Source organism: Halorhodospira sp. 9628 (assembly GCF_022228075.1).
GTDB classification, from domain to species: Bacteria; Pseudomonadota; Gammaproteobacteria; order Nitrococcales; family Halorhodospiraceae; genus Halorhodospira; species Halorhodospira halophila_A.
In genome coordinates this window covers 55,986-113,133 of the sequence record NZ_JAJNRF010000008.1, presented here as the reverse complement: position 1 = coordinate 113,133, position 57,148 = coordinate 55,986, and the positions used below count along the sequence as shown (strand labels likewise).

48 protein-coding genes (2 of these 48 only partly in view) are annotated in these 57,148 nt (G+C 68.5%); 35 read left to right on the top strand and 13 right to left on the bottom strand.

What is annotated here, in order from left to right:
• The 3 genes in view from LRG10_RS09510 to LRG10_RS09500 are tightly spaced (at most 19 nt apart) and all read left to right on the top strand, a layout consistent with a single transcriptional unit that may run on beyond the window.
• Positions 1 to 67, top strand: the final stretch of a protein-coding gene (locus tag LRG10_RS09510; RefSeq protein ID WP_201167814.1) for a DUF6164 family protein. The gene continues 305 nt to the left of window position 1, outside the view; the window shows 67 of its 372 coding nt (coding positions 306-372); its start codon lies beyond the left edge, outside the window; it ends in the stop codon at positions 65 to 67.
• Positions 68 to 69: 2 nt separating this feature from the next.
• On the top strand, positions 70 to 1,443 hold the full coding sequence (locus LRG10_RS09505; RefSeq protein WP_238635335.1) for a hypothetical protein: 1,374 nt from the start codon (positions 70 to 72) through the stop codon (positions 1,441 to 1,443).
• A 19-nt stretch (positions 1,444 to 1,462) separates the two neighbouring features.
• Positions 1,463 to 1,936 carry a peptidylprolyl isomerase gene (locus LRG10_RS09500; protein WP_201167811.1) on the top strand — a complete coding sequence of 158 codons (474 nt, stop codon included), beginning with the start codon at positions 1,463 to 1,465 and terminating at the stop codon, positions 1,934 to 1,936.
• A gap of 93 nt (positions 1,937 to 2,029) precedes the next feature.
• Here the strand turns inward: LRG10_RS09500 and LRG10_RS09495 are convergent, their stop codons facing one another.
• Positions 2,030 to 3,652 carry a methyl-accepting chemotaxis protein gene (locus LRG10_RS09495; RefSeq protein WP_238635333.1) on the bottom strand — a complete coding sequence of 541 codons (1,623 nt, stop codon included), beginning with the start codon at positions 3,650 to 3,652 and terminating at the stop codon, positions 2,030 to 2,032.
• 278 nt (positions 3,653 to 3,930) lie between these two features.
• On the opposite strand from LRG10_RS09495, the gene tssJ reads away from it, so the two are divergent.
• Genes tssJ through LRG10_RS09430 form a run of 13 tightly spaced genes read left to right on the top strand, consistent with a single transcriptional unit; the run spans position 3,931 to position 21,324 of the window.
• Positions 3,931 to 4,554 (top strand): type VI secretion system lipoprotein TssJ, encoded by a 624-nt coding sequence (gene tssJ, locus LRG10_RS09490; protein WP_255772175.1) that lies wholly within the window; start codon positions 3,931 to 3,933, stop codon positions 4,552 to 4,554.
• A gap of 1 nt (position 4,555) precedes the next feature.
• Positions 4,556 to 5,908 (top strand): type VI secretion system baseplate subunit TssK, encoded by a 1,353-nt coding sequence (gene tssK, locus LRG10_RS09485; RefSeq protein WP_238635331.1) that lies wholly within the window; start codon positions 4,556 to 4,558, stop codon positions 5,906 to 5,908.
• Positions 5,905 to 6,615, top strand: a complete 711-nt coding sequence (locus LRG10_RS09480; protein WP_238635325.1) for a DotU family type IV/VI secretion system protein — start codon at positions 5,905 to 5,907, stop codon at positions 6,613 to 6,615. The genes tssK and LRG10_RS09480 overlap by 4 nt, the downstream gene beginning before the upstream one ends.
• Positions 6,612 to 10,058: a type VI secretion protein IcmF/TssM N-terminal domain-containing protein gene (locus LRG10_RS09475; protein WP_238635323.1), complete on the top strand. Its 3,447-nt coding sequence runs from the start codon at positions 6,612 to 6,614 to the stop codon at positions 10,056 to 10,058. Before LRG10_RS09480 ends, LRG10_RS09475 begins: the two co-directional genes overlap by 4 nt.
• A complete protein-coding gene (locus LRG10_RS09470) occupies positions 10,055 to 11,551 on the top strand; it encodes a TssA family type VI secretion system protein (RefSeq protein WP_238635321.1) in 1,497 nt (498 codons plus the stop codon). The genes LRG10_RS09475 and LRG10_RS09470 overlap by 4 nt, the downstream gene beginning before the upstream one ends.
• A 7-nt stretch (positions 11,552 to 11,558) precedes the next feature.
• Positions 11,559 to 12,158 (top strand): type VI secretion system contractile sheath small subunit, encoded by a 600-nt coding sequence (gene tssB, locus LRG10_RS09465; RefSeq protein WP_201167780.1) that lies wholly within the window; start codon positions 11,559 to 11,561, stop codon positions 12,156 to 12,158.
• 3 nt (positions 12,159 to 12,161) lie between these two features.
• Positions 12,162 to 13,667 carry a type VI secretion system contractile sheath large subunit gene (gene tssC / locus LRG10_RS09460; protein WP_201167778.1) on the top strand — a complete coding sequence of 502 codons (1,506 nt, stop codon included), beginning with the start codon at positions 12,162 to 12,164 and terminating at the stop codon, positions 13,665 to 13,667.
• Positions 13,668 to 13,701: 34 nt separating this feature from the next.
• On the top strand, positions 13,702 to 14,187 hold the full coding sequence (locus tag LRG10_RS09455) for an Hcp family type VI secretion system effector (protein WP_201167775.1): 486 nt from the start codon (positions 13,702 to 13,704) through the stop codon (positions 14,185 to 14,187).
• Positions 14,188 to 14,243: 56 nt separating this feature from the next.
• Complete coding sequence (gene tssE / locus LRG10_RS09450; RefSeq protein ID WP_201167772.1) at positions 14,244 to 14,678, top strand: type VI secretion system baseplate subunit TssE; 435 nt, start codon at positions 14,244 to 14,246, stop codon at positions 14,676 to 14,678.
• The gene (locus LRG10_RS09445; protein WP_238635319.1) at positions 14,656 to 16,353 is read left to right on the top strand and encodes a type VI secretion system baseplate subunit TssF; all 1,698 of its coding nucleotides are present in this window, start codon (positions 14,656 to 14,658) and stop codon (positions 16,351 to 16,353) included. Before tssE ends, LRG10_RS09445 begins: the two co-directional genes overlap by 23 nt.
• The gene (locus tag LRG10_RS09440) at positions 16,338 to 17,300 is read left to right on the top strand and encodes a type VI secretion system baseplate subunit TssG (protein ID WP_238635314.1); all 963 of its coding nucleotides are present in this window, start codon (positions 16,338 to 16,340) and stop codon (positions 17,298 to 17,300) included. The genes LRG10_RS09445 and LRG10_RS09440 overlap by 16 nt, the downstream gene beginning before the upstream one ends.
• The gene (locus tag LRG10_RS09435) at positions 17,297 to 19,360 is read left to right on the top strand and encodes a contractile injection system protein, VgrG/Pvc8 family (protein WP_238635308.1); all 2,064 of its coding nucleotides are present in this window, start codon (positions 17,297 to 17,299) and stop codon (positions 19,358 to 19,360) included. Before LRG10_RS09440 ends, LRG10_RS09435 begins: the two co-directional genes overlap by 4 nt.
• On the top strand, positions 19,360 to 21,324 hold the full coding sequence (locus LRG10_RS09430; RefSeq protein ID WP_238635306.1) for a contractile injection system protein, VgrG/Pvc8 family: 1,965 nt from the start codon (positions 19,360 to 19,362) through the stop codon (positions 21,322 to 21,324). Before LRG10_RS09435 ends, LRG10_RS09430 begins: the two co-directional genes overlap by 1 nt.
• Here the strand turns inward: LRG10_RS09430 and typA are convergent.
• Positions 21,321 to 23,138, bottom strand: a complete 1,818-nt coding sequence (typA, locus tag LRG10_RS09425; RefSeq protein WP_201167746.1) for a translational GTPase TypA — start codon at positions 23,136 to 23,138, stop codon at positions 21,321 to 21,323. The two genes, LRG10_RS09430 and typA, sit on opposite strands and share 4 nt — an antisense overlap.
• A 5-nt stretch (positions 23,139 to 23,143) precedes the next feature.
• A complete protein-coding gene (locus tag LRG10_RS09420) occupies positions 23,144 to 23,584 on the bottom strand; it encodes a VOC family protein (protein ID WP_201167744.1) in 441 nt (146 codons plus the stop codon).
• Positions 23,585 to 23,703: 119 nt separating this feature from the next.
• Between LRG10_RS09420 and LRG10_RS09415 the strand changes: the two genes are divergently transcribed.
• From LRG10_RS09415 to LRG10_RS09395, 5 genes are all read left to right on the top strand, one after another.
• On the top strand, positions 23,704 to 25,524 hold the full coding sequence (locus tag LRG10_RS09415; RefSeq protein WP_370645259.1) for an ABC transporter ATP-binding protein/permease: 1,821 nt from the start codon (positions 23,704 to 23,706) through the stop codon (positions 25,522 to 25,524).
• Positions 25,521 to 26,369 carry a PHP domain-containing protein gene (locus tag LRG10_RS09410; RefSeq protein ID WP_238635299.1) on the top strand — a complete coding sequence of 283 codons (849 nt, stop codon included), beginning with the start codon at positions 25,521 to 25,523 and terminating at the stop codon, positions 26,367 to 26,369. The genes LRG10_RS09415 and LRG10_RS09410 overlap by 4 nt, the downstream gene beginning before the upstream one ends.
• Before the next feature lie 140 nt (positions 26,370 to 26,509).
• Positions 26,510 to 28,144, top strand: a complete 1,635-nt coding sequence (locus LRG10_RS09405) for a tetrathionate reductase family octaheme c-type cytochrome (protein ID WP_238635297.1) — start codon at positions 26,510 to 26,512, stop codon at positions 28,142 to 28,144.
• Positions 28,141 to 28,737 (top strand): cytochrome b/b6 domain-containing protein, encoded by a 597-nt coding sequence (locus tag LRG10_RS09400; RefSeq protein WP_201241579.1) that lies wholly within the window; start codon positions 28,141 to 28,143, stop codon positions 28,735 to 28,737. The genes LRG10_RS09405 and LRG10_RS09400 overlap by 4 nt, the downstream gene beginning before the upstream one ends.
• 80 nt (positions 28,738 to 28,817) lie before the next feature.
• Positions 28,818 to 32,387, top strand: coding sequence for a S41 family peptidase (locus LRG10_RS09395; RefSeq protein WP_238635296.1), 3,570 nt, complete (start codon positions 28,818 to 28,820; stop codon positions 32,385 to 32,387).
• Positions 32,388 to 32,408: 21 nt separating this feature from the next.
• Here LRG10_RS09395 and LRG10_RS09390 read toward each other — a convergent pair whose 3' ends face one another.
• The 5 genes from LRG10_RS09390 to LRG10_RS09370 are packed head-to-tail and all read right to left on the bottom strand — an operon-like array spanning position 32,409 to position 37,620.
• Positions 32,409 to 32,666 (bottom strand): hypothetical protein, encoded by a 258-nt coding sequence (locus LRG10_RS09390; protein WP_201167736.1) that lies wholly within the window; start codon positions 32,664 to 32,666, stop codon positions 32,409 to 32,411.
• Positions 32,666 to 34,405 carry an Hsp70 family protein gene (locus LRG10_RS09385; protein WP_201167735.1) on the bottom strand — a complete coding sequence of 580 codons (1,740 nt, stop codon included), beginning with the start codon at positions 34,403 to 34,405 and terminating at the stop codon, positions 32,666 to 32,668. Before LRG10_RS09385 ends, LRG10_RS09390 begins: the two co-directional genes overlap by 1 nt.
• Positions 34,405 to 35,058, bottom strand: a complete 654-nt coding sequence (locus LRG10_RS09380; RefSeq protein ID WP_238635295.1) for a nucleotide exchange factor GrpE — start codon at positions 35,056 to 35,058, stop codon at positions 34,405 to 34,407. Before LRG10_RS09380 ends, LRG10_RS09385 begins: the two co-directional genes overlap by 1 nt.
• Entirely contained in the window at positions 35,058 to 35,399 is a 342-nt protein-coding gene (locus LRG10_RS09375) for a molecular chaperone DnaJ (RefSeq protein WP_201167733.1), read from the bottom strand. The genes LRG10_RS09380 and LRG10_RS09375 overlap by 1 nt, the downstream gene beginning before the upstream one ends.
• 31 nt (positions 35,400 to 35,430) lie before the next feature.
• On the bottom strand, positions 35,431 to 37,620 hold the full coding sequence (locus LRG10_RS09370; protein WP_201167731.1) for a hypothetical protein: 2,190 nt from the start codon (positions 37,618 to 37,620) through the stop codon (positions 35,431 to 35,433).
• Between the two features lie 294 nt (positions 37,621 to 37,914).
• On the opposite strand from LRG10_RS09370, the gene LRG10_RS09365 reads away from it, so the two are divergent.
• The 3 genes from LRG10_RS09365 to LRG10_RS09355 are packed head-to-tail and all read left to right on the top strand — an operon-like array spanning position 37,915 to position 40,222.
• On the top strand, positions 37,915 to 38,670 hold the full coding sequence (locus LRG10_RS09365) for a c-type cytochrome domain-containing protein (RefSeq protein ID WP_201167729.1): 756 nt from the start codon (positions 37,915 to 37,917) through the stop codon (positions 38,668 to 38,670).
• An 11-nt stretch (positions 38,671 to 38,681) separates the two neighbouring features.
• A complete protein-coding gene (locus tag LRG10_RS09360) occupies positions 38,682 to 39,884 on the top strand; it encodes an iron-containing alcohol dehydrogenase (RefSeq protein WP_238635294.1) in 1,203 nt (400 codons plus the stop codon).
• Positions 39,885 to 39,895: 11 nt separating this feature from the next.
• A complete protein-coding gene (locus LRG10_RS09355; RefSeq protein WP_238635288.1) occupies positions 39,896 to 40,222 on the top strand; it encodes a hypothetical protein in 327 nt (108 codons plus the stop codon).
• Positions 40,223 to 40,253: 31 nt separating this feature from the next.
• Here the strand turns inward: LRG10_RS09355 and LRG10_RS09350 are convergent, their stop codons facing one another.
• On the bottom strand, positions 40,254 to 42,185 hold the full coding sequence (locus LRG10_RS09350) for an ATP-binding cassette domain-containing protein (protein WP_201243107.1): 1,932 nt from the start codon (positions 42,183 to 42,185) through the stop codon (positions 40,254 to 40,256).
• A gap of 8 nt (positions 42,186 to 42,193) precedes the next feature.
• Positions 42,194 to 43,354 (bottom strand): PQQ-dependent sugar dehydrogenase, encoded by a 1,161-nt coding sequence (locus LRG10_RS09345; protein WP_201167721.1) that lies wholly within the window; start codon positions 43,352 to 43,354, stop codon positions 42,194 to 42,196.
• A 65-nt stretch (positions 43,355 to 43,419) separates the two neighbouring features.
• Here LRG10_RS09345 and LRG10_RS09340 point away from each other — a divergent pair, with 65 nt between their 5' ends.
• The 4 genes from LRG10_RS09340 (at position 43,420) to LRG10_RS09325 (ending at position 47,409) form a co-directional block, all read left to right on the top strand.
• The gene (locus LRG10_RS09340; protein WP_201167713.1) at positions 43,420 to 44,337 is read left to right on the top strand and encodes an MBL fold metallo-hydrolase; all 918 of its coding nucleotides are present in this window, start codon (positions 43,420 to 43,422) and stop codon (positions 44,335 to 44,337) included.
• 32 nt (positions 44,338 to 44,369) lie between these two features.
• Positions 44,370 to 45,965, top strand: coding sequence for an AMP-binding protein (locus LRG10_RS09335; RefSeq protein ID WP_238635279.1), 1,596 nt, complete (start codon positions 44,370 to 44,372; stop codon positions 45,963 to 45,965).
• A 2-nt stretch (positions 45,966 to 45,967) separates the two neighbouring features.
• Positions 45,968 to 46,783, top strand: coding sequence for a bifunctional hydroxymethylpyrimidine kinase/phosphomethylpyrimidine kinase (gene thiD / locus LRG10_RS09330; RefSeq protein ID WP_201167708.1), 816 nt, complete (start codon positions 45,968 to 45,970; stop codon positions 46,781 to 46,783).
• A gap of 95 nt (positions 46,784 to 46,878) precedes the next feature.
• Positions 46,879 to 47,409, top strand: coding sequence for an Rrf2 family transcriptional regulator (locus LRG10_RS09325; RefSeq protein ID WP_201167705.1), 531 nt, complete (start codon positions 46,879 to 46,881; stop codon positions 47,407 to 47,409).
• A 32-nt stretch (positions 47,410 to 47,441) separates the two neighbouring features.
• Here LRG10_RS09325 and ispG read toward each other — a convergent pair whose 3' ends face one another.
• Positions 47,442 to 48,683 (bottom strand): flavodoxin-dependent (E)-4-hydroxy-3-methylbut-2-enyl-diphosphate synthase, encoded by a 1,242-nt coding sequence (ispG, locus tag LRG10_RS09320; protein ID WP_238635277.1) that lies wholly within the window; start codon positions 48,681 to 48,683, stop codon positions 47,442 to 47,444.
• 107 nt (positions 48,684 to 48,790) lie between these two features.
• On the opposite strand from ispG, the gene LRG10_RS09315 reads away from it, so the two are divergent.
• Positions 48,791 to 49,417 (top strand): glutathione S-transferase N-terminal domain-containing protein, encoded by a 627-nt coding sequence (locus tag LRG10_RS09315; RefSeq protein WP_201243110.1) that lies wholly within the window; start codon positions 48,791 to 48,793, stop codon positions 49,415 to 49,417.
• A 35-nt stretch (positions 49,418 to 49,452) separates the two neighbouring features.
• Here LRG10_RS09315 and LRG10_RS09310 read toward each other — a convergent pair whose 3' ends face one another.
• Positions 49,453 to 50,085 carry a TetR/AcrR family transcriptional regulator gene (locus LRG10_RS09310; protein WP_238635269.1) on the bottom strand — a complete coding sequence of 211 codons (633 nt, stop codon included), beginning with the start codon at positions 50,083 to 50,085 and terminating at the stop codon, positions 49,453 to 49,455.
• A 98-nt stretch (positions 50,086 to 50,183) separates the two neighbouring features.
• Between LRG10_RS09310 and mazG the strand changes: the two genes are divergently transcribed.
• Complete coding sequence (mazG, locus tag LRG10_RS09305) at positions 50,184 to 50,969, top strand: nucleoside triphosphate pyrophosphohydrolase (RefSeq protein ID WP_201167694.1); 786 nt, start codon at positions 50,184 to 50,186, stop codon at positions 50,967 to 50,969.
• Positions 50,970 to 51,004: 35 nt separating this feature from the next.
• Positions 51,005 to 52,825: a diguanylate cyclase domain-containing protein gene (locus LRG10_RS09300; protein WP_201167684.1), complete on the top strand. Its 1,821-nt coding sequence runs from the start codon at positions 51,005 to 51,007 to the stop codon at positions 52,823 to 52,825.
• Here LRG10_RS09300 and LRG10_RS09295 read toward each other — a convergent pair.
• On the bottom strand, positions 52,822 to 53,193 hold the full coding sequence (locus LRG10_RS09295; protein WP_238635267.1) for an Mth938-like domain-containing protein: 372 nt from the start codon (positions 53,191 to 53,193) through the stop codon (positions 52,822 to 52,824). The two genes, LRG10_RS09300 and LRG10_RS09295, sit on opposite strands and share 4 nt — an antisense overlap.
• A gap of 101 nt (positions 53,194 to 53,294) precedes the next feature.
• Between LRG10_RS09295 and alaC the strand changes: the two genes are divergently transcribed.
• The 4 genes in view from alaC to LRG10_RS09275 are tightly spaced (at most 50 nt apart) and all read left to right on the top strand, a layout consistent with a single transcriptional unit that may run on beyond the window.
• The gene (gene alaC, locus LRG10_RS09290; protein WP_238632872.1) at positions 53,295 to 54,497 is read left to right on the top strand and encodes an alanine transaminase; all 1,203 of its coding nucleotides are present in this window, start codon (positions 53,295 to 53,297) and stop codon (positions 54,495 to 54,497) included.
• A 50-nt stretch (positions 54,498 to 54,547) separates the two neighbouring features.
• Complete coding sequence (locus LRG10_RS09285) at positions 54,548 to 55,858, top strand: homoserine dehydrogenase (protein ID WP_238635265.1); 1,311 nt, start codon at positions 54,548 to 54,550, stop codon at positions 55,856 to 55,858.
• Positions 55,859 to 55,862: 4 nt separating this feature from the next.
• Positions 55,863 to 57,002 (top strand): threonine synthase, encoded by a 1,140-nt coding sequence (gene thrC / locus LRG10_RS09280; RefSeq protein ID WP_201167663.1) that lies wholly within the window; start codon positions 55,863 to 55,865, stop codon positions 57,000 to 57,002.
• On the top strand, positions 56,999 to 57,148 hold the beginning of the coding sequence (locus LRG10_RS09275) for a hypothetical protein (RefSeq protein ID WP_238632870.1). The gene runs 852 nt beyond the window's last position; only the first 150 of its 1,002 coding nucleotides appear in the window; the start codon lies at positions 56,999 to 57,001; its stop codon lies beyond the right edge, outside the window. Before thrC ends, LRG10_RS09275 begins: the two co-directional genes overlap by 4 nt.

Here is a 57,148-nt window from a genome sequence, read left to right as displayed (position 1 = left end):
CCTGCTCATGGCGGTGATCCTCGCCTTCATGACGATCCCCTTCCTACATCTGGCGTTGAGTGGGTGACCATGCGAACAGCCCCCAGAAATCTATTCGTTGCGGCTGCCCTGACGCTCTCGGCCGTCACCACGGCCGGAGCCGGCGAACAGGCGGTCGATTCTCCGGAGACGCTGGCGGAGCACCTGGCGGTCATGAACGCGCTTACCGTCAAGGGGCGCACCATGCGCGACAGCGAGATGGGCCACCCGGCGTATGACGATACGCTCAGCGGCAGCCCCATGGGCGCCGTTGGCGAACGCTGGCTGGCCCTGCTCGAGGCGCTGGACGCCTCCTATCGTGAAGGTGCGGAAGAAGGGCTGCGGGGCGCCGAGCCGCGGCATTACGCTGATGCCACTTACCTTTACCACATGCACCACAGCGCCGGTCGTTTCGAAGAGCACGGACTGTTCGACCCGATCACCCACGCTCCGTCAGCGCTCCTGGTCGATAACGGACGCTTCGTTATGGAGTCGCTCCAGGAGGGCGGGCGGTTCCACACCGATGCCGGGCAAGGGACATGGACCCCGCAGAGCATGGCCTACGGTCTGGACGCCTTCCACGGGGTGGCCTACGCCTGGGTTCGCTGGAAGAAGCCCGGCGGAGCGGACGACATGGGGCTGCTCAGCGCCGAGCAGATGCGGGAGTGGTTCGGGCATGAGGTTCCCGAGGCGCTGATGGTGGCCCGTGACGCCGCGCAGGTCCTCGACGAGGCCTGGGATACCGGAGCGGGTACCTACGATCTGGGCGACGGGCCGGTTTGGGAGCTCGATGCCCTGGGGTCGTTGATCCGGGGCCATAAAGGACTCTACGAGCTACTGTACGTCTTTGGGGATGAAGAGGATCAGCGGCAGGCCGAGCGCTTGTTCGAACGCGCCGCGCGCCTGGTTGAGGCCGTGCTGGGCGAGGACGGGGTGGCCGAGCCCTGGGGGCTGCCGGCGCGGGTGCGCTTCGAGGATGGTCACGCGCTGGCGGACAGCGACCGTGTCGACGTCCAGGCGCAGTGGCGCTGGGTGCACCATCTTACCGGGGGGTTCGCGCTACTGCGCGAGAACGAGGGCACCAGCCGCTTCCTCGAGCGCCGGCGCCCCGGGTTGAGCGAGGAGATCGGTGCGGCCATTGACCGGCTCATTGAGGGCGCGCTGGTCCATCAGCTGATTGACGGTCGCGTCGTCGCCAGCCTCGATTACACCAGTGGCGAGGTGCGTGATCGTGACGCATCCGTGGAAACGCGTGCGGCTCTGGTCATGGGTCTGGGGAACGGCTACGCTGCCGGGGAGAGCTTTCCTGGGCCCGGGGACTGGGAGGAAGCGGATGCGCAGGCCGAAGAGCGGACCCGCGCCGTGTACGACGTCATCCTTGGGCATGGGCGGGGGCTCTCTGGTAGCATGACTGAGACACGATGACGCGCGAGAGTACTTAACGATGCAGGTAGCTAGTGAAAAGGTCGTCACTTTCGATTTCACCCTGACCGGGAGTCAGGGCGAGGTGATCGACCAGTCCCAGGGTGGCCATTTCGCCTACCTCCACGGGAGTCAGAACATCATTCCCGGGCTGGAGAAGGCACTGGATGGCAAGGCGCCCGGCGACGAGCTGAACGTCACCCTGGAGCCGGCCGAGGCCTACGGCGAGCGTGACGAGCGACTGATGCAGAGTGTCCCGAAGGAGGCGTTCCCCGAGGGGGCCGAGATCAACGTCGGCGAGCGTTTCCAGGCTCAGGGGCCGGACGGTAGCCCCATCCCGATTACCGTGGCCGAGGTCGGTGAGCAGGAAGTCACCGTGGATGCGAACCACCCGCTGGCCGGTGAGACCCTGAACTTCGACGTCAAGATCGTCGATGTTCGGGATGCCACCGATCAGGAGCTGGAGCACGGGCATCCGCATAACGACGCCGCGTAACCGCACCGGACCGGACAAGGCCGGTACGTAAAAAGGGCCGGTCCCGCTGCGCGGGGCCGGCTCTTTTTAATTGCGGACGGTGGCTGTGCCGGCTCAGACCCGGAACCGTCCGACCTGGTCGCGCAGGTCCTCGGCCAGCTGGGAAAGGCGCTGTGAGACCTGACCGGTATCCTGCACGGAACTGCGCGTTTGCTCGGCGGTATCGCTGATCAGCGTCAGGTTGCGGTTGACCTCTTCGGCAACCTGGGATTGCTGTTCCACCGCGCTGGCGACCTGGCTCGTCATGTCCTCGATCCGGGCAACCACCCGGGTGATCTCCTCGAGGGTACTGCCGGCAGCGGAGGCCTCCTCAACAGTGTTTTCGGCCTGCTCGCGGTTGCGCTCCATGGCCTGCACCGCTTCCTGGGTGCCGTTCTGGATGCCCTCGACCATCTCCTGGATGTCTCCGATGGAGTCTTGGGTCTTCTGCGCCAGCTTGCGTACCTCCTCGGCGACCACGGTGAAGCCGCGTCCGCTCTCGCCGGCACGTGCCGCCTCGATGGCCGCGTTGAGGGCGAGCAGGTTAGTCTGATCGGCGATGCCGCGGATGACCTCCAGGACTTGGCCGATGCGGGCGCTCTGCTCGTCGAGGGCGCGGATGGCATCGGCGGATTCACGGACATTGCCCGCCAGCCCATGAATGGCCTCGATGGTGCGGCCGGCCCCTTCCTGACCGTGTCGTGACTGCTGGCTCGCATCCCCTGCCGCGGTGGCCGTGTCTTGGGTGTTGCGGGCGATCTCGTTGATCGAGGCACTCATCTGGTTCATCGCCGTGGCTACCTCGGAGGTGCGCTCCTGCTGGTTCTGCACCCCTTGCTGGTCCTCGTCGGCGCTGCGCTGGAGCTGCTCCGTGGCCGAGGCCATCTGTGCGGCAGAGTCCTGAACGACGCGGACCATCTCCTGGATCTTGTCGACGAAGCGGTTGTAAGCGGCACCCAGCTCGGCGATCTCGTCGCGGCCATGGGCGTCGAGCCGCCGGGTGAGGTCGCCGTCGCCGGCCGCGATGTCCTCGAGGCCATTCACGGCGGCGCGCAGGCGGGCGGTGAGGTGGCGTGAAACCGCCGCGGCCAGGCCGATGGCGACGAGCAGGGTCACCGCCAGACTGCCCGCCGTGACCCGTGCGGCCTGTGCCTGCTGTGCCTCGGCCTGCTCGATGTGCCGGTCGCGCTCGGCCTCGAGGATATCGCGCAACTCGCCGAGCTGGTTCTGGAAGTTCTCGCGCACGGATCGGGCCTGTCCGTGGTAGAAGGCCTCGGCCTCATCAAAGCGGCCCGCCTCCTGCAGCTCGACGATCCGCTCACCGGCCTCGTGGAGCGCGATGTGCGGTTCCTCCAGGGCATCGACGGCCTGGCGCAGCTCTTCGCTGGCCGACTTGTAATGCTCCGAATCCTGATAGTCGTAGAACCACTGGCCGAAGGCGCAGGAGGTGAAATCGAGCTCCCCAGAGAAGGTCTCTTCGAGCAGGAGGCTGTCCGCCATGTCGTTGGTCCAACCCAGGTGGTCGACCTCGCGTTCAACGAGCATGGCTGACTGCTCCATGTACGCCATGGCTGCTCGGCTCTCGGTGGCTGTGTTCTGTAGGGCCGAGTGGGCAAGCAGGCCACTGACGGCCATGAGGATCACGATCAGGCCGAAGGAAAAACCGAGTTTGTAGCGCACGGGCCAGCTAGCGAGCATTGGATAGATCCTCTCCTTGCCGTGGGTGCCTCCTGCGCGAGCAGCGGCCGCCGGGCACATTACCACGCGAGCCGGAGCCGATCAGGGAGGTCCCGGATCATGCGCCAATGTGCCACGTTGTGATGCCGAGCGCCGCCAGTTTCCCCCTGCCGCGAGGGGTTGCGGGAGGGCGCTCGAATCTGGCGTAGTACAGGTGTCCGTAACGCCTCAGGGAAGAGGCGCGGGTGGGGTTGGTCGATGACGGCCTCCCAAGAAACCTCAGGGACGAGGGTAGAACCATGGATTCTAAGCGCAGGGATTCGGCCCGGGGGCGGGCCCCCGGGCGCACGGCCGGTTGGTCCGCCGTGCCCACATCGTTCCCGCTGATACCTCCTGAAACCACGCGCGCCCTGTATCTAGGGGCCCTGCTGATCACGCTCGTCGGCCTCATCGCCGGGTGCGCACCCCGGGTCGAGCTCGACATGACTGCCGGGCCCCGGCTCAATCCCGGGCCGGGGGGGGAGCCGCTCCCGGTACTTCTGCGGGTCTATCAGCTCGATGACCGGACTGCTTTCGAGGAGGCCGAGCGGCCGGCGCTGGCCCGGGACGACGCGGCCGTGCTGGATGGCTGGCTACAGCGGCGCGAGCTGATCCTGCAGCCCGGTCAGCGCCAGGAAGTGCAGCTGGAGATGGATGACGAAGCCAGTTACCTGGCGCTGGCTGTCTTCTTCCTGGACGTTGAGGCCGAGCGCTGGCGCCTGCTGGAGCCGCTCCCGGACTCCTTCCTCGGGCTGCGTCCCGGTCAGCGGCTCACGCTCGCGCTGGACGGCGGTGCGCTCTGGGTGGGGCGCGACGCCGAGCGCAAACGGGCCGCCTGGCCGCGAGACGAGGCCACCGGGCAGCGGCGGTCGGCGGGGCGCTGAGATGGACACCACGGCACTGCTGCAAAGGCCGGTTTGGGCCGAGGGCGTGTTGCTGGGGCAGCAGCACTTTCAGTGCTGGGACCACTATCTAGAAGCGGCCCAGGCATTCCGGCTGAGTGTCGCTACCCCCCACGCCTTCGGGTTGCTCAGCCTCGCGATTGAAGGCGGGCCCCTGGAACAGGGGGTCTTCCGGCTCCAGGCGTGCCAGGCCCTGCTGCCCGACGGGCGGTTGGTCGCCCACGGCCACGCTGATCCCCTTGAGCTGGATCTCGGCGGGTTGCCGGCGCAGGGAGGCGTCATCTATCTGACCTTGCCGCGGAATGATCGTGTCCGTGATCTGCCCGGTTACCGGGAAACCGGCGGCGGCGCCGCTTGGCGCCCCCGCTTTGCGGAGCTTGTCGATCACCATGACGAGCAGCGTGAACGGGAGGTCATGCTGGCTTCGCCGGAGTTGGCGCTGGGCGTGCAGCCGCCTTCCGGCGCCCGGGTGGGAGTGGCGGTGGCGCGGGTGGTCCCGGGTGAGTCCGCCGGCTTCCGGCTCGACCCGGACTTCCTGCCGGTGGCGTGCCGGCTGGACGCTGCAGACGGTTGGCAGGCGCTGCTCGGCCGCGTGACGGCCCGGGTGGAGAATCGCTGTGCCCGCCTGCGTGAGGAGCAGGGGGCGGCCGGCCGTGTCGGTGCGTTCGAGCCGGGAGAGGTGGCGCGACTGCTGCTGCGTCAGAGCCTTGAGCCGGCCGCCGGCGCCCTGCGCTCGCTCCGGGCCAATCCCGGCAGCCACCCCTGGCAGCTCTACGACACCCTGGCGCGTCTCATCGCCGCGCTCTGCGCGCTGGTCGAAGCTGCGTCGCCCGCGGAGATGGTACCGGTCTACGATCACCAGCGCCCGGAGGCGGTTTTTGCCGAACTGGAATCGGCGCTTGGGCACCTGCTGGATCAGGCCATGCCCCGTCAGACTCGGGGGATTCGTCTGGTGCGCGAGTCCGAGGCCGTGCTGGTTGCCGAAGGGGGTGAGGATCCCCTGGCCGAGGGGTGGACGTTCTTTCTCGCTGCGCGTCGGGATGCCGCGCCCGATGCCGGCTGGATCGAACGGCTCCCGGCGGATCTTCGCATCGGGACACGGGAGGCACTCGAGCGCCTGGTGGCCGCCGGGGCGGCGGGAGTCCGCCTGAGTCATTGCCCCAGGCCGCCCGGGCAGCTGCCGGTCAAGAGCGGTTACGAGTACTTCCGTCTGGAGCCGGCCGGCGACCATTGGGATCAGGTCCGGCGCGAGCAGACGCTGGCCGTCTATCGGCCGTCGGAGCTTGCCGATCTGCAGCTGGAGATGGTGGCCCTGTGCGAGGAGGTCTCCCCATGAGCGCCGCACCCGAAGAAGCGCGCCGGGGGGATCCGTCGCCGCTGGTCAATATCGCCGAACCGCTGCTGCTCGAGGCGGTGGCTCTGCGCCAGGGGTGGGGCGGAGTGGCCGGCGACGCAGGGATGCTGCGCGAGCGGGCCCGCCAGACACTTCGGCGCCTGCGTGAGCGGGGCCAGGCCGATGGGCTGGGCGGGGCCGCCCTGGCGGATGCTGAACTGGCGGTTACAGCATTTGTCGACGAGGCGGTGATCGCCTCGGCGCACCCGGAACGGGCGGCCTGGCTGGCGCAGCCGTTGCAAGCCGAGCGCCTCGGCGAGCGTTCCGCGGGCACCCAGTTCTTCGAGCGGCTGCAGGGGCCGCGGGAGCAGGCGCCACCGGATGCGGTGCTCGAACTCTACCTGGCCTGCTTGTGGCTTGGTTTCCAGGGTGTGCATGCGCTCGAGGAGCAGGCGCTGCTTGACGAATATCGACGGCGCCTGGGGAAGTGGCTGGGTGAAGGCCGAGCTGCTGGGGCTCTCCGCTCCCCTGTGCCACCTGATCCGGATGGAGAGGGGCACCGCGTAGGCTGGTTCTGGTCGGTAGTGGCCGCTCTGGCTCTACTGCTGCTGGCTTACCTCCACGCCGGGATGCAGATCGAGCGGGCCGTCGGTACCGCCATGGAGGAGATCGAGGCCGCCCGCGAAGTCGTTCCGGAGGCTGCACCATGAGTGAGCCGGTGACGGTGGATGGGGCTGCCAGCGGGGCGCGGAGGCTGTCGCCCCTCCTACGCCGGCCGCTGGTGTGGTGGGCTTCGGTGGCGGTGCTGCTCGTTGCGGGGGCCGTCTGGTTCGGCCTGCCGCGGGTCGGCGTTGAAGGCGTGACGCTGCGATTGGCGGGTGTGCTGGCGTTGCTCGGGCTGGTCGGCGCCCTGCTCGGGGCGGTGGTGCTTGTTCGCGGCCGGAAGCGGGAACGACAGGTGCCGGGAGACGAAGCCCTGGCTTTGGCTGCGGCGATGGACCGGCCCCTGAGCCTGCTTGACCGTCCGACCGGAACAGTGTTCTTGGGGACCGCCGGTCGGTATCGCGTTCCCTGGTACCTGCTCATGGGAGCCGGCGAATCGGGAAAGAGCACTCTGATCCGCAGCAGCGGCCTGCATTTTCCCTACGACGACGATGAATGGCTGTGCGCCCGTGGCGAGGGAGGGACCGGGTGCTGGGACTGGTGGCTCACGGATTGCGCGCTCTTTCTCGATACGGCCGGGCGCTACACGACGGAGCCGCCCGAGCAGACAGGCTGGCACGATCTCCTGCGCCTGCTGCGCCGCGCTCGGCGGCGTCGCCCGGTGGACGGGGTGCTGGTCACGCTCTCCGCCGATGAGTTGAGTGCCCTGGATGCATCGGGCCTGAGGCGCCGTGCCCGGGTGCTTCGAGAGCGCCTCGCCGAACTCGAGCTCCGTCTGGGGGTCCGGCCACCGGTGCTCCTGATCGTGACCGGGCTGGATCGCCTCTCCGGCTACGAGGCCTTTGTGACAGCTGCCGGGGGCGGGGCGTGGTCCGGGCCCTGGGGGGTTGCAGCGGCGGACGCCGAGAGCGACCCGGGTCGGGCGGCGGAGCGGTTGCAGGCTCAGGCCGAGGGGGCCCGTCGGGCGGTGATGGCCACCTCCGCCGGGGAGCGGGATGCGACCGGGGTGTTCGCTTTCGCCGCCGAAATGCGCGCAATCACCGGACCGCTGGCCGATCTCCTGCGCCTGCTGCAGCGCCGTGACCCTTACCGTCGCCCGCCCGCTGTGGAGGCGGTGTATCTCACCGGCAACGCGCCCGGGCAGCCGAGCTTGTCCCCGGGGCTATTCACCGAGGGCGTCGTGCCGCTGGCGAAGCGGCTGCGCCCGACACCTTCGCGACGATTTCGCAGACGTCTTGTGCAGGCGGCGCTGTTTACCTGTGTTCTCGGGGGCGTTGCGCTGTTGGCCTACGGCACCGCTGAGCGGTATCACGACCGTCTCGCCCAGAGTGCCGCGGTCGCGGAGGGCGCGGCTGCCGTGGCCGAGGCGATGGCGGCCGGAGACCGACACCCCGGTGCGGCATTGGAGGCGGTCAACCGGCTTCAGGCGCTTGAGGACAAAATCCGGGGGGAGTCCGGGGCGGAGCGCGAGGTGGTCCTGGCGCTGGATCCCGGTCGCAGCAGCATCGCCGAATTGCAGGCGCGCTTGCAGACGCTGCTGATCGATGTGGCGGGAGAGCAGCTGCTGCCGGAGGCCTTGCAGGTACTACAGCTGGAACTCGAGGGCTTCGTGGACGAGTGGCCGGCCCTGGAACCGTCGGAGCGTGCGGCGCGCCGTGATGCGTATCGCGAGGCGCTGGCGGTCTGGCTACGGCTATCCGGCGAGCAGGTGCCCATCGGGGACGACCGGGCTGCCTGGCTCCTGGCGCGCCTGGTCGCCGCTGAGCAGGGGCTCGCGACGCCAGGGGTGGACGGACCGCTGGCTCGGGGACTCAAACGGGCGCTGGCCGATCGGTCGCAGCGGGTCGCTGCCCGTGGCCGCGTCGATACAGCGGCGGAGCGCCGCCTGGTGGAACAGGCGCGGGAGCAGCTGCGTACCCCGCCGCGGCCGGAGGCAATCAAAAGGCGCCTGCTTGCAGAGGCGGCCATTGATCTGCCGCCTCTGACCCTGGAGGCGATGGCCCCCGGAGGTGCCTCGGCTGTCTGGGTGGCTCAACGGCCGGTTGCAGGCGTCTTCCGGGGCGAGGCATGGGGAAACCGGCTGCAACCGGCGCTGGAAGAGCATCTGGATGCGCTGCGGCGGCCGGATCCCGTTCTGGCCCGCGGTGAGGCGGAGGCGCTCCGACCGGCACAGGCGCGTGCCCTGGCAAAGGCCGTCGAGGCCCGCTACCTGCGCGCCTTCGTGGATTACTGGCTGGAATGGTTCGAGGCGTTGGAGTGGCGCTCGGCGGAGGGCGTGCGGGAGCAGGTCGTGCAGCTGGAGAAGGCGGTCGAGGGCGGGGCGCTGGCGGCTCTGCTCGCGGGTGTTTATGGCCAGTTGACTGCGCACGCGGACGCGGATCCGGTGGCGACGCTGGGTCAACAATTGGGGCGTTCGCTCGGCCGCTATCGACACGATCCGAGGGGCCGGGAACTGCTGACGCTGGTGGCACCCGACGACGACGGAGAGGTTCCGCCGCTGGCCGAGGTCGGGGTGGCGCTCGGCGCAGCGGCCGATCAGCTCGAGGCACTGGCCTCCGCGGCGGATCCCGGGGAGGAGGCGCTGAAGCGGGCCGCCCTGGCCCTGAGAGGGGACGAGGAGCGCTGTTCGCTGCGTGCCGCGGAGGGCGCCTTCCGCCAGGCCGTACAGGCCGCTTCGGGGCCCGTGCAGCGAGCGCTGGAGCCGCTGCTGCTTGGAGGTATCGACGCCGCTTGGTTGCAGGTGCGGGCGGAGGCCGCCGCGGAGCTTGAGGAGCGTTGGCAGGTCGAGGTGCTCGACGTCTACCGCGACCGCCTTGCCGGCCGGTTCCCGCTGGAGGCCGACGGCGCCGATGCAGCCCCGGGCGACTTCGAGGCCTTCTTCGCGCCGGAGCGGGGCACCCTCTGGGTATTCAAAACTGAGGAAATGGCGCCGTTCCTGCGCGGTGCCGATGGTCAGGGCGGTGAGCGGCGTTGGCGGGGTGCCGGGCTGGGCATCGCGGCCGAGGTGACGAAGGCCCTCGACGCTGCCGCCCGGATCCGGGACGGGCTCTTTGATGAATCCGGTCAGGCGCAGCTGCGCTATCGCGTGTCGCCGGTTGCCAACGCTGACCTGACCGACATGCGCTGGGAGTCGGAAGGCGAGACGCTGCGCTATCGCAACGGCCCCCCGGTTTCGGTGGACCTGAGTTGGTCGCCGTCCTCGCCAGAGCCCGGGCGTATTGCCGCTGTCTCGGCACACGATGGTGCGATGCGCGATGTTGAGGCTGACGGCCCCTGGGCCCTGTTCCGCTTGCTGAGCCGCGCCGATGAGCGCGAGCGGCTCCGCTCCAATGCCGTTCGGGCGCGCTGGGCCCTGCACGACGGACGGGAGGTTTCGCATCAGGCGGTGGAGTTCGTGCTGCGGACCGAGCGCAGCACGCCGTTGCTCCATTGGGGTGATCTGACCCGCTTTCGGCTGCCTGCCCGGTTGATCGAGAGGGAGGGGGCGTGAGCGACGAGTGGCAGACCGAAGCGCCCGAACATGCACTGGGACTGCCGGGGCGCGTCCTCGCGGCTTTGCCCGGGGCGGAGGCGTGCGGACAGGATCCCCGCCACGGTGAGCGGTTCGGGCGTCTGCGCGAGGCGGTTGAGCGCCCGGGCGGGGTGGAGTTCTCCGCGGTAGCCGAGGAAGCCGTGGCTCTGCTCGAGCACGAGGCTAAGGATCTGCGCGTGCTCGGTTATCTGTGTCTGGCTGAGCTCCAGGCGCGCGGGGTTCCAGGGTTCCGCGCCGCGCTGGCGGCACTCCACGGTTGCCTGGTCGCATTTGGTGAGCGGCTCCACCCGCAGCGGGACAGTGGCCGGCGGGCGGCGATCGAGTGGCTCTGCGGGGGACGCATGCTGGCGCTGCTTGACCGGGCTGACGGGCGCGAGGATACGGATCAGCTCCGGGGGTTGGAGGTCGAGCTCGCGCGGCTTGGGGCTGAACTCGAGCGATGGTGGGCCGATCCGCCGGCCTTGCGGCCGCTGCGCGACTGGGTGGAGGCGCAAAAAAACGTCGTCGCGGTGTCCGCCGAGCGGGCTGCGCCGGAGGCACGGGAGCAAGCAGGTGATGACCGTGTGGTGCGCGGTCCAAGTAGTGGACAGGAGCTGGCCAGGCAGTTGCGGGAGGCCGTGGAGTACTTGCGCGGCGAGGGCGAGTGGTTGGCGATGGCCGCCCTGGCTCGGGCCTGGCGTTGGGGGCGGCTTGCGCCGCTGGGGGCCGCCGAGGGGCGTCTACGTATCGAACCGCCCCGCCAGCCGGCGCTGACGGCGATGCGCACCCACTTCGCCGAGGGATCCTGGGAAGCGGCGTTCCTGGCTGCCGAATCAGTCTTCCTGGAGCCGGGCGGACACCTGCAAATGGAGATTCAGGCCGTCGCCGAGCGCTCGGCAACGGCGCTCGGGCGTGACGACATCGCCGGGTATATCCGGGCGGCCGCCGCGGAGTTGCTCCGGCGCCAGCCGGATCTGCCCGAAATGCGCTTCAGCGATGATAGCCCGCTGGTGCCTCCTGAGCAGATCGCCTGGGTTAATGAGCGCCTTGAGCCGGCGGAGGGGCCGGGTCGCTGCGAGGCCGATTACGCGCCCGTGGAGCTCGAGGAAGTGCTCGCGCTGACGCGCCGTGAAGGGCTCACGGCGGGGCTGCGCCGGATCGACGCCAGCCCGTCTCGCACCGGACGTGAACGTTGTGCGCGGGAGGTGATCCGGGCCCGTCTCTGCCTAGATGCCGGTTACCCCGGCCTGGCCCGAGCACGGCTCGAAGCGCTGGAGGCCGAAATCGAACACCGCGGGCTGGAGGAGTGGGATCCGGATTCGGCGCTGGCCGTTTGGCGGGTGCTGGCGCTGGTCCTGCGGGCGAGTGAGCGCGACGGTCAACTGGAGTCCGAGCAGGCGCGGCGACGTCTGCTCGACCTGCGCCAGCGAGTGGCGCGTATCGACCTGGAGGCGGCGATCGCCTTCCCCTGACCGGAGCGTGACAGCTCCGGTGGAGTCCATCGATGCCAAGGAGCAGGCCATGGAGAGCTTTCAACAGGAAGTGCCGAAGTCGCGGGTGAACATCACCCTCGATGTGGAGACCGGGGATGCCCGCAAGACGCTGGAGCTACCCCTGAAGATGCTGGTCCTGGGCGACTTCAGCAACGGTCAGGCCAGTGGCCGGCTGGCTGAGCGTGAGCGGGTCCCCATCGACCGGGGCAATCTTGACGCCGTACTCGGTGATCTCCATCCGTCGCTGCAGGTGACCGTGCCCAACACCTTCCGTGCGGATGGCTCGCAGATCCGGGTGTCGCTGAGCTTCGACGGTTTTGATGCCTTCACGCCCGAGGCCGTGGCGCGCCAGATCCCCCAGGTGAACAACCTGCTGGCGATGCGCAACCTGCTCAAGGATCTCAAGTCCAACGTCCTTGACAACGCCCGTTTTCGCCGTGAACTCGAGCGTATCGTGCAGAACCAGCAGGAGCTCGAGGGGGTGATGGGCGAGCTCCAGCAGATTGCTCCCCTACAGACCGGCGAGGGCGGCGATCATGGCCCATCGGGGGCGGCGACGGACACCGATGGGGAAGGGCAGGAGTGAGCCATGACGGAGCAGACCGAGAACAGCGCCGAAGCCGCCCCCGAGGCGAGCTACGCCCGCCTGTGCCAGCTTGCCGAGGTCGAGCCGGTCTCCGGGGCCCTTGAGATCGCGACCTTTCAGGACTCCGCGGTCATGGCCGACATCCCCTCGGAAAGCCGTTTGACCGCGGCGTTGCAGGTCTTTCTCGATTTGGCCAGTCAGGATGCCGAGCTGGTCGAGCGTATCGACAAGGCACTGCTCGACGAATATATCGCCCGCATCGATGCCGCGGTGAGCGAGCAGCTCGACGCCGTCCTTCACCACCCGGAATTCCAGCGCGTCGAAGCGGCCTGGCGCAGCCTGCGCTTCCTGGTCGAGCGCAGTGACCCGAGGGCGAACATCAAGCTGGAACTGCTCGACGTCTCCAAGGAGGAGCTGGCCGGGGAGCTCGAGGATGTTACGGACATCACCCAGTCGGGCCTGTATCAGCACGTCTATGTTCAGGAGTACGACACCCCGGGTGGTGAACCGCTGGCCGCCATGGTCTCCAATTACGAGTTCGACTGCTCAGCGGCGGATATCAATCTGCTCACGGAGGTGTCGCGGATCGCGGCAGCGGCCCATTGCCCCTTCCTGGGAGCCGTTGGCCGGGACTTTTTCGGCAAGGCCTCCCTCGACGAGGTGGTGCGAATTCCGGACATCGCCAGCTACCTGGACAAGGCCGAATACGCTCGCTGGCGAGGCTTCCGGGACACCGAAGATGCCCGTTACGTCGGTCTAACCTTGCCCCGGTTCCTGCTGCGCCTGCCCTATGGGCCAGACAACCCCACTCGCGCCTTCGGCTATCGGGAAAACGTCACCGGGCCGGACCACGACCGCTACCTCTGGGGCAATGCCGCTTTCGCCTTCGCCGCCAACATGGCGCGTTCATTCAAGGCCCACGGCTGGACGGTCAACATCCGCGGACCGGAGTCGGGTGGCAAGCTGGAGCAGCTGCCGATTCACGTCTTCGATCTCGGGCGCGGGGCACAGACCAAGACCCCCACTGAGGTGCTGATCTCCGAGAACCGCGAGCTCGAGCTGGCCGAGGCCGGCTTCATACCGTTGAGCTTCTACAAGAACAGCGACTACGCCTGCTTCTTCTCGGCCAACTCGGCGCAGCGCCCGGCCCGTTATAGCAGTCCGGCGGCCACGGCGAACGCCCGGATCAATGCCCGGCTTCCGTATATCTTCCTGGTCTCCCGCCTGGCCCACTACCTGAAGGTCCTCCAGCGGGAGAACATCGGTTCGGCCAAGAGTCGGCAGGATCTGGAGAACGAACTCAACGACTGGCTGCAGGGGCTGGTGACCAAGATGCAGAATCCCGACCCCGATCTGGTGGCCACCCGTCCGCTGCGCGAGGGGGCTGTCGAGGTCGAGGAGGTCCCCGAGAACCCCGGTTTCTACCGGGTCAACATGTCGGTCATGCCGCACTTCCAGATCGAGGGTATCGACCTGAAGCTCTCGCTGGTGTCGCAGCTGCCGACCTAAAACCGCCAAGGCTCAAGGAAGAGGAGGCGAAACCATGGCGATTCCCGCTTACATGTGGCTCAAGGACGATCAGGGCAACGAGATCGAGGGTTCGGTCACCGTCACCGACCGCGAGGGCAGCATCGAGGTACTCGGTTTCGAGCACGAACTGCGCATCCCCACGGACAGCGACACGGGGGCCCTGACCGGCACGCGCAAGCACGAGCCCTTCGTCTTCACCAAGGCCTTCGATGCCGCTTCGCCGTACCTGTACAAGGCGTGCAGCAAGGGGCAGACGCTCGAGGAGTTGGTGCTGAGCTGGTACCAGATCGATGAATCGGGCAACGAACAGGAATACTTCCGGCACACCCTGAACGACGTGAAGATCACCTCGGTCCGCCCGGTGATGCATAACGTCAAGGAGGCCGACAAGGAGCGCTTCCCGCACATGGAGCAGGTGGCGATCCGCTACGGCCGCATTACCTGGGCCTACGTGGACGGAAACATCGAGTTCTCGGACTCCTGGACGGAGGCCCGCTGAAGGGTCGGGAGCGCACGCCGGGGCCGCTGGCCCCGGCCCGGCTCGGGAGGTAGAACGTGACCGAAGGGTTGCTCGATGTGCTTGAGGGTGTCGGCGGGCGCACGGCCCGCCCTGCCCGGGCGGGCCGGCACAACCGCCGCTCGAGTGTTGCCCGGCACATACTCCGGCTGCTTGGGGCGCGCCGCGGTCGCCCGGCGCACCTGGCCGGATACGGTCTGCCGGATCTGTCGTCGCATTACCACGATCTGGACGGTGCCGCTGCGTGCCTGGCCGAGGCTGCCCGCGAGCTGGTTCCACGCTATGAGCCGCGTGTGGCGAGGGTGGCGGTCCGGGCGTGGCCTGCACCGGTGGATGCGGGCTACGTGCTGGGGTTGCGGTTGTATGCGCAGCTTCACTGCGGGGATGGGGTGACGCTGGAGTTGGCGGTGGACGGGAACGCCGCCGTGCATCTGCTGAACGGAGATGAAGATGGATCTGAGGCGTGCGTTTGAGCAGGAGATGCGCCGGCTGAGTGAGGCCGGCGCGGCCTTCGCCCGGGCCTTCCCGACGGAGGCGCGCATGCTCGGTTTGGAAGATCCCAACGATCGTGATCCGTATGTGGAGCGACTCCTCGAGGGAATCGCCTTTCTGACGGCCGGTGTCCACGCCGAGCTCGCCGCCGGGGTCGAGGATCTCCATCAGCAGCTGCTGCACCTGGCTGCCCCGGAACTGGCCGAGCCCTGGCCCAGCGCCACGGTGCTGGCGTTCTCGGCGGATGATGCGGTGGTCGAGCCCGTAGCGTTGCCGAGAAACACTGAGGTTTGGTCGGCCACCGAGTGTGCCGAAGGGGTGGCGATTCCCTTCGTGACGCTTGCGGCCGGAACCGTCGAACCCATCGAGGTCGAGCGCGCCGAGTGGTTGCCGGGTGACGAGGGCGGCAGCGAGGTGCGCTTGGTGCTTCGATTCTCGAAAGCCGACGCTGGAGCGCCCGAGCCGCCGGCGAACCTGCCTCTGTTCATCGACGCCGAGGCGGGTCTCTGGGAGCGCCTGCGTGCGGCCCTGCTGCACGGCACCCGCCGGGTGCGGATTAGCCGTGGTGACGGGGAGCCGGGGCGGATCATCGGCGGTGGAGAACTGCTGACCCCGTGGCCGGTGGCGGGTGTCCAGGCGGGGGCGGGCGAGCCGATCGTCGCCGCTCTGGACCACTTTCGGTGTTTCTTTCTGGCCCGGCCGCTGCTCGCTTTCATCCAACTGAGGGGGTTGGACGGGGTGGAACTGCCGGCAGGGAGTCAGCGCCTGGAGGTGCGTTGCGAAATGAACTGGCCTGCGCCGGCTGCCGCGGCGGGGGTGCAGCAGCTGCTGCGTGCCAATTGCCTGCCGGCCGTCAACAGTGGGTCCGCCGAAGCCGAAGCGCAGTGGATCGAGGGTGGCCCGGGGCCTTATAGCGTGTGCAGTGACGCCGATGGCCCTGGCTGCCGCATCGTCCACCAGGTGCTCGACTTGCGTTTGCGGGAGGCGAGCAGTGGACGAGTTCATGTGTATCAACCGCCCTGGCAATCCGGGCTGGACCCGGAGCCGACTGGGATGTTCCGGGTCCAGCGTCGCCAGCAGGGGGGCGGCGAGGATGTGGCCGTGCGCCTGGACGCCCCGGCGGGTCCGGGTACGCTCGGGGCCCGGGTGCGGTATTCGCACGGCGATCTGCCGCGGCGCTGCCTCGGCCGGGGCGACGTCAAGCAGCCGGGGACGGGGGTGCCTGACGGGGTGGCGGTGACCAACCTGCGGCGGCCGAGTCGCTTCCAGTGGGCCGCTCTGGAGGTCGGCCGGTTCCAGGCGTTGTCCCGTCTGATTCGGGGCGATGCGGAACGATGGGCGACCCGGGAGGGCATTTTGGAACTGGTCGCTGCTCTGGCGGATGCGCCGAACAGCGCGGCGGCCGAGGCCTGTCGGGCCGCGTTGCGCGATGTGACCTGCCGCCCGACGGTTCGGGTTCGGCAGGGCGTGGTAGAGACGGGGCTGCATGTGGTCCTGGAGCTCGACCCGCGACCGTGGCGGGACCCGGGTGAGGCGTATCTCTTCGCGGAGGGGGTTTATCGGGTGCTGGCCGCCTGGGCGCCTCTGGATCGGTTCGTGGTCTTGGGGTTGCGCCTGGAGACCGGCGATGAGGTCGCGCAGTGGCCACGGAGCTGAAACCGGCGGAGTCCGCCGTGGCGCGGGTCGTGACCCGGGGCGCGAGGCTGGGGCTGCGGGAGGCAGTCTGGCAGCTCGAGCAGGCCGGCCTGTCGGCGCTGGGTGCTGGCGAGTCCGGTCCGGGGTATCGCATCGAGCCGGCGGCCGAATGGACCTTCCCGGCAGCTGAGATCCGGCGCTGTCGGCGGGTCGGTGACCGGCGGGTCGTGATCGAGGCCAACGTGCTGGCCCTGCTCGGGGCGGAAGCGCCGCTACCTGGCTACTGGCTGGAGTTGGCGGCGCGCGAGGATCCCGTCGGTGAGCGGATCCGTTCCCTGCTGCGCACGCTGAATGCCTCGGTCTATGCGGGGTTGCTGGCGGGGTGGCGGGCGCTGGACGGGCCAGCGTCGTCCGCTCCTTGGGCACAATCCCTGGCGGCTCTCGGAACCGTGCCGGAGCGGGGGCTGGGCGGCCTCGATCTGCACCTGGCCCGACGTCCGAGCCGTGCCGGCCTGCGTTGCCTGTTGCAGCGGGTGATTGGGGAGCAGCGAGTGGCAGTGGCGGACCGGCAGCCGGTCGCGCAGCGGCTTGACGAGCGGCCGCTGGGCGGCGGACAGGCGCCGCGGCTGGGCGATGGTTGGGGGCTGGGCGGCGTTGCGATGGTCGCCGGCGGGCTCGTGGGTGTGCGGGTGGGGCCGGTGCCCCCGGCCACTGCGTCGGCGCGGGTTGAACAGGCCCGCGCCAGGCATCTCGGGGCGTGGTTGCGCCGCTACCTCGGGCCGGTGGCGCAGGTCCGCGCGCGCATCATCGCCGCCCCGGGCCGGTTGCCTGCGTGGTACCTCGGCGCGTCCGCGCCCCTCGGCGCGGCCACCTGGGTCGGCGAGTGGGCGGCTCGGGAGACGTCCTTGCCGTTCCCGGTATCGGTGTCGGCGGCTCCCGAGGCGAGAGCGAGAGGAGAGCGGAGATGATCAGTCATTCCATGGAAGGCAAAGGCGCTGGACACGCCCTGTTCGGGATCCGACTCCCCGGAGTGGACCCGGCAGCGCTGCAGGTCGAACGGGTTGTCGGCCAACAGGCCCTGGAGGGCCTTGATCGCCTCGAGGTACGGGTGCGCGGTCCGATCGGGGATGAGGCCCACGGGTGGCCCGGGCAACTCGTGGCGGTCACCCTGGGGCAAGGGGATACCGCGCAAACCGTACATGGGTTTGTCAGCGAGGTGGTCCTGACCGGTGATGGCCCAGGACCGAGGGTGGCCAATCTGACCGTGCGCTCGCCGCTTTATCCGCTGACCGGCTCGTTCCGTCGTGCGGTCTATCGGAATTGCTCGGGGGTGGAGATCGCCCGCGATCTCCTGGACGGTGCCCTGCCCGGTGGCGTGTCCGTCGCGGTGGGCGTGGAGCGCTCGCTGCCGCAACGGCCTCTGGTGGTTCAGGGCGCTGCGGATAACCTGGCTTTCCTCGGCCGGGTGCTGGCCCGGGATGGCTGTTTCGCGGTGGTCCGGGATGCCGGAGGACGGGCTGAGGTGCGCCTCGTCGACCACCTGGCGCGGGCCGGTCTGGAGGATGTGGGGTTGGCGTGGTGTGCCAGCGGCGGACCGATGCCGCCCACGCGGGCGGTCATCTGGGATGTTGCTCATTGTTGCAGCCTGCAGCCAGGGCAGGTGCGGGTGGGCGGTTTCGATCCGGCGTTGCCCGATGGCAGCCGTGATGCCACGGCGGGCGGCGAACGGCATCGGGCGGCCGATCCGCTGCTTGGGCTCTACGGAGTTACCGCTGGCGGCGAGGCGGCCCATGCGGAGTGGGCAGAAGGGGTGCGCCAGGCGGCGGAGGTGCGGCGGCACCGGGTCGTGGCGGGTGTGGGGACCCCGGTGCTGCCCGGGATGCGGGTGGTGATTCGCGGGCACCCGGAAGCCGCCCTGGACGGCGTTTACTGGGTGTACAACGTCGAGCACGAGGGCGATCAGAGTGCCGCCATCCACGGTGGGGGCGGCGTGGACCGGGTGGATTACCGCGGGCGGGTGGAGCTCCTGCCCCTCGATGCGGGCTATCGACCAGCGCCGGTCTCCCCGCCCGCCGTCCCCGGCGTAACCGTGGCACGCGTGGCTGGCGGTGACCCGGGGCGCGCGGAACTCGACGAGGCGGGGGCGTACCGGATTCGCCTGGCCGATGAGCCCGAGTCAGACGGTACCCCGCAGGCCGCCCCGCCCGGACCGCCGGTCTGGGCGGTTCAGCCGAGCGCCGGTGCCGACCATGGCCTCCACCTGCCGCTGCTACCCGGTACCCGCGTGGCGGTCGCGGGGTTGCATGGCGATCTTGAGCAGCCGGTCATCCTGGGGGCCCTCAGCGGTCAGGACCAGCCGGGCCCAGTGAGCAGCGACAACTCCCACCAGCACCTAATCGAGACCCCGGCCGGGCAGCGATTGCTTCTTGATGACCGGCCCGGGGCCGAGCGCGCGGAACTGGCGGTGGGCGAGGCGGCCCGGTTGACCCTGCAGGGGCGCGAGGATGCGCCGGGCGCCGCGCTCGAAGCCCCCGACGGTTGCCTGGAGTTTGCCAGTGGTGGCGAGCAGCGTCTGCGCAGCGGCGGCGATCAGCGGCTCGATGTGGCCGGGACCTATCAGGTGAAGGTCGAGGAGAGTTGTCACCTCGAGACGGAGAACGGGACATTGCGCTGGTTCGCCGGGGAGACCCTGCGCCTGGAGACTGGCCAGGGGGATCTGCTCCAGGAGGCCGCGGAAGGGGAGGTGGGCCTGGAAGCGGCGCAGGCGGTATCGCTGGATGCCGGCTCGGGGTTGCGGCTGGTCACCCGGCAGGGAGACGGCGACTGGCGCTGTGAAGGGGGAGCCCTGCACCTGGAGGCGGCCGGCGATGTCACCCTGGTGAGCACCGGCGGCGGGCGTCTGCAGGTCGGCGACGGGTTCGGTTTGCGCGTCGAGGACAGCGGTGAGGTCCGCCTGGAAGGGCAGCGGATTGAGCTCAGCGCCGACGAGGTGGTGATCGCCGCCGCCTGCATCGAGGAGGGGCGCTGATGGGGGCCGTGCCGCAGCCTCGTCCGTGGGCCGAGCTGGAGCTGGAAGGGAAATGCCACCCGCTGCGGGAGCTGTGGGGTGAGGAGATGCTCTCGCAGCCCTTTCGTTTCCGGGTCGCGGGGTACACGGCAGCGGGGGATCGGGGAGGGGGCGCTGGGGCCCCGGGGTGCACGGTTCGGCTGCGTTGGGGGGATGGTCTCGGTGGTTGGCGCTGCCTGGCCGGGCAGCTGACGGCTTGGCGGCGTGGGTCCGGCGCCGGAGGGGAGCGCGATCGCTTCGAAGCCGTCATTGAGCCGCGCCTGGCGCGGTTGGGCCTTGGTGGGGCCCACCGGTTCTTTCCCCGGATCAACCTGGAGGAGCTGACCCGTTGCTGGCTCGCGGGCGTCGGCTATGCGTGGGCCGATCCAGTCTGGCGGGTGAGTGAGGCGCCGGCGTGGCGACGGCAGGTGCTGCAGGCCGGGGCAAGCGACCTGCTCCTGTTGCAGCGACTCTGGGCACAGGCCGGCGTGACCTTGGCTTGGCAGGACGGGGTCCATGAGCGCCCGCTGTTGACCGACACGGCCGCAGGGTTTCCGCAGGCGGATGGGGCGCTGCGCTTGCCAGGGGGCGGGGCCGGCCCGGGCCTGACGGAGCCGGGTTGGTGTGTGCGGTTGCAGGAGACCGGCTCGCCGCGGCCGGTGCCGCCCGGGCTCGACGATGCGGTGGCGGTGCATCTGGCCCGTATGCGGCGCCAGGCGCAGGCAGCCCGGCGACGGTGGCTGGCGCTAGCGACTCGGCAGGTCGGGCCGCGTGCCGGGTTGCGGACGCCAGTGCTGGTGGTCGGGGAGGGTGGCGACCGCGAAATCGCGGACTGGGGTCGCTGGTACCTGATTACCCGGGTCCGTCACAGCCTCTGGTGCGAGGACGATACGGTTGCGGATGCAGCGCTCTTCGGGTACCGGGCCGAGCTTGAGGCGGTGCCGGAGGTTGTCGGTGCCACGGCGCTGCCGTACCGACCGCCGGAGCCGGCCCAGTTCCCCCTGCGTCAGCCGGTACCGGCACGGATTTGCACCGATGGTGGTCGGTTGGTGGCCGGGGATGAGCGGCGCAGCGGGTTGGATCTGCCCGAGTCCGTGGTGCGCCTGCTGCCTTTGCCGCGCGGCGGGGGCCGCAGTGGTTGGCACGCACCGCTGGTCGACGGGGAGCGGGTGCTGGTGACCTGCCTGGATGGCGATCCGGACGCGCCGGTGATCCTCGGCAGCCTGCCGGTCTCCGGTCAGCGGCATCCCGCCATGGAAAGCGGTGGCCGTGTGGCGGCCTACGCTACGCGCGCCGGCCGCGGGGTGTTCTTCCCCGGGGCCGGAGACCGTGGGGACAGGCACTCCGCCGGTGCGGTGCTCGATGCCGGGGATGGCGGGGCGAGGGCGCTTGCGGTCAGGGGTGGTGCGGACCACGGGCACCGTGTGGCGCTGGATGCCGGGGCGGGGCCGCTCGAGCTCCTTGCCGGTCCAGGAGGCCTCCGCGAGCGTGCCGGTGCCCGGCGCCGTGAACGGGTTGGTGGGAGTCGGCGGGTTTCGGCGAAGTCCGGGGTCGCCGGTCGGAGCGAACGGGCAACCGCCGTGCAGGCCACCGGGCCGGTACGCCTTGGCGGTGCCGGCGGGGTGGCGGCCCGCTCCGGTCGGGATTTGCACCTGCGGGCTGGCGACACGCTTCGGGTTCTGGCCGGCGACGGAACCCGGCTGCGGACCCGGCGCGGCGATGGCGACTGGCAGGTGGAGCGTGGCGATCTACGCCTGGTGGCGGGCGGGGACGTGTCCCTGCGAAGTCGGAACGGGACGGTGACCCTGCGTAACGCATCCGGGTCGGCAGGCATCGCCGTGGATGCAGATGGCGTGATCCGGATCTGGGGGTGGCGGGTGGTGCTCGACGCCGAGGACGCGCTGCGCCTCGACGCCGAGGTCCACTACCGGGGCGGCAGCAGTTAGCTGGCCCGCTTGTGACGCTTGCGCTCGCTCTCGGTGAGCAGGCGCTTGCGCATACGGATGGATTCCGGGGTGATCTCGACGAGTTCGTCGTCGTTGATCAGCTCCAGCGCGTACTCCAGGGTCAGCTGCATGGGCGGAGTGAGGATGACGTTCTCGTCGCTGCCGGCTGCCCGGACGTTGGTCAGCTCCTTGGCTTTGAGCGGGTTGACCGTCATGTCGGCATCGCGACTGTTCAGGCCGATGAGCATCCCCTCGTAGACCGGGTCGTTGGGCGAGACCATCAGGCGTCCGCGCTCCTGCAGGTTGAACAGCGCGTAGGCGACCGCCTTGCCGTCGTTGCCGGAGATCATCGCCCCCTCGCGGCGTTGGCCGACTTCCTTGTCGCTCCGGGGACCGTAGTGATCGAAGACGTGGGTGAGGATGCCGGTCCCGGAGGTCAGGCTCATGAAGTCCGTCTGGAAACCGATCAGGCCCCGCGCCGGGATGGTGTACTCGAGGCGGACGCGTCCGTTGCTGTCGACCTGCATATCCTGCAGGCGGCCGCCGCGCTCGTTGAGGGCATCGATGACCGCGCCCTGGTGGTCGCTTTCGATGTCGGCGACCAGGTGCTCGTAGGGCTCTTCGGTGCGGCCGTCCTCGCCGGTGCGGGTGATGACCGCTGGACGGGAGACGGCGATCTCATAGCCCTCGCGGCGCATGTTCTCGAGGACCACCGACAGGTGGAGGAGCCCGCGGCCGGAGACGTGGAAGCGGTCCGGGTCGTCGGTGGCCTCGACGCGCAGGGCGACGTTGGACTTGAGCTCACGGTCGAGGCGCTCGCGGATCTGGCGGCTGGTCACATATCGTCCCTCGCGGCCGGCGAACGGCGATTTGTTGACCTCGAAGCCCATGCTCACCGTCGGTTCATCCACGGTAAGCGCCGGCAACGCCTCCACCTGCTGCGGGTCGCAGAGCGTGTCGGAGATGTCCAGCGGGTCGATGCCGGTGATCGCCACCAGGTTGCCCGCGTCGGCGGATTCGATCTCCACCCGCTCCAGGCCGAGGAAGCCGAGCAGGGTCTGGATCCGTCCGCTGCGCTGGTTCCCCTCGCGGTCGACCACGGTGACCGTAGTACCCGGTGTGACGTGGCCCCGTTTGATCCGACCGATGCCGATCTGCCCCAAGTACTTGGAGTAGTCCAGGGTCGTGATCTGCATCTGGAAGGGGCCGTCGCTGTCGACCTGCGGGGGACGCACCTGGTCGACAATAGTCTGGAACAACGGCGTCATATCACCGCTATCGATACTCGGCTCCTCGCCGGCGTATCCGCCCAGAGCCGAGGCGTAGATGACCGGGAAATCCAGCTGTTCTTCGGTGGCGCCCAGGTCCGCGAACAGGTCGAAGGTCTGGTCGATGACCCAGTTGGGTCGTGCGCCGGGCCGGTCGATCTTGTTGACCACGACGATCGGCTGGAGCCCGAGGGCGAAGGCCTTCTCGGTAACGAAGCGCGTCTGCGGCATCGGCCCGTCCTGGGCGTCGACGAGCAGCAGCACGGAGTCGGCCATGGAGAGCACGCGCTCGACCTCGCCGCCGAAGTCGGCGTGGCCTGGGGTGTCGACGATGTTGATCCGGTACCCCTGCCAGTCGATGGCGGTGTTCTTGGACAGGATGGTGATGCCCCGCTCGCGCTCGAGGTCGTCGCTATCCATGACCCGCTCGGCGTCGCCGCCGCGGGCGTCGAGGGTGCCCGACTGCTGGAGCAGTTGATCGACCAGGGTCGTCTTGCCGTGGTCAACGTGGGCGATGATGGCGATGTTGCGGAGGTTTTCGACCATTCGGTTTACCAGGTTCCAGTGTTTTGCATCGAGGCCCAGGGTTCCTGCTCGGGCAGGGGGTCACCGGCCTGTAGCAGCTCGATGGAGATCCCGTCCGGGGAACGGATGAAGGCCATGTGGCCGTCCCGGGGCGGGCGGTTGATGGTGATGCCGGCGTCCAGTAGACGCTGGCAGGTGGCGTAGATGTCCTCGACCCGGTAGGCCAGATGCCCGAAGTTGCGACCGCCGGTGTAGGTCTCCGGGTCCCAGTTCCAGGTCAGTTCCAGCATGGGGGCCTTCTCGGCCCTGGCGCGCTCGACGTCGTCCGGGGCCGCCAGAAAGACCAGCGTGAAGCGGCCGCGCTCGCTCTCGCGGCGGCTGATCTCGATCAGGCCGAGCTTGTTGCAGTAGAAATCGAGGGAGGCCTCGAGGTCGCTAACCCGGACCATCGTGTGCAGGTACTGCATGGTACCGCGCCTCTCAAGCGCTTGCCGCTAACTGGTAACCGCGCAGTCTAACAGCTTCCCGAGGGCCCCCGATATGACCGCCGCCGCCGACTGGCGCCGGGCCCGGCCAAGCCAGTACCATGAGCGCGTCAAGTCGTCCGGGGCCTCTTTTGCGCAAGTTTCGGAACAACAGCTACAGCGGAGGACGTCCCAACTGGCGGATCATCGCCAGTGTCCTGCCCTACCTGAACGAGTTCCGGAACCGGGCGCTGCTCGCCCTCGCCCTGCTGGTGCTGGCCAAGGTGGCGAACGTGCTGGTTCCGGTGGCGCTGAAGTTCCTCGTCGACCATTTGGACGAGGTTCGGGGCACCGCCGAGGCGGCGCTGTTCGTACCCCTGGCTCTCGTGCTCGGATACGGCCTGCTGCGCTTCGCGTCGACGCTGTTTCAGGAGCTACGGGATGCCGTCTTCGCCCGGGTGGCCGAGCGGACCATGCGGAGAGCGGCGCTGCGCGTGTTCGAGCACCTGCATCGGCTCGACCTGGGGTTCCACCTGGCTCGACGGACCGGTGCCCTGGCCCGTGACATTGAGCGCGGCACCAGCGGCATGTCGTTCCTGCTGCGCACCCTGGTGTTCAACATCGGGCCCACCCTCCTCGAGGTAGCGCTGGTGGCGCTGATCCTGGCCATCGCCTTCGACTGGAGCTTCGTGCTCACGGTGATGCTGGCCGTGGCCCTCTACATCGCCTTCTCGCTGGCCGTGACCGAGTGGCGCACGCGTTTCGTGCGCGAGGCCAATGAGATGGACAACCAGTCGAACACCCGGGCCGTGGACAGCCTGCTCAATTACGAGACGGTCAAGTACTTCAACGCCGAACGTTACGAGGCGGAGCGCTACGATCGCGATCTGGCCGCCTGGGAGCAGGCACGCATCAAGCACCGGCTCTCGCTGGCCGCCCTTAACTCCGGTCAGGCCTTCATCGTGGCCGCGGCGATCACGGTGATGATGGGGATGGCCACCCTCCAGGTCCTGGAAGGGCGCATGAGCCTGGGCGATCTGACCATGATCAACGCCTACCTGCTGCAGCTCTTCATCCCCCTCAACAACCTGGGGTTCGTCTATCGGGAGATGCGCGAGTCGTTGATCAATATCGAGCGCATGTTCGGCCTCATGGACCAGCACCCGCAGGTGCCCGACCGGAGCGATGCAGTGCCCCTGGCCCCGGATGGCGGACGCATCCGCTTCGAAGGTGTACGTTTCGGCTATCAGCCGGACCGGCCCATCCTGCGCGGCGTCGATTTTACGGTGGAGCCGGGCCAGAAGGTGGCCCTGGTGGGACCCAGCGGGGCCGGCAAGTCGACCATCGCCCGGCTGCTGTTCCGCTTCTATGACGTCGATGACGGGCGGATCACGATCAATGGCCAGGATCTGCGCGACGTGACCCAGCACAGCCTGCGTGCCGCGATCGGGGTGGTGCCGCAGGATACCGTGTTGTTCAATGACACCATCCGCTACAACATTGCATATGGGCGCCCGGACGCCAGCGAGGCCGAGATCCACGAGGCTGTGCGCCGGGCGCATCTCGACGGGTTCATCAGCGAGTTGCCCGAGGGGCTGGATACCCTCGTCGGTGAGCGGGGCCTGAAGGTCTCGGGTGGCGAGAAGCAGCGCATCGCCATTGCCCGGGTGCTGCTCAAGGACCCGCCACTGCTGATCCTCGACGAGGCGACCTCGTCGCTGGATTCCGCCTCGGAGCGTGCCATCCTGACGACGCTGCAAGAGGTGGCCGCGCAGCGCACCACGCTGGCAATTGCCCATCGCCTGTCCACCATTCAGGACGCTGACCAGATCCTGCTGATCGATGGCGGCACGATCATCGAGGCGGGGACCCACCGTGAACTGCTCGACCGTGACGGCGCTTACGCCCGTCTGTGGCGCTATCAGGAGGGCGTGGCTCGATGAGCGCTTCGCACGATCTGCACTGCCATTCCACCGCCTCGGACGGGCACCTGACGCCGGCGGCGGTGGTCCATCGCGCGGCGGACCAGGGCGTGACCACCCTGGCGCTGACCGACCATGACACGGTGGCGGGCCTCGGCGACGCGCAGGCGGCGGCCTCGACTGCAGGGATCCGACTGATCGCCGGGCTGGAGCTGTCGGTGCTCTGGCAGGGCCGGACGTTCCATGTCGTGGGCCTCGGGGTCGATCCGGGCGAGCCCGGGCTGCAGGATGGTCTGGCGCGGATGCAGCGGGCCCGGCAGGAGCGCGGCGAGGCCATCGGCGAGCGCCTGGAACGTGCCGGACTCAGTGGCGCGCGGGAGGGCGCACGGGAGGCGGCCGGCACCGCGGAGATCACCCGGGCGCACTATGCGCGGTGGTTGGTCGAGAGCGGTAATGTGCGTGGCTACGAGGAGGCATTCAAGCGCTACCTGCGTCGTGGCCGGGTGGGCTATGTGCACGGCGATTGGGTGGCCATGGAGGAGGGGATCGAGTGGATTCGCCGGGCCGGGGGCATCGCGGTCCTCGCCCATCCGCTCGGCTACGATCTGACGGGGGCGTGGATCCGGCGGACGCTGGATGCTTTTACCGCGGCGGGGGGCGAAGCGATGGAGGTCGCCTGCGGAACCTCGCCCGAGCCGCGCCAGGTGCAGCAGCTCGGCGGATGGTGTCGGCGGTATGCGTTACTGGCCTCCAGCGGCTCGGATTTCCACGGTCCCGGTCATCCGAGCCGGGAGATCGGCGGTGCGCCGGCCCTGCCGGCCGATTTGCCCTCGGTGCTGGAGGCACTCCCCGAGCGGGGAGGGTGAACGACACCCTTGGCCCGGTCGGCTCCGAGGGTGGCAGGGCGGGCACCTCGCGCCATGGCTCGTCTTGCGGTATGGTCTATCCTTAAGCGGAAGGATAGGTGATCACAGTGATAGCTCGGTGTTGGCTGGCAGGTCTGTTGATGGTCCTGGCGGGCACGAGTTTCGCGGCGGGTGCCGAGGAGTTCGAGCCGCCGATCCCCGGTGAAGAGGCGCCGACGGAGCCGGGATCCACGGCCGACCATACGAAGTTCTCCCTGCTGGAGGGGCCGTTCGAGACCGGTCCCGAGGTGACCGAAGCGTGTCTGCAGTGCCACACCGAAGCGGCGAAGCAGGTCCACAGCAGTATCCACTGGACTTGGACCTACGAACAGCCTGAAACGGAGCAGACCCTCGGCAAGCGCTACGTGCTCAATAATCTGTGCATGGGGATCGCCGGCAGCTATGAGCGCTGCTCCTCGTGCCATGTCGGCTACGGCTGGGAGGACCGGCACTTCGACTTCACGGCCGAGGAGAAGGTCGACTGCCTGGTCTGCCATGACACCACCGGCGAGTATGTGAAATTCCCCACTGCGGCCGGCCATCCGCCCTACGAGGACACCGAATTCCGCGGCATCCTGTTCGAGGCGCCGGATCTCGCCCATGTGGCTCAGAACGTCGGAGACACCAGCCGTGCGACCTGCGGCAGCTGCCACTTTGAGGGTGGTGGTGGCAACGCCGTTAAGCACGGCGATCTCGACAGCTCACTACTTGACCCGCCGCGCTCGGTCGATGTGCATATGACGCCGGAGGGGGCGGACTTCAGCTGCTCGAACTGCCACGAGTTCACCGGCCACATCCAGAGCGGGAGTCGTTACCACCTGACGGTGCCCGACTACGACGACGCGCCGATTCCGGCTCGGCCACAGGACAAGCCCGCGTGCGTGGCCTGCCACGGCAGCGAGCCGCACGAGGGACGCATCCACGACAAGCTCAACGCCCACGGCGATTTCATCGCCTGTCAGACCTGTCACGTACCGGAGATCGCTCGCGGCGGTTATCCGACCAAGACCCTTTGGGACTGGTCGGAGGCCGGTCGGCTGGATGACGACGGCCAGCCTGTCGTCCAGAAGGACGACGAGGGGCGCGTGATCTACGACGGCATGAAGGGCGTGTTCGAGTGGAAGGAAGACTACCCGCCGGACTACCGCTGGTTCGACGGCAACATGGTCTACACCCTGCCGGACGATACCATCGACCCCGATGGCGAGGTCCCCGTCAACCGGCCTCAGGGGCGACCGGGCGAGGACGGCGCCAAGATCTGGCCGTTCAAGATCATGTACGGCAAGCAGCTCTACGATGCCGAGCATCATACGCTCCTGGTGCCGCAACTCTTCGGCAAGGAGGGCGATGATGACGCGTTCTGGCGCAGCTACGACTGGGACCGCGCCATCGAGGCCGGCATGGAGGAGGCGCGCGCCGTCGGTCAAACCGAGGTGGCCTACAGCGGTGCGTACGGCTTCGTCGAGACGCGGATGTACTGGCCGGTCAACCACATGGTCGCGCCGGCGGAGGCGAGTGTGGCCTGCGTCGATTGTCACAGCCGCGACGGCCGCATGGCCGGTTTGGAAGGGGTCTATGTCCCGGGCCAGGATCGCCACCCGCGGATTGAAGCGGTGGGCTGGGCGGCCGTCTGGCTGACCTTGTTCGCGGTGCTCGGCCACGGCGGCGTGCGCTACTATCTCTACCGTCGGGAGCGCCCCGACGGCCGATCGGGCGAGGAGGGGGAGGGCTCGTGACCCAGGTACGTATCTTCACCCGTTTCGAGATCTTCTGGCACTGGGCGCAGGCCGTTCTCATCTTCGGGCTGCTGCTCACGGGTCTGGAAATGCACGGCAGCTACTCGCTGCTCGGCTTCGGCGCCGCCTTCTCCACCCACATCGTGCTCGCCTGGGCACTGATCGGGCTGTGGGCCTTTGCCATCTTCTGGCACCTGACCACCGGGGAGTGGCGGCAGTACGTACCGACCGGCAGTGGTTTGGGCCGCACTGCGGGCTACTACGCTTACGGCATGTTCTCGGGTGAGGCGAAGCCCTTTGCCAAGTCGCCGTCGGCCAAGCACAACCCGCTGCAGCGGCTTGCCTATTTCGGGTTCAAGGCGGCGATCGCCCCGGCGCTGTGGATCTCCGGACTGCTGCTGCTTTTTTACAACTTCTGGAACGACACCCCCCTCGGGGCGCTCCTGCCCCTCGGGGCCGTTGCCGGCGTCCATCTCGCCGCGGCTTTTGCCATGATCGTCTTCCTGATCGGGCACATCTACATGGCTGCGACCACGGGCAACCCCTGGTACGAGTATCTGCGCGCCATGGCCACCGGCTATCACAGGGAGTAGCCGTTGCCAGCCGCCCGGGCGCCCCCGCGGGTGGCTTGGGCGGTGTGGTGGGGCGACGCCGCGGATGGTAGCGTCAGGGCATGCGAAGCGTGATCCCACCCCTGGTTGTCGGGCTCGCAGCGATTCTCGGGCTGGCCCTGTCGTTGGCGGCCGGGGCCGGCGAGTCCGAGACCGACGTCGAGTTGCCACGGTTCCCATCGATCAGCCCCGACGGCGAGCAACTGGTGTTCAGTTGGGGCGGCGACCTGTGGCGGGTCAGCGCCACCGGCGGGACCGCGACCCGGCTGACCGGCCATCGTCTCGACGATCTCCATTCCAGTTGGTCCGCCGACGGGCAGAAACTGGTCTTCGCCTCCTTGCGTGACGGTTATCTCAATCTCTGGCGCATGCGACCAGACGGAACCGGGCTGCAGCAGGTTACCCACGGCGATCGCTTCCTGCGCAGCCCCGGGTTTGGTGTGGACCGCGACGGCGAACCGCTGATTACCTTCTCGGGGCAGCTGGAGGCCGACGTTTACCGCGACCAGCGCCCCTATGGCGTGGTGCCAGATGGCGGTGAGCCGCAGCGGCTGCACGACGCCTTCGGATCCGAACCGAGCGTCTCCCCGGATGGCCGCCACGTCGCGTTTACCCGGGGAGGGGCCTATCACGGCTGGAGTCGGCGGCACTACCGCGGTCCGGACGCCCGGGATCTATGGCTGTACGATCGTGACGAGGATGCCTTCGCTGCCCTGACCCGGCGCAGCGAGGGGGATGACGGGCGCGCAAAGTGGCTGGACGATCAGACGCTGGTCTTCCTCTCGGATCGGGAAGACGACACGGTGAATCTCTTCCGCATCGGCCTGGAGGGTGAGTCCGGCGGTGTCGAACGCCTGACCGACTTCGATCAGCGTGACGTGCAGGCGTTCGACGTGGCCCCGGAGGCGGGCCGGGCGGTGCTCCAGGTCTGGGACCGGCTCTACCTTCTCGATCTCGAGGCGGCGGATCCCGCTCCGGAGCCGGTCGCCCTGCGCGCTGGAGATCCGGGACATGACCGCTACGAGCTGCGTTCGGTGGGGCGCCAGGTCAGTGAGGCGGCGCTGAGCCCCGACGGCCAGGTAATGGCGTACATTGCCTACGGCCGGGTCTACATACGGCACATGGACGAGCATAGCCCCACGCGGCCCGTCACCCCGGACACCCACGCCCGTCACCAAGACCTGCGTTGGTCGCCGGACGGGTTGCGGCTTTACTTCACCCGGGATAGCGGGGACTCCGAGTCGATCTACACCGCTGGGGTGGCCCTGACCCGCGGCGAGGTCCGTCGGGGCTGGGTGAGCCCGGCAGAGGCTGATGTATCCGCTGGCGTGGAGCGGTCCCCCGAGGCCGGGGAGCGGCCCCCGGTGCAGGAGGGCAACGGCAACGGTGCGGCGTCTGATCCGGACGACCCGTTCGCGCCCACCGATCCGGTGGACCCGCCGCCGGAACCGGGCGATCCGCGCCTCGACCCCGGACCCACGGACCCGGTTTCGCCGCCGGAGCCCGACCCGGAGCCGGCCCCGGAGTCCGAGCCGTTATCCGCCTTGGAGGCCGATCCGGTGCCTCCGGCTGCTGATCCGGAGCGCTGGCACGACGCGCTGCAGTTCACCGTGCGACCGCTGGTTGAGACCGAGGCGAACGAGCGCGATGCGCGGCCATCCCCGGACGGGACACGGATCGCGTTTCGCCGGGGCCGTGGAGATCTCGTTGTCCAGGGCATCGACGGGAACGAAGCGCACACGCTGGTCGAAGGTTGGGATGCCACCATTGACTGGCGCTGGTCGCCGGACGGCCGGTACATCGCCTACGCGCAGAACGATCTGGACTTCAGCGCCAACATCTTCATCGTCCCTGCCGACGGCTCGGCGGACCCAATCAATATCACGCGCCACCCCCGCAACGACCTCAACCCGCGCTGGTCCGCCGACGGGCGCGTGCTGACGTTCGTATCAAACCGCAGCGGCGATAGCTACGACCTCTACCGGGTCTACCTGGATCCGGATCTGGCGCGTTACAGCCGCCTGGAGCTCGATCGCTACTATCGCCGCGGGCGCGAGGCGCAGCAGAAGCGTGAGCCGCTGCCGGTCCTGGCCGCCGGCAGCGTGGATGTTACGCGGGACGACACGGGTGCCGAGGATCCGCCGGAGTTTGATCTGCAGGGGGCGTGGCGGCGGGTCGAGCGGGTGAGCCGCGCGGCGGGCAACGAATACGCGAACCGGATGACCCCCGCCGGCGACCGCTACGTCTTCAACAGTGCCGGCGAGGGGCTGATGGTCATGAATTGGGACGGCAGCGAGCGCCGGCGCCTGGGGCCCGTGGCCAATATCCAGCACCTGAGCCTGCGCGGCGACCGGGTGGTGTACGTCGCCGGGGGGCGCGCCGGCGTGGTGCAGCTCTCCGGCGGTGAGCACCAGCGCCCCGACATCAGTGACCGGATCCGCATCGACCGCCAGGCCCAGGCCGTCCAGAAATTTCGCGAGGCGGCGCGCGTCATCGAGGAGGGTTTCTACCAGCCGGACCTCAAGGGGCTGGACTGGGGGGCGCTGGTGGCCGACTACGAGGCGCTGATCCGCCGGGCGCGGACGGCCAGCGAATTCAGTGACATCGCCAACCGCCTGATGGGGGAACTGGCTGCCTCGCATACCGGCGTGAGCAATCCGGGGCCCGGATCGGCGCTGCGCGAGCCCTCCGGACGGTTGGGCATCCGCCACGAGCGCGTGGCCCTGGCCGATGGCCGTGCGGGGTACCGGGTGCGTTCGGTGATTCCCGACGCGCCCGCCGCCCACGGACCCATGCCCCTGCAGCGCGGCGATACCATCGTGGCTATTGACGGGCGGGACCTGGATCCGGACGAGACCCTTCTCCAGCGCCTGCGCGGCCGGGTCGGTGACGAGCTGCTCATCGCTTTCCGCCGCCCGGAGGCCGACGGTGACGGCAGTCGGCTGCTGCACACGTTGGTGACCCCGGTCGACTATCCGGCGCTAGCGGAGCTGCGCTACGACGCCTTTCGGGAGGAGCGCCGCCGGCTCGTCGAGGATCGTTCCGAGGGCCGGCTCGGGTACATTCACATCCAGGCCATGAACCAGGCCTCCCTGGAGGCCTTTCAGGGGAGCCTGTACCCGGCGGCCGACGGAAAAGAGGGGCTCGTAATCGATGTGCGCAACAACGGTGGTGGGCACACCACGGACCGGATCCTGACCTCGATCATGGCGGCGGAGCACGCCTACACCGTGCCCGCAGGAGCCGATCCGGGGCGCACCGGACACTACCCGCAGGACCGCCTGGACGCCCCCCGCTACACGCTGCCGATCAACATGGTTGCCAATCAGAAGAGCTATTCCAACGCCGAGATCCTGGCGCACGCCTTCAACACCCTGGAGCGGGGGACCCTGGTCGGTGAGCAGACCTACGGCGGCGTGATCTCTACGGGGCGGCACACCCTGATCGATGGCGCTACGGTGCGGCGCCCCTTCCGCGGCTGGTACCTGCCGGACGGCACCGATATGGAGCACCACGGCGCCGAGCCGGAGATCCGGGTCCGTCAGCGCCCGGAGGATGAGGTGGCGGGGCGTGATCGCCAGCTCAAGGCGGCTGTGGACGACATGCTCGAGCGGCTCGGCGACCGCGAGTGAGTCCGGCGTACGCCCGTGGACTCAGTCGGAACCGGTAGCGCGGGAGCGTAGGAAACCGATCAGCTGCACGGCCAGGGGATCGGGCTGCAGAGTGCGGGCGCGCTGCAGCGCCTGCTCCGCCGCGCTCGGCTCGCCGGCGGCCAGCCGCCGGACCGCCTCCTGCAGCCACTGCTCGGCGGCCTGCTCGGTGCGGCGCAGCAGGGCCAGCTCCATGCCGCAGCGCCGGCAGTGCTCCGTGTGCTCCTCGGTCCGGGCGCGGCAGTTGGGGCAGCGGTTCATTAGGACTCCAGGTAGAACACCAGGTCGGAGAGGGCCTCGCGGGCCTGCTCGATGGCGGCCGCGTCCTCCTGCTCGAGCGCGTCGCGCAGCTGCTCGATGGCGTCGACAAGGTCCTCGCGATCCTCGGGGTTGGCCTGATCCAAGAGTCGTTCCGCCCGCTCGATCAACTCCGCGGTCCGGTTCCCGGGCGAATCCGCCACGGCCTGCCGGCCGGGTGACTCGGCGTCGCTGTCGATCAGGTCCTGGACCCGCTCGCGGGCCGCACCCATCTCCTCGCGCTCAAAGCGGGCCGTGGCGCTGTCGATGGTGATCTCCTTGCGCTTGCCGGTGAGTTTCTCGACCGAGGAGACGTGGAGGATGCCATTTACGTCCAGGGAGAAGGTGGTGATGATCACGTTACCGGCGGGCACATCGCTGAGTCCCTCGATGCGGAACGAGCCGATCTGGGTGTTGTTGAGCGCATCCGGGTCCTCGCCCTGGAAGACCCGGACGTCGATGGCCTCCTGCCCGTCGTACGAGGTGAAGAAGGCCTCGCTGCGGGTGACCGGGATGGGTGTGTTCTTGCGGATCACCGGGATGAAGCAGTAGGGATAGCGCTCGCCGTTGAGTTCGGCGATGGCGCTGGTGCCGAACGTGTACGGCGTGACGTCGACGAGCATGCTCGCCACCTGCTCCCCGGCGATCACCGCGCCTTGGATCGCCGCGCCCATCGCCACGCACAGATCCGGGTCGATCTCTCCGCGCGGCTGAACGCCGAGCAACTCCTCCAGGCGCTGCTGGATCCGCGGGGTGCGGGTGGTGCCGCCGACAAGCACGATCTCATCGAGGTCGTTCACCGCCAGTTCGGCGTCCTCGAGGGCGATGCGCACTGCCTCCAGGGTCTCGTCGAGCAGCGGTTCGATCATCTCTTCGTAATCGGCCCGGGTTAGGTCCACCGACAGGTTGATCGGGCCCTGCCGGCCCTCCAGCAGGTAGGCCTCCTCGATGCGGGCGATCGGCGTACCGGAGAGGTCCATCTTGGCGGCTTCGGCGGCGTGGCGGAGCCGAGCCATGGCGCGCGGATCGTCGGCCGGGTCGACCCCGTGGTCGTCCTTCACGTAGGCACGCAGCTGATCGACGATCAGGGCGTCGAAATCGTCGCCGCCGAGGTGGTTGTTGCCGTGGCTGGCGAGGACCTCCACCACGTCCTGCTCCATGCGCACGACGGAAACGTCGAAGGTGCCGCCGCCCAGGTCGTAGACAAGGATGTGGCGCCGTTCGGGCTGATCCCCTTCGTAGGCGAGCGCTGCGGCGGTAGGCTCGTTGATGATGCGCACCACGTCCAGTCCGGCCAGCGTGCCAGCGTCGCGGGTGGCCTGGCGCTGGGCGTCGGAGAAGTAAGCCGGCACCGTGATGACGGCCTTGCGGACCGGTTCGCCCAGTTGCACCTCGGCCGCCTGTTTGAGCCGGGCCAGGATCACCGCGGAGATCTCCTGGGGCGTGTAGCTGCGATCCCCCAGCGGGATCTTGATGTCTTCGCCCATGCGCCGCTTGATCGAGCGCACGGTCCGCTCCGGGTGCAGGGCCAGCTGGTTGCGGGCCGCCTGGCCGACAAGCAGGGCGCCGTGCTCGTCGAGCCCGACGGCGGAGGGCATCAGGTAGGCATCCTCGACCTCGATGAGCTGCACGCGGCCATTGCGGGCCACGGCAACCTCGGAATTCGTCGTGCCTAGGTCGATGCCGATGATGATGTCATTCACTACGTGCTGTCCCTCTTGTTGACGATAACCTCGGCGGTCCGCAGGACCCGGTCGCCGCGCAGGAAGCCTTGGCGGACCTCGCGCAGGACCACGCCGTGATCGGTTTCCGGCTCGGTGGCGGTGTCGACCGCGTGCATGGTTTGCGGGTCGAAGGGCTTTCGCACGGTCTCCTGGACCTGTACGCCGCGGCGCGCCAGGATCTCATCCAGGTGGCGCAGGTTCATCTCCATGCCCTGGGCCATGCGGCCCAGGTAGCGCCGCGCCCCACCGAGCCGGGCCAGCCAGCCGGGCCGGTGGCTCGTGACTTGGCGGTGCCCGGCGGCGAGACGGTCGCGCAGGTCGATCAGTTCCTGGAGGAGGGCGTGTTCGGCGTCGTCGTGGGCCAGATCGGCGCGGCGGCGCTCCCGCTCCAGGTGTTCCTGCAGCTGCCGGTTCTGCTGACGCAGTGTCTCACAGTCCTCGCTGAGCTGATCCAGTGCGGTTTTGTACTGGCGTGACTCCAGGCGAACGTCGTTCTTGAGCGCTGCCATCTCGGTGAGCAGGGTATGGAGGTCCGGCGCCGGGGCCGCCTGCTCCGGCTGCGGTGCTTCCGCACTGCGCTCGAGATAGTCGCGGAAGCGATCGACCAGGGCTTCGCGCTCACTGCTGTCCATCACCGCTTGCCCCTTGGCCCCAGTACCGCACGGAAGGTCTCCTCATCGGGGCGTCCCGGCGCCTCGGTGGGCGCGGCCCGATCGAGGAGATCGATTGCCGTAGCCGGCCGGGTATCGAACAGCTCCTGGGCCAGGCGCAGCCGCTCGGTCCGGATGGCCTGGTACGCCTGGCGCAGGGCCTCGAAGCGTCGGGCGTCGCGCTCCGGCGGACAGGCTCGGACCGCGGCCAGATACGCCGCGTGGATGGCCGCGTCATCGGCGTCGCGCTCGACGCCCAGACAGAGGTATGGGTCCGCGTGTTCGAGATCGGGCCTTGGCATCGGGTTCAGGGTCTTATCCATAGACGGTGCTCGGGTCAAGGGCCTGCGTCGTTCAGGCACCGTGCTCCGGGTCGGGGATCAGCCGCTTGATCAGAACCCCGGCCCGGTGGGCCGTACGCTTGTCATCACTGCGGCGCGCCTGCCGGAAGGCCCGGCGGAGCTGGTCGAGCTCCCGGCTGGTGGGGCGGCCGGCTTCCTCGTTCGCGTATCGTGCCTCTAGGTTGTGCACGGTGAACAGCGGGTCCTCCAGGCGGTGGCGCAGTGCCTCGCGGGCGAAGTGGCCGCGCAGCTCCTCCTGGCCCGCCGCACGCAGCGCCTCGCAGACCGCAGCGTAATCGTCCAGGTCGAGGGTCCGGATGCGGACGGCTCGGCGCAGGGCCGGGGCGAAGGGCCCCAGGGCGCGGTCGAGGATGCCACCGGCCTCCGCGGCGACTTCGTGAATCCATTCGCAGAGATCCCGCAGCTGCTGCCGGTCGATCCGTTTCGGGGGGTTCAGGCCGCTTTGCACGAGCACTGTCGCGGCCGGCTGGCCGGCGAGTTCGGCCTCGGTGGCCAGCGCCAGGGCGTGGCCGAGGGTGCGGCCGTCGGTGAGGGTCCGAGCACGCCAACGGTGGGCTTTGGTGCCGCTGCCGTGGGTGGCGTCGACGACGGTACGCAGCCGTTCGAGCTGGGCCTGCGCCGCCGCCGAGTCCGCCCAGGTCTCCGCCTGGGCCAGGGCCGTGTGGGCAGCCTCCGGGTTCCCCTCGGCGCAGGCGGAGCGTGCGCGGGACAGCAGGGCGTCGTGGAGCACGGTCCGGGCCCGGCGATTGATCGGGTCGCGTTCGAGGATTCGCCGGGCGAAGTCCGCAGCCCCCTCGAAATCTTCACCGTGCAGCGCGAGTTCCAGTGCCTCCTGGAGCAGGGAGCGATCCTCGGGCCAGCGGGCCAGGGCCTGATCCACCGATCGGCGGGCTTGGGCGATGCGGCCGCAGTCGCGGTGGCGCTGGATGAGCAGCCGGTGGCCGGGGAGATGATCCGGATCCAGGGTGACGCTCTCGGCCAGGGCGTTTTCGGCTTCGGCCGCGAGGGGGGTGTGGAGCAGACCCAGCTCGCTGGCCAAGCGGCGCTGGATTGCGGCGATACGCAAGGCGTTCTGGTCTCCGGGGACCGGCTCGGCATCGGCGCGAAGCGCGGCGATTACTGCCTGCCAGGCTGCCAGGACAGCGGTGTAGTCATCGGCCTGGAAACACTCGGTGCACCAGGCCTGCAGGAGCGCCTGCTCGAACTCGTCGGCCTCTTCGGGCAGCACCAGTGCGCGGCCATGGACGGCCACCTCCTGGAAGGCGAGGCGGATTCGTTGCCGACGGGACCACTGCTCGCCGAGCTCACTTCGCCAGTCCGCCAGGACGGCGGGTAGATCGGCGTCTGGCTGCGGTGCTTCGGGCCTGAAGAGCTCGCGCCAAAGCTCGTAACGCTGCGTCGACCAGCCACGCAGCGCAGTGGCGAAGCGGCGTAGGGGTTCGTCGACCCGGGTCAGTGCCGGCAGCAGCTCGGGGTCGGGGAGTCGGGCTAGCCGTGCGGCCTCGGCCAACGGGGCGAAGGGTGAGGAGTCATCGACGCCCTCGAGCAGACGTTCGGCGGACAGCTGCTGCTCCGGCTCGATCATGAGCGCCTTGAGCACGGTCACGAAGTCGCGGTAGGGCGAGCGGTACGGGATCGTCCGCAGATGCTGGGCGGCGACCTCATCCTGACCCGTACAGTAAGCCGCCAGGGCTGCCAGTGCCGTATCGCCATCGGCGCGCACGGGGTCTTCGGGATCCAGCTCTGCCAGGCGCTCGGGGGCGGCGAGGTAGCAAGCCGCGAGGTGAGGGCGGGCCCGGCTCAGCGGCTCCGTTGCTCCGGCCTCGCACATGCGGATGTAGGCAGCCTGTGCGGCTTCGGCCTCGTCGAGTTCCAGCAGTAGACGGATCTGCTCCGGTTCCGGCAGGGCGCCGGGGCAACGCCACTCGCGGTTCTCCCAAATGGCCAATGCCTCGCGGGGCATGCCCTTGGCAGCGAGTTCCAGGGCGCGCCCGCGGTAGGCTGCGGCGAGGCCCTCGGCCCAGGTGCTCTCTGGCTCGGTCTGCGCCAGGGTGCGGTAGTGCTTGATGGCCTCTCGGTAGCGCCCAGCTGCGAGCGCCTGGCGCGCGTACGGCTCCACCGTCATGTGCGCGGTGTGCAGCGGCGGCTGCTGTTGTTGCCGCGAGGACAGTTGCTCGGACACGTCGACCCCTTGCTTGCCGCTCCGGTGGCGGGCACCCGACGTCGCGGGCCCGTGGGGAGCATGATACGCGTGCAGGCAGCTGCGCTCATCCTTGCACGGCGTGGACGGCGCAGGGGCGGTGCCGCCAGGATGGTTTTGGGTGACGAAAAAGAGCATTGATGATGGTCAAAAAGAGTGCTGACTGATAAGTTGTTGCGCGATGCCTTCCGGTCCCGGTCCGCTACTGAGCGGGCAGGGCGGCTCCGGGCCGATGCACCGCAGGCTGGGCAGCGCACGATCAATACAAGGTGAGGCATGAGCGTCGATTTCTTCTATAACTTCCTGGCGGGCCTCGGGTATACCCATCCGGTGCACCCGATCGCGGTCCACGTCACCATCGGGTTGGTGGTGGCAGCGCTGGTCTTCGCGCTTGTAGCGCGGTCACCGCGGTACGAGAAGTACGCGATCACGGCGCGTCACTGCGTGACGCTGGGCTTCATCATGGTCTTCCCGACCATCCTGCTCGGCTTCATGGACTGGCTCTACTACTACGGGGGCAACTGGACGACCACCTTCAAGATCAAGGTCTCGTTCGGCATCGTGCTCGCCGTGCTGCTGGGAATCGCGGCTATTCTTCCGGCCAGGCTGACCTACCGCTCGCCGGCGGTGCTGGCCAGCTACCTGGCGTCGTTCCTGGTGGTGGTCGTACTCGGCTACTACGGCGGTGAGCTGGTCCACGGTTCGGCCAGTCCGGCCGCGGACGAGGAGGTGGATGAAGACCCGGATGCCCGGGTTTCCTACGCGCAGATCGACCGGATCATGCGGGATGCCTGTGTCTCCTGTCATGCTCCCGGGAACGCCATCTGGGACCTGGATCTGACCTCGTACGAAGCGCTCATGGACGGGAGCAAGAACGGCCCGATCGTGGTGCCCGGCGAGCCCGGCGAGAGTGAGCTGGTCAAGCGCATCGACGGCACGGCCGATGTGCAGATGCCGCTTGGCGGCAGCCTCTCCGAGCGCGACAAGGACCGGATCATCCGCTGGGTCGAGCAGGGCGCCGAGAAGGACTAGAGGAAGAGGGTATGGGCGAGGCGCCGCCGATCCTCCAGCCGATCCAGTTGCCGCGCATGGCCCACTGCCCCGGGGCCGTGGAGTGGCTGCGACCCTGGGCCGAAGAGCTCTGCCCCGGGCCCGGCACCCTGGTGCTGGTCACCGGGCGGGCTACGCTCGCGCATCTGCCGGCGGCCCGGCAGGCGGTCGGCGAACTGGAGGCCCGGGGATGGAGCCTGGCGACGGTGACCGTCAGCGGTGAGCCGAGCGCCGAGTGGGTGGATGAGCAGCGTCAGCACCTGCCTGCTGGGGGTGTCGACCTGGTTGTGGCGCTCGGCGGGGGCAGTGTCCTAGATGTCGGCAAAACCCTGGCGGCGATGGCCTGCGAGCAGGGCCCGACGCGGGCCTATCTAGAGGGGGTCGGGGATCGCGCACCTTCCGGGCGCCGCGTCCCATGGATCGCCGTGCCGACCACCATGGGCACCGGCAGTGAGGTGACCCACAACGCCGTACTCGGTCAACCCGGGCTGGAGCGGGGCTACAAGAAGTCGCTGCGCCACCCCGGGTACGTAGCCGACCGGGTGCTCCTCGACGCACGACTGACGGCCTCAGTGCCCCGGGCGGTGGTGGCCAGCGCGGGGATGGACGCCTTCTCGCAGTTGCTTGAGAGCTACCTGGCGCCCACGACCTCGCCGTTGCTGGATTGTTGGCTGATGTATGCGCTTGAGCAGGCAGGTGCGGCGCTTCCGGAACTGATCTGCCGCCATGGGGACGCGGATCTGGAGGCTCAGCGCCACGCCATGGCTCTGGCCGCCACTGTCTCGGGTGTGGCGTTGACCCATACGGGCCTGGGCATCGTGCACGGGCTCATCGGGCCGCTTGGAGCGGTGGCGCCGGTCCCGCACGGAGTGGCATGTGCCAACGTGCTGTCGCCGGCGATGCGTCAGACGCTCGCCGAGGCCCGCGCCGTAGGTGGCGCGACGCAGGAGCGGGTGGAGCAGCGGATGGCTGCGGTCTCGGTCCAGCTCGGCGGCGGTTCCCGGGCCGACGAGCTGATCGAAGCCCTCGACCACTGGCGTCACCAGGCCCGGTTGCACGCGGGCCTTCCCGGGCTGGCCGGCTACGGTATCGACCATCGCCACCTGGACGCCGTGGTCGAGAAGGGGTCGAACCGGCGCAACGCGGTTGCGTTGAGCCCCGAGCAGCGGCGGTCCATTCTGGAAGAGAGCCTGTAGGTACCTCAGAAATGCATGCTTACGAAGATCTCAACGGTGCAGATCGGCCCGCTTATCCGGCGCATTGGATCCTGGCGCCAGCCGCGCTGGCTTTGGCGGCCCTCGGTACCGCCCTGAACCCTCCGCAGATCCACGAGCTCCGCATCGATGGTGGCACGGTGCTGCAGCCCGTGGCCCTGGAACACGTCATGGAGCGTCGGCCGCAGGGGCCACCACCCTGGGGTGACGTGGAGCAGGTCTCGCCGGAGGAGGTTGAGGAAATCACAGCGCCGGCCGGGGACACGCGTGGCGCCCCCGGAGCCGAGGGGGGCAGCGGGATGTACCAGCGGCCCGACTGACGCCCCAGGTGGTCCGTCGCTGGTCGGCCGATTACTGGGACTGGTTGCGCGCCTCGAGTTCCTGCCAGCGCTCGTAGGTGGCCTCCAGGCGCGACTCAAGCTCCCCCAGCTGCTCCTGCAGCGAGGCAAGATGCCCATCGTCGCTCTGGTAAAGTGCGGGATCGGCCAACCGCTCGTGCAGCTGTGCCTGCTCCTGTTCAAGGGCCTCGATACGCTCCGGCAGGCCGGCCAGCTCCTGCTCCTCGCGCCGGGTCAGTCGCTTCGGCGCACCTGAGCTGCGCCCTCCCGACGTTCGCCTGCCAGTGTCCGGGGCGTCGTTGTCCGGCGATGCCTTGGCGCCGCGCTCGGAGCGGCGTTGCGGGGCCGGTCCGGGGCGCTGTCGCTGCCAGTCGGTATAACCGCCGGCGTATTCGCGGAAGCGGCCATCGCCCTCATAGGCCAGGCTCTGCGTGACCACCGCGTCGAGGAAGGCGCGGTCGTGGCTGACCACCAGCACCGTCCCGGAGAAATCCAGCAGTCGGTCCTCGAGCAGTTCCAGGGTCTCGGCATCGAGATCGTTGGTTGGCTCGTCGAGCACCAAAAGGTTGGCCGGTTGGCTGAACAGCCGGGCCAGCAACAGGCGGTTGCGCTCCCCGCCTGAGAGTGCCCGCACCGGCTGACGGGCGCGCTGCGGCGGGAACAGGAAGTCCTGCAGGTAGCTGAGCACGTGGCGGGACTGGCCGTTGATCTCGATGTGCTCGCGCCCCCCGCCGACGTTGTCCTGAACACTGGCGTCCTCGTCGAGCACGGCGCGCTGTTGGTCGAAGTAGGCGATCTCCAGCCGGGTGCCGCGACGGATGGTCCCGTGGGTTGGTTCCAGTGCCCCGAGCAGCAGCCGAATGAGGGTGGTCTTGCCGCAGCCGTTGGGTCCGATGAGGCCCACCTTGTCGCCGCGCAGGACGGTGGTGTTCAGATCCCGGATGATGGTGGCGTCGTTGTAGGCAAAGTCTACTGCTTCGGCGTCGGCGACAATCTTGCCCGAGCGCTCCGCTTCTTGAACGCTGAAGCGCGCCTTGCCCTGATGCTCACGGCGCTCGGCCCGTTCGGCGCGCATGCGCTGGAGTTCCCGGACTCGTCCCTGGTTGCGGGTGCGCCGGGCCTTGATGCCCTGTCGGATCCAGGCTTCCTCCTGGGCCAGGCGCTTGTCGAATTCGGCGCGCTGCTGCTCCTCGGCGTGGAGGCGCTCTTCGCGGCGGCGCAGGTAGTTCTGGTAGTCGCCCGGGTAGCTGATCAGTGCTCCGCGGTCGATCTCCACGATGCGCGTGGCCAGGCTCTGCAGGAAGGCACGGTCGTGGGTGATGAACAGCAGCGCCCCTGGCCAGTCGCGGAGGAACCCCTCAAGCCAGGTGATGGCCTCGATGTCCAGGTGGTTGGTCGGCTCGTCGAGCAGGAGCAGGTCCGGGGCCGTGACCAGTGCGCGGCCGAGCAGCACGCGACGCTGCACGCCGCCGGAGAGGTTCGCCATGGCTGCCTCGGGGTCGAGGTCCAGGCGGGAGATCACGGCCTCGACTCGCTGCTTCAGGTCCCATCCGCCCTGGGCGTCCAGCGCGTCCTGGCAGGCCTGCATCTCGTCGAGGCGATCAGTGTCGCCGGCGGCAACGGCCTCGGCGACCCGGTGGTAACGCTCGACGGTCTCTCCCAGCTTGCCGAGGCCTGCGGCCACGTGTTGATAGACGGTGCCGCTGGTGTCCTCGGGCAACTCTTGGGCCAGTTGCGCGACCCGGACGCCCGGGTCGCAGAGGACCTGGCCGTCATCGGGTTCGACGGCGCCGGTGAGAATGCGCATTAGGGTAGATTTCCCGGCGCCGTTGCGTCCGACCAGGCAGACGCGTTCGCCTGATTCGACGGTCAGGTTGATGTCTTCCAGCAAGGGGGGGTGGTGCCCCAGGGCGAGTTGGACGTTGCGTAGCTCGAGTAGCGGCACAGGCTCCCTCAGTCGGCAGGCTCCAGGCGGTAAATCCCGCCATCGGATTCGTCGGTCAGCAGGTAGATATGGCCCCCGGGCCCTTCCTCAACAGCGCGAACCCGGCCCACGGTATCGCGCAGGATCTCTTCCTCGTGGACGACCGTTTCGTCCTCGATGACCACGCGGCGTATCGCCGGACGCACCAAGGCGCCGGCCAGGAAATCTCCCTCCCAGCGCGGGAACGCCTGGCCGCTGTAGTGATCCAGCCCTGAAGGGGCGATCGCCGGTGTCCAGTCACGGATGGGGGATTCCATGCCCTCGGCGTGGCGCCCGATGCCGATCTGCTCCTGGGTGGCGTAGTCGCGGCCGTGGGAGATGATCGGCCAGCCGTAGTTGTACCCCGCCTGGACCCGGTTGAGTTCGTCGCCGCCTCGCGGGCCGTGCTCAGTCTGCCAGATCGCGCCGGTCTCGGGGTGGATGAACTGGCCCTGGGCGTTGCGATGGCCGTAGGAGTAGATTTCGTCGCGCACCTGGTCGTCGGCCACGAACGGATTGTCCCCGGGGACCGAGCCGTCGTCGTTGAGGCGCAGGGTGGTACCAACGTGGTCGCCGGTGTCCTGCGCCCGGTGGGTATCCGGGTCGTGCTCGTCGTCGCCGCGATCGCCGACGGTCATCAGCAGGGTGCCGTCCGGCTTGAAGTCGATCCGCGACCCGTAGTGGCGGCCCGGGGTGGCGGCGGCATCGGCCACGAAGATCTCCTCGAGGTCGGTCAGCCGCGGCGCGCCGTCATCGAGGCGCGCCCTGGCCAGGGCCACGGTGGTTTCGTTGGCATCCCCCCGCGCGTACGTGAAGTACACCCAGCGGTTGTCGGTGAAGTCCGGATGCAGGGTGATATCCAACATCCCGCCCTGGTTGCGCGCGTGGATGCGGTCGGGCCCGCCGGACAAGCGCTCCACCCGGCCGTCTTCGACCCGATTGATGCGACCCGGCCGTTCGGTGACCAGCATGCCACCTTCGGGCAGGAAAGCCAGTCCCCAGGGGTGTTCCAAATCGGTGGCGACTTGCACGATGCGCACACCGTGATACTCCGTATCGTGATGAGCCTCGATGACCTCTTCGGCCAGGGCGGCCCCGCCGATCAGCGAGAACCCGGTCAGGGTGGCGATACGCGGCGTGACTCGGACCATGGCGCCTGCTCCATGCTAGCGTAGACCTTATACGGCCCTTACCATTCAAGCAGAGGAGGTCCGTCGTGGACAGCATACGCTCGCGAACCGGCGTTCCGGTGGAGGTGATCGATCTCCACTTCCAGGGCAAGGCCGGGCGCATTGCCAGTTTCCTGATCCGTCATCAAGGCGGGGCGATGCTGATCGAGAGCGGCCCCGGCAGCACGATCGGCGGCTTGGAGTTCGAGCTTCGGCGGCGGGGCCTGGCGCCGACGGATATCACCCACCTGCTGCTCACCCATATTCACCTCGACCACGCCGGTGCCGCCGGTTGGCTGGCCCGTCAGGGCGCCCATGTGTACGTGCACCCGCGGGGTGCCCCCCATCTGATCGACCCCGGCCGTCTGCTCGATAGCGCCTCGCGGATCTATGGAGACGACATGGATCGGCTCTGGGGGGAGTGCCTGCCGGTGCCCGAGGAGCAGATCACCACACTCGATGACGGTGACGAGGTCGCCGTGGGCGGAGTCGGCGTGGTCGCCCTGGACACGCCGGGGCATGCCGAGCACCACCTGGCCTTCCAGCTCGACGATGTCTGCTTCACCGGTGACGTGGGCGGCGTGCGCATGCCCCACTCAGGGGTGGTCATCCCGCCCGCGCCGCCACCGGAGTTCGACCCGCAGCGGTGGCGGCAGAGCTTGGCGCACATCGCTGCGCAACAACCGGAGTACCTGGCGCTGACCCATTTTGGCCTGTTCCTGGATCCGCCGGAGCATCTGGCGGCCCTGCGCCGTGGCCTGCGCGACCTGACGCGCTGGGCGGACGAAACGGTGGCCGAGGCGAACGATGTCGCCGATCTGCAGGCCCGTTACACCGCCTGGCTAGAGGCGTGGGCGCTGGAGCAGGGGCTGGATCCGGCGGACTGGGCCGGGCATCAGGCGATCAATCCGGCCTGGATGTCCGCACTGGGGCTGCGGCGCTACTGGAAGCAGAAGCAGGGCTGACGTCCTGCATCCCGATACGACGAGGAGGCTGCATGGCAGCGGGGTCTAGCTACGATGATCTGCCCATGGAGTGGGTGGGCAATTGGGCCGGGCGGCGCGCTGCGCTGACCCCGGAGCGGATGGCGCTCTACGAGCCGGACAGCGAGCGTTGCATCACCTATCGCCAGGCCGATCAGCGGGCCGAGCGTGCTGCGGCCCTGTTGACCGAGACCCTGGGGATCGGCCCCCGCGAACCGGTCTGCCTTCTGTCGCGCAATCGGCTCGAGGCGGTCGATCTCTATCTTGCCTGTGGCAAGACCGGTGTGATCCTGGCGCCGCTGTCTTACCGCCTGGCGCAACCTGAGCTCAACGACCTGGTCCGGCGGGTTGCGCCGCGCGCCCTGTTCTACGATGAGGCCTTCGCCGAGCTGGCCGCGGACCTGGATTTGCCCGCCGGCGCCCAGCGTGTCGAGCTGGCCGATGGGCGCGGCCGGTGGTTCGAGGCCGTGGATGCGGGCGAGGATCCGCGCACCGGTCAGAACCGTCCGCTGGCCCTCTCGGACCCGTGTCTCTACGTGCACACCGGTGGAACCACGGCCACGCCCAAGATCTGCGTGGTTTCCCATCGGCAGATGGTCTGGAACGCCGTGGACATTCTGGTCAGCAGTGGCGGATCGCTCGGGCCTCAGCAGGAGCTGCTGACCTTTCCGTTGTTCCATATCGGTGGCTGGAACACCCTAACTCCGGTGTTCTACGCCGGCGGCTACACCGTCATGCCGCGCAGCTTCGACGCCGGGCAGGCCCTGGAGCTGATCGAGGTGGAGGGGATCACCCATTTCGGTGCAGTTGAGGCCATGCTGCAGTTAATGGCCGAGCATCCGCGCTTCGCCGGGGTGGATATGAGCACGCTGGAGCAGATCACGACTGCCGGTGCGTCCTGTTCCTCCTGGACCATGCAGCCGTTCTGGCAGCGGGGGATCCGTGTCAGTCAGTCCTACGGGATGACCGAGGCGGGTCCGTCGAACTTCCTCTATGTCGGTGATGATCAGGGCATCGATGAACTGCGCGAGCACCACGACTCGGTGGGCACCTCGATGTTTCACACGGACTACCGCATCGTCGATCCCGAACGGCTAGAGCCGGTGCGCCGGGGTGAGGTCGGCGTGCTGCTGATGCGCAGCCCCCACAACTTTGACGGCTACCTCGACGAGCCCGAGCGCAGTGCCGGGGCGCTGCTCGCGGACGGCTGGGTCTACAGCGGTGACCTGGCTCACGAGGATGCTGAGGGCTATGTGCGCCTGGTCGGCCGCGCGGACAACATGTTTATCAGCGGCGGCGAGAACATCGCCCCGGAGGAGGTGGAGCAGGTCCTGCTGCGCCACGCCGGTGTTCGCAAGGCGGCGGTGGTGGGCGTGCCCGACCCGCGCTGGGGTGCGGTGCCGGCGGTTGCGGTGGTCGCACGCGAGGGTGCCGATGTCGATGCGGCGCAGATCCTACAGTTTGCCGAGCGGGAGCTGGCACGGTACAAGGTGCCGCGGTTGATTCGCTTTTACGAGGATCTGCCGCTGACCGGCGCCGGCAAGGTGGACCGCAACCGCGTCCGCGAGCAGCTTGCCGGGGAGGCAGGGGCGTCATCGGGAGAGGAGTAGGCATGACGGATCGTTTCGGTAACGCGCGGGTGCTGGTGGTGGCGGGTTCCGACTCCGGGGGCGGGGCCGGCATTCAGGCGGACCTGAAGGCGGTGATGGCGCTCGGCGGCTACTGCAGCACGGCGATTACCGCGCTGACGGCGCAGAACACCCGGGGTGTCCAGGATGTGCACACGATCCCGCCCGGTTTTGTGGCCGCTCAGATGCGCTCGGTCCTCGCCGACATCGGTGCCGACTGCGTGAAAACGGGCATGCTCCACGACACTGCGGTCATCGATGCGGTGGCCGCCGAACTCGACGCCCTGGCGCCCGGCGTGCCGCTGGTGGTGGACCCGGTGATGGTCGCCCAGAGTGGCGATCGACTCCTGGCCGAAGCGGCCGCCGAGCGGCTCGGCGATGTGCTGCTGCCACGGGCAACCCTCCTCACCCCCAATCTGCCCGAGGCGGAGGTGCTACTCGGCCGATCCGTGCCGGGCACCGAGGCCGGCCTGCGGGAGGCGGCCCGAGCCCTGCGCGGTTTCGGCCCCGGAGCGGTCCTGGTCAAGGGCGGGCATGCGGCCGGTGAAGAGGTTATCGATTGCCTGGCTACGCCGGACGGCGAGATGTGCTTTCGTAGCCGACGGATCGACACGACCTCCAACCATGGCACCGGGTGCACCCTGGCGAGCGCCATCGCTGCCGGGGTCGCCCGGGAGCTGCCTATGGCCGATGCCGTCGCCCGCGCCCGGGACTACCTCCAGGAAGCCCTGCGCACGGCCCGCGGCCTTGGGTCCGGGGCGGGGCCGGTGAACCACGCCTTCAATGTGCCCCCTTATTGATTGAGGGGGCGGCGTGATGCGGCAAATTGGCACAGAACGAAAAATGGACTAGACTGGTCCACAATAGAATCGCTCAAAACCGTGAGGGCTGTGCCATGTACGCGAACGCCGATCCGAACACCCTGGTGCAGGTTACCGCCCGTGGTCGCTACGCCGTTGGCGCAGTGCTGCACATCGCGCTCCACGACGAGATCGGCCCGGTCCCGCTGGCCGAGATCTCGGTCTGTCAGAATATCTCCACCTCCTACGTGGATCAGATCTTCGCCGATCTGCGGCCACACGGGATCATCGAGGGCATCCCCGGGCCGGGGGGCGGGTACCGGCTGGCCCGTCCGGCGACTGAGGTGACGGTGGCGGAGATCATCGCGGCGGTGGAGCGGCGCGAGGCCGGAACCCACTACCGCAGCGCGCTTGAGGGTGCGGTCTGGAGCCGGCTGATGGCGGATATTGCCCACTTCATGGAGCGGCTCACCGTGGCCGATCTGGTGGAGCGTCCGGCGGCGCGGGAGTGGCTTGCGCGGCAGTATCGAACCGGTCCGTGGCGGTGCGAGGTGTGCGGCGTGCTCACCGAGCGGGGCCCGAAGCATGCCGGTCATCGGGCGGGACGTTCCCGACGGGCGCGGTAGGACCGCCTCCGCCGGGGGGTCCCCCGGGGCGGTCAGCCGAAACGCTGCTCGACGTAGGATTCGACGATCTGCTCGAACTCTTCGGCGATGCGCTCCCCCTTGAGGGTCACGGAGCGCTCGCCGTCGATGAAGACTGGGGCCGAGGGCTGCTCGCCGGCGCCCGGCAGGCTGATGCCGATATCGGCGTGGCGGCTCTCGCCGGGGCCATTGACCACGCAACCCATCACCGCGATGCGCAGCCCCTCGACACCGGGGTAGCGTTCGCGCCAATCCGGCATGCGGGCATCGATATGGCTGCGGATGTGCTCGGCGAGACGCTGGAAGAAGTCGCTGGATGTGCGGCCGCAGCCGGGGCAGGCCGTGACCCGCGGCGTGAAATCGCGCAGCCCCATGCTCTGCAACACCTGCTGCGCTACCTCGACCTCGCGGGTTCGGGCGCCTCCGGGATCCGGCGTGAGCGAGACGCGGATGGTGTCGCCGATCCCCTCTTGGAGCAGGATGGCCAGGGCCGCCGAGGAGGCGACTACGCCGGGCACCCCCATGCCGGCCTCGGTCAGGCCCAAGTGGAGGGGGTAATCGCAGCGCCGGGCGAGGTCGCGGTAGACCGCCACCAGATCCTGGACGCCGCTCATCTTGCAGGAGAGCACGATGCGATCACCGGGCAGGCCCAGCTCCTCGGCGCGTTGCGCGCTCTCCACCGCCGAGGTGACCACCGCATCGCGCATGACGGTCTCCGGCGGCAGCGGCTCCGTTCGCGCCGCATTGGCGTCCATCAGCCGGGTGAGGACACTGTCGTCGAGGCTTCCCCAGTTGACGCCGATCCGCACAGGCAGGTCGTAGGTGCAGGCGATCTCGATCATCTCGGCGAACTGCGGGTCGCGTCGGCTCCCTTTGCCGACGTTGCCGGGGTTGATGCGCATCTTGGCAAGGGCCTCAGCGCACTCCGGGTGGCGGCGCAACAGCTTGTGCCCGTTGAAGTGGAAGTCGCCGACAAGCGGTACCTCGGCCCCCATACGGGCGAGGCGCTCGCGGATGCGCGGCACGGCCGCGGCGGCCTCCTCGTTGTTGATGGTGACCCGCACGAGCTCCGATCCGGCCCGGGCCAGATCGGCGGCCTGGACCGCGGTGCTCACCTCGTCAGCGGTGTCGGTGTCGGTCATCGACTGGACCACGATCGGTCCATCGCCACCGATGCTCAGGTCACCGATGCGGACGGTTCGACTGCGGCGCCGGGGCGCCGGCTCGGCTTCCAGGGGACGGGTTTCTGCATCCATGGCCAGTATTGTAGCCCAATCCGTCGTCGACCCGGAAAACATTCGTCTTTTACGATGCCGAAAGGCCGCGGTGTCCCCGCCGTGGCGACACGAACCTGGGAGGCACCATGATCGAACTCTACAGCTGGCCAACCCCCAACGGACAGAAAGTGCACATCGCCCTCGAGGAGATGGGGCTCGCGTACCGGGTCCACGGTGTGGATATCGGCAAGGGCGAGCAGTTTGCCGAGCAGTTCCAGCGCATCAGCCCGAACGGCCGCATACCGGCGATCGTCGATAGCGAGGGGCCCGGCGGGCAGCCGTTCTCCGTGTTCGAGTCCGGGGCGATCCTCATCTATCTGGCGGAGAAGAGCGGGCAGTTTCTGCCGACGGATCCGGCCGCGCGGATGCGCGTGATCGAGTGGCTGATGTTCCAGATGGGTGGCGTCGGACCGATGTTCGGTCAGGCGGGCCACTTCCGCAACCAGGCGCCGGAGCGGGTGGATTACGGCATCGAGCGCTACACCCAGGAAACGGAGCGCTTGCTCGGGGTTCTGGACCGTCGGTTGGGCGAGGTGCCCTACCTGGGTGGGGCGGCCTACAGCATCGCCGACATGGCGACCTATCCGTGGGTTCAGGTGGCCGAGCGCCTGGGGCAGCGCATGGGCGACTTCCCCAACGTGCTGCGCTGGTCGGATGAGATCGGCGAGCGCCCTGCGGTGGAGCGGGGGATGGCGGTGCTTAGGCAGCAGTAGGCTGGGGCCCCGGGGCGCGGCCCGGGTGGGCCGCGCTAAGGTTGTTTACCCGGGTCCGGGGTGATCCCGTGCTGGATGATCTCCGTGGCTGCTGCCAGGACATCGCTCTCGGGGGTGCCGTCCTCGCTCCAGATCAGGTGGCGTTTGCCCATGAAGAATGCGATCCCGATCAGCGCCAGTGCCTGGGTGTAGGGATCCCCGCGGCGGACTTCGCCGCGGGCCTGTGCTGCCTCGAGGCGCTCGGCGTAGCCTCCTGCCAGGGTCTGGAAGTACCACCGATGCGCTTCCGGATCGACGAACTGCGACTCCATCACGATCCGGTAAAGGTTTTCGTGCTCGCGGCAAAAGCGTAGGAACGCCTCCAGGCCGATGCGCTCAGCTTCGGCACGGTTTGCCGCGCCCTCGATGGCTTCGCTGAGATAGCGGCGCATGGTGCGGTTCATGTGCTCGACCAGCGCGCGGAAGATCTCCTCCTTGGAGCGGTAGTAGAGGTAGAACGTCCCCTGGGCCACCCCGGCGCGCTGGGTGATGCTGCTGATCGATGCGTTGTGAAAGCCCTTCTCGCCGAACTCCACCTCGGCGGCGGCGAGCAGGTTGCGGCGCGTGCGCTCGCCGCGCTCCGTGGCCGGCCCCACCCCCTGGGTCAAACCGGGTCTGGTCTTCTCCATGGCCATCCCGCAATTGGCTGGTTAACCTGCTCAAATTAAGTTGGCCGGTTTAACCCTGTCAAATCTGCCGGGAAACGTGGAAGTGAGGAGGTGCCCCCGTGCAAGCCGTCGACCGCCTGCTGCAGATCATGGAGCGCCTGCGGGACCCCGAGCGCGGGTGTCCCTGGGACGTGGAGCAGGATTTCCACTCTATCGCGCCGCATACCGTCGAGGAAGCTTACGAGGTCTTCGATGCGATCGAGCGCGGTGACATGGATGCGCTGCGGGATGAACTCGGTGACCTGCTGCTGCAGGTCGTCTTCCACGCGCGCATGGGCGAGGAAGGCGGGCACTTCGACCTGGAGTCGGTGGCCGAGACGCTCGAGGCGAAGCTCATCCGCCGGCATCCGCATGTCTTTGGGGCTGCGCGGGTGGCTGAACCGGAATCCGTGACCCATCATTGGGAGGCGATCAAGGAGCAGGAACGTGAGCATCGGGGCGAAGGCGACAGCGCCCTCGATGGGGTGGCGACGGCACTGCCGGCCTTGGCTCGGGCCACCAAGCTCCAGCGCCGGGCGGCGCGGGTGGGGTTCGACTGGCCGGACTACCGGGGCGCGGCTGCGAAGATCCGTGAAGAGCTGGCCGAAGCGGAGGCCGAGGTGGACGGGAGCCCCGAGCGTCGCGAGGCCGAGGTCGGCGATCTGCTTTTTGCCGTAGTCAATTTGGCGCGCCATCTCGACGTCGATCCGGAAACGGCCCTGCGTCGCGCCGGTCAGCGTTTCGAGGCGCGCTTTCGTGGCGTGGAGGCGGAGTTCGCCGCGCGTGGTGAAACCCTCGGGGCGCAGTCGATCGATGCCCTGGAGGCGGCTTGGCAGAGGACGAAGGGGAGGGAAGGGGGAACGTGACCGGGTCGGCGGCAGATCCAGGGAGGGAGCGGCGTATGCCGCCGGCAGTGCAGGGGCTTAGCCGGGTCGTCCCGCTCCTGCTCGCCCTCGGGGTCTTCGTCGCCGTTTTGATCCTTGCCGGCGTGCTCGCGCACTGGCTGGAGGAGTATCGCCTGGAGCAGGCGCGCTCGCAGGTGACCGAGGAGGCTTCGGCGCTGCGGGGACGGATTGAGGGGGAGCTGAACGCCTCCGTGTCGCTGGTCACGGGTCTGGGCGTCCTAGTAGGGGCGGATCCCGAGATCGACGGGCGGCGATTCGCCGCGATCGCGCAGCGGATGATGCGCCCCGAGTTTCACATCCGCAATATCACGCTGGCCCCGGACAATGTGATCCGCTACGTCTACCCGCTGGCCAGCAACGTCCGGGCCCTGGGCCTGGATATCAGCGAGCATCCGGCCCAGAGTCCCAGTCTCCAGCGCGTCATGGCCACCAGCGCCCCGGTGGTTGCTGGTCCGACGGAGCTGGTCCAGGGGGGCGAGGCGCTGATCGTGCGCGTTCCAGTCCATGAGGATGATGGGCGCTACTGGGGGGTGGCCAGTGTCCCGCTGGATCTCGACAGCTTCTACCGTGCTGCCGGGTTGCGGGAGATCGAGCAATCCGGTTTGCAGATTGCCCTGCGCGGGCGGGACGGGCTCGGCCGGAAGGGCGGCGTCTTTTTCGGCGAACCGCTTGTCTTCGAGCGGAATCCGGTGCGCATGGATATCACGTTCGGGGCATCCAGCTGGCAGCTGGCGGCTATTCCCGAGGGCGGATGGCAGGCGAAGGCCTCGTTGCCGGCCTGGTGGTGGTGGGTCTGGGCCGGCGGCGGCGTGATGCTGGCCCTGCTAGGCGGTGTGGTGGCTCGCCAGGCCCTGTGGCTGCGCTTTCTCAAGAATCGGCTTGAGGCCATCATGGCCACCATCCCCGATCTGGGGTTCGTGATTGATGATCGTGGGCAGTTCCGGGAGGTTTTCGGCGGGCAGGAGCGGCGCCTTTACCGGGATTTGCGCAACCTGGTCGGGCGGCGGCTGCATCAGGTGCTGCGCTTCGAGCTGGCCGAGAGCTTTCTTGAGAGCATCCAGCAGGCACTGGCCGAGCGGCGGCTGGTGACGCTGGACTACGAACTCGATATGGATGAGGTCGAGGGCGGCGGCGAGCACGGACCGCGCGGGCGCCAGTGGTTCGAGGCGCGGATCTACCCGCTGCCGCCTGGGCTGGAGGCGCGCCCCTCGGTGCTGTGGCTCGCCTACAACGTCACCGAGAGGATGCAGGCGTTGGCTGAGGCCGAGCGGAGCCAAGAGCAGATGCGACATATGGCCCTGCACGACCACCTCACCGGTCTGGCCAACCGGGCGCTGCTGCTCGATCGCCTGGAGAAGGCGCTGGAGTGGGCGCGGCGCAACCGCGAGTCGGTGGCGCTGCTGTTCATCGATCTGAACCACTTTAAGCCGATCAATGACGAGCATGGCCACGAGGTCGGAGACCGGGTCCTCCAAGAGTTGGCCACGCGCCTGACCGGTGCTGTGCGGGAGGTGGACACGGTGGCCCGCCACGGTGGCGACGAGTTCGTCATCCTGCTCGAGGGCGTGGACAGCCGGCGCGCCGCCGAGCGGGTGGCCGACAACATCGTCGCCAGCCTCGACGAGCCGGTGACCGTCAACGGCTTGGCTTTCCCGGTCTCGCTGAGCATTGGCATTGCCCTGTATCCCGAGCACGGAAGCTCGGCGGACGAGCTCCAGCGCGTCGCCGATGACGCCATGTACGCCGCTAAGGCCGATCGCTCGTGCAGTACCTACGCCTTCGGGGCGCCCCTGGCCGGACCGTATACAGCGGACTAGCGCAGCAGGAGCACCGCGGCGACCGAGCGGTCCTCGCCGAGGAGGAGGTTGAATGTCCTGCAGGCGGCGCGGGTATCCATGGCTTCAAAACCGATCCCGGAGCCGATCAGCGCCCGCATCAGCTCGCGATCGGGGAAGGACTGCTCACTTCCGGTGCCGAGCAGGATCAGCTCCGGTTCCAGGTCGATGGCCGGCTGCAGGTCGGCGAGGGTGAGTTCCTCCAGGCGCTCGGCGCGGATATCCGTGCTCAGCAAGGTCGGTGTCACCAGGACGCTGGTCTGGTACTCGGCCTGATTGATGCGGATCCAGCCCGGTTCGAAGGCGCGGATCCGGTAACCGGCATTGCCGTGATCTTGGGCGAGTTTCATGGGCTCAAGCCTCGATCTCGTTTGACAGTCCTGCCCCGGGTGAGTACGTTCACAGGCTTCATTGCCCCCGGTCCCTACACTGCATTCCTTGAGGTTCGCCCGTGGACTCCGATCTGCCGAAAGCCGACTTCCCTCGGATCAAGCGGCTGCCTCCGTACGTCTTCAACATCGTCAACGAACTCAAGGCGGCCGCACGCCAGCGGGGCGAGGATATCGTGGATTTCGGGATGGGCAATCCCGACCAGCCGACGCCCCAGCATATCGTGGACAAGCTCTGCGAGGCTGCCCAGCGACCCGACACGCACCGGTATTCGATGTCGCGGGGGATCCCGCGACTGCGTCGGGCGGTGGCTAACTGGTACGCCCAGAACTTCGATGTGCACCTCGACCCGGAGAGCGAGGCCATTGTCACCATCGGCTCCAAAGAAGGCCTGGCCCACCTGGCCCTGGCCACTCTGGGGCCGGGGGACGCCGTGCTGGTGCCCAACCCCGCCTACCCGATCCACCCCTACGGCGTCGTGATCGCCGGAGCGGATATCCGCCACGTGCCCATGATCCCGGGCGGGGACTTCTTCGTGGAGCTCGAGAAGGCGATCCGGGATACCTACCCCAAGCCCAAGATGCTCATCCTCAACTTCCCGTCGAACCCGACGGCGCAGTGTGTCGAGCTGGACTTCTTCGAGAAAGTGGTCGAGATCGCCCGCAAGGAGGGCATCTGGGTCGTGCAGGATCTGGCCTACGCCGAGATCGTCTTCGACGGCTACAAGGCCCCGTCGATCCTGCAGGTGCCGGGTGCCAAGGACGTGGCGGTGGAGTGTTACTCCCTGTCCAAGACTTACAATATGCCCGGCTGGCGGATCGGGTTCGTCTGCGGGAATCCGGACTTGATCGCCGCCCTGGCACGGATGAAGTCGTACCTGGATTACGGTATGTTCACGCCCATCCAGGTCGCCGGCATCCTGGCGCTGGAGGGGCCGCAAGACTGCGTCGAGGAGATCCGCGAGATGTACCGGGCCCGGCGCGATGTCCTCTGTGATGGGCTGGAGGCGGCCGGATGGCCCGTGGAAAGGCCGAAGGCGACCATGTTTGTCTGGGCCCGTATCCCCGAGGCGTATCGGGAGATGGGCTCGCTGGAGTTCTCGAAGAAGCTGCTGGCCGATGCCAAGGTGGCGGTCTCCCCAGGGATCGGCTTCGGCAGTTACGGCGATGAGTATGTCCGTTTCTCGTTGATCGAGAACGAACACCGCACGCGTCAGGCGATTCGCGGCATCAAACAGATGCTGCGGCGTGATGATGCTTGCTGAGCCCGCGCCCTGCGCGGCGGGCTGGAACCGCTCAGATTCGGAGGTGAGGATTGAAACCGGTTAATGTGGGGATGCTCGGCCTCGGTACCGTGGGTTCGGGGGTGGTCAATATCCTCGAGCGCAATGCCGATGTGATCAGCCGGCGCGCCGGGCGCGAGATCCGCGTTACCCACGCCTCGGCGCGCCATCCGGAGCGCCCGCGCAGCTGCCGCCTGGAGGGGATCCGCCTGACCACCGATCCGTTCGAGGTGGTCGACGACCCGGAAGTGGAGATCATCGCCGAGCTGATCGGCGGCTACGAGCCGGCCCGGGAGCTGGTGCTGCGTGCGTTGGACAACGGCAAGCACGTTATTACCGCCAATAAGGCGCTGATCGCCTCCCACGGCAACGAGATCTTCGCCCGGGCGCGGGAGAACGGTGTTACGGTGGCCTTCGAGGCAGCGGTGGCCGGCGGCATCCCGATCATCAAGGCCGTGCGCGAGGCGCTGACCGGTAACCGCATCGAGTGGCTCGCGGGGATCATCAACGGGACCTCGAACTACATCCTCACCGAGATGTTCTACGAGGGCCGGGATTTCGGAGACGTCCTCGCCGAGGCGCAGCGCCTGGGCTACGCCGAGGCGGACCCGAGCTTCGATGTCGACGGCACCGACGCCGCCCACAAGCTGACCATCCTGGCCTCCATCGCCTTCGGCATCCCGCTGCAGTACGACAAGGTCTATGTCGAGGGCATCGATCATATCACGCGCGAGGACGTGGCCTTCGCCGAGGAGCTGGGTTTCCGGATCAAGCACCTGGGCCTGGCCTTCCATGAGGAGAACGGCTACGCGCTGCGCGTGCACCCGACGCTTCTGCCGCGACGGCACATGCTGGCCAACGTCGACGGCGTCATGAACGCCGTCATGGTCAAGGGCGACGCCGTCGGGCCGACGCTCTACTACGGCGCCGGTGCCGGCGCCGAGCCGACCGCCTCGGCGGTGGTGGCCGATATGATCGACGTGGTGCGCGAGTTCAACCTGGAGCCCGAGAACCGGGTGCCTTATCTGGCGTTCCATACCGAGTCCCTCTCGCGGGAGCCGGTGCTGGCCATGCGCGACGTCGAGACGGCCTACTACCTACGGCTCTCGGCGCGGGACGAGCCCGGCGTGCTGGCCGACGTCACCCGCGTGCTCGGGGATTTCGGGATCTCCATCGAGGCCATCATCCAGAAACAGCCGCAGGCCGGGGCCGATCACGTCCCGATCATCCTGCTGACCCACCGTATCCATGAGCGTCACATGGACGCGGCCATCGAACGCCTGGAGCACCTGGAGCAGGTCGATGGACGCGTCGTACGCATCCGTGTCGAGAGCCTGGAGTGAGAGCATGCCCTTCCGACCCCGCTACACTGGACTGATCGCCAAGTATCTGGATCGGCTGCCGATCAGCGATGATGCCCGGATTCTCGGGCTGGGCGAGGGCAATACGCCGCTGATCCAGCTGACGCGGATCCCGGCGGAGCTCGGCCGCGACGTGGACCTCTACGTCAAGTTCGAGGGCCTGAACCCCACCGGCTCGTTCAAGGACCGCGGCATGACCATGGCGGTCACGAAGGCGGTCGAGCAGGGGGCCAAGGCGATCATTTGCGCCTCGACCGGCAACACCTCGGCCTCGGCCGCGGCCTATGCGGCCCGCGCCGGGATCAGCTGTTTCGTGCTTATTCCCGATGGCAAGATCGCCATGGGTAAGCTGGCCCAGGCGATCATGCACGGTGCGCAGGTGCTGCAGATCCGCGGCAATTTCGACGCCGGCATGCGCCTGGTCAAGGAGCTGGCCGAGCACGCGCCGCTGACCATCGTCAACTCCATCAACCCGTATCGGCTGCAGGGTCAGAAGACGGCGGCCTTCGAAGTGATCGAGGAGCTTGAACGCGCCCCGGACTACCACTGCCTGCCCGTGGGCAACGCCGGCAACATCACGGCCCACTGGATCGGCTACAGCGAGTGCGCCGGACGCAAGGGTGACGAGCAGCTGACCGCTGCCTGCGCCTTCTGCGAGGGGCATTGTCGTTACGCGTCCGCACTGGTGGATCGGCGCCCGCGCATGGTCGGCTACCAGGCGAGCGGCAGCGCACCTTTCCTGCGGGGCGGGCCAGTGGCTGAGCCCGAAACCGTGGCGACGGCCATCCGCATCGGCGATCCGCAGTCGTGGGATTACGCCCAGGCCGTTCGCGAGGAGTCCGGTGGGTGGTTCGATGAACTCAGTGACGAGGAGATCCTCCGGGCGCAGCGGATGCTCGCCGATCATGAGGGTGTGTTCTGCGAGCCGGCCTCGGCGACCTCGGTGGCGGGGGCCATGCGCGATATCCGCAGCGGCCGCATCCCCGAGGGCAGCACGGTGGTCTGTACCCTGACCGGGCATGGCCTCAAGGACCCGGATGTGGCCAGCGCCCAGGCCGGGGATGCGGTGCAGACCGTGGATGCCGACTATGAGGCCGTCCGCGAGGCCATTCTGAAGCGGCTTTGAACGCCCACCGTTTACGCCTGCGGATTCCGGGGCTGCTCGGGCCGCTTCCCGGGCGGCTGCCTCCCGGGGTGCTGGCACGCCAGCCGGCGCTGGAGACCTGGCTGGCCCGGGGCCGGCACGGCCCCTTGACGCCGTCGCCGGTGCCC

Coding starts and splice junctions, on each gene's coding strand:
- LRG10_RS09505 (WP_238635335.1), top strand. CDS start 70: ATGCGAACAGCCCCCAGAAATCTATTCGTTGCGGCTGCCCTGACGCTC.
- LRG10_RS09500 (WP_201167811.1), top strand. CDS start 1,463: ATGCAGGTAGCTAGTGAAAAGGTCGTCACTTTCGATTTCACCCTGACC.
- LRG10_RS09495 (WP_238635333.1), bottom strand. CDS start 3,652: ATGCTCGCTAGCTGGCCCGTGCGCTACAAACTCGGTTTTTCCTTCGGC.
- tssJ (WP_255772175.1), top strand. CDS start 3,931: ATGGATTCTAAGCGCAGGGATTCGGCCCGGGGGCGGGCCCCCGGGCGC.
- tssK (WP_238635331.1), top strand. CDS start 4,556: ATGGACACCACGGCACTGCTGCAAAGGCCGGTTTGGGCCGAGGGCGTG.
- LRG10_RS09480 (WP_238635325.1), top strand. CDS start 5,905: ATGAGCGCCGCACCCGAAGAAGCGCGCCGGGGGGATCCGTCGCCGCTG.
- LRG10_RS09475 (WP_238635323.1), top strand. CDS start 6,612: ATGAGTGAGCCGGTGACGGTGGATGGGGCTGCCAGCGGGGCGCGGAGG.
- tssC (WP_201167778.1), top strand. CDS start 12,162: ATGACGGAGCAGACCGAGAACAGCGCCGAAGCCGCCCCCGAGGCGAGC.
- LRG10_RS09455 (WP_201167775.1), top strand. CDS start 13,702: ATGGCGATTCCCGCTTACATGTGGCTCAAGGACGATCAGGGCAACGAG.
- LRG10_RS09445 (WP_238635319.1), top strand. CDS start 14,656: ATGGATCTGAGGCGTGCGTTTGAGCAGGAGATGCGCCGGCTGAGTGAG.
- LRG10_RS09435 (WP_238635308.1), top strand. CDS start 17,297: ATGATCAGTCATTCCATGGAAGGCAAAGGCGCTGGACACGCCCTGTTC.
- LRG10_RS09430 (WP_238635306.1), top strand. CDS start 19,360: ATGGGGGCCGTGCCGCAGCCTCGTCCGTGGGCCGAGCTGGAGCTGGAA.
- typA (WP_201167746.1), bottom strand. CDS start 23,138: ATGGTCGAAAACCTCCGCAACATCGCCATCATCGCCCACGTTGACCAC.
- LRG10_RS09420 (WP_201167744.1), bottom strand. CDS start 23,584: ATGCAGTACCTGCACACGATGGTCCGGGTTAGCGACCTCGAGGCCTCC.
- LRG10_RS09415 (WP_370645259.1), top strand. CDS start 23,704: ATGAGCGCGTCAAGTCGTCCGGGGCCTCTTTTGCGCAAGTTTCGGAAC.
- LRG10_RS09410 (WP_238635299.1), top strand. CDS start 25,521: ATGAGCGCTTCGCACGATCTGCACTGCCATTCCACCGCCTCGGACGGG.
- LRG10_RS09405 (WP_238635297.1), top strand. CDS start 26,510: ATGGTCCTGGCGGGCACGAGTTTCGCGGCGGGTGCCGAGGAGTTCGAG.
- LRG10_RS09395 (WP_238635296.1), top strand. CDS start 28,818: ATGCGAAGCGTGATCCCACCCCTGGTTGTCGGGCTCGCAGCGATTCTC.
- LRG10_RS09390 (WP_201167736.1), bottom strand. CDS start 32,666: ATGAACCGCTGCCCCAACTGCCGCGCCCGGACCGAGGAGCACACGGAG.
- LRG10_RS09380 (WP_238635295.1), bottom strand. CDS start 35,058: ATGGACAGCAGTGAGCGCGAAGCCCTGGTCGATCGCTTCCGCGACTAT.
- LRG10_RS09375 (WP_201167733.1), bottom strand. CDS start 35,399: ATGGATAAGACCCTGAACCCGATGCCAAGGCCCGATCTCGAACACGCG.
- LRG10_RS09365 (WP_201167729.1), top strand. CDS start 37,915: ATGAGCGTCGATTTCTTCTATAACTTCCTGGCGGGCCTCGGGTATACC.
- LRG10_RS09360 (WP_238635294.1), top strand. CDS start 38,682: ATGGGCGAGGCGCCGCCGATCCTCCAGCCGATCCAGTTGCCGCGCATG.
- LRG10_RS09355 (WP_238635288.1), top strand. CDS start 39,896: ATGCATGCTTACGAAGATCTCAACGGTGCAGATCGGCCCGCTTATCCG.
- LRG10_RS09345 (WP_201167721.1), bottom strand. CDS start 43,354: ATGGTCCGAGTCACGCCGCGTATCGCCACCCTGACCGGGTTCTCGCTG.
- LRG10_RS09335 (WP_238635279.1), top strand. CDS start 44,370: ATGGCAGCGGGGTCTAGCTACGATGATCTGCCCATGGAGTGGGTGGGC.
- thiD (WP_201167708.1), top strand. CDS start 45,968: ATGACGGATCGTTTCGGTAACGCGCGGGTGCTGGTGGTGGCGGGTTCC.
- LRG10_RS09325 (WP_201167705.1), top strand. CDS start 46,879: ATGTACGCGAACGCCGATCCGAACACCCTGGTGCAGGTTACCGCCCGT.
- ispG (WP_238635277.1), bottom strand. CDS start 48,683: ATGGATGCAGAAACCCGTCCCCTGGAAGCCGAGCCGGCGCCCCGGCGC.
- LRG10_RS09315 (WP_201243110.1), top strand. CDS start 48,791: ATGATCGAACTCTACAGCTGGCCAACCCCCAACGGACAGAAAGTGCAC.
- LRG10_RS09310 (WP_238635269.1), bottom strand. CDS start 50,085: ATGGAGAAGACCAGACCCGGTTTGACCCAGGGGGTGGGGCCGGCCACG.
- LRG10_RS09300 (WP_201167684.1), top strand. CDS start 51,005: ATGCCGCCGGCAGTGCAGGGGCTTAGCCGGGTCGTCCCGCTCCTGCTC.
- LRG10_RS09295 (WP_238635267.1), bottom strand. CDS start 53,193: ATGAAACTCGCCCAAGATCACGGCAATGCCGGTTACCGGATCCGCGCC.
- thrC (WP_201167663.1), top strand. CDS start 55,863: ATGCCCTTCCGACCCCGCTACACTGGACTGATCGCCAAGTATCTGGAT.